The organism is Pseudomonas sp. JV449, from assembly GCF_032424295.1.
Lineage (GTDB): Bacteria > Pseudomonadota > Gammaproteobacteria > Pseudomonadales > Pseudomonadaceae > Aquipseudomonas > Aquipseudomonas marginalis.
Genome location: NZ_VYKD01000031.1, coordinates 172,813 through 230,483, shown reverse-complemented (window position 1 = coordinate 230,483; position 57,671 = coordinate 172,813). Strand labels below are relative to the sequence as shown.

General features: G+C 60.4%; 46 protein-coding genes and 4 pseudogenes (2 of these 50 only partly in view). 30 read left to right on the top strand and 20 right to left on the bottom strand.

From position 1 onward, the window contains the following. A protein-coding gene (locus F6S08_RS27620; RefSeq protein WP_065948701.1) for a chemotaxis response regulator protein-glutamate methylesterase crosses the window boundary here: on the top strand, positions 1-206 show its 3' portion. 865 nt of this gene lie to the left of the window's left edge; only the last 206 of its 1,071 coding nucleotides appear in the window; the start codon falls outside the window, past its left edge; it ends in the stop codon at positions 204-206. An 86-nt stretch (positions 207-292) separates the two neighbouring features. Here F6S08_RS27620 and F6S08_RS27615 read toward each other — a convergent pair whose 3' ends face one another. The 9 genes and pseudogenes from F6S08_RS27615 to F6S08_RS27580 form a co-directional block, all read right to left on the bottom strand. Next, positions 293-856, bottom strand: coding sequence for a TetR/AcrR family transcriptional regulator (locus tag F6S08_RS27615; protein WP_065927797.1), 564 nt, complete (start codon positions 854-856; stop codon positions 293-295). Between the two features lie 58 nt (positions 857-914). Further along, positions 915-2,555 (bottom strand): AMP-binding protein, encoded by a 1,641-nt coding sequence (locus F6S08_RS27610; RefSeq protein ID WP_065927707.1) that lies wholly within the window; start codon positions 2,553-2,555, stop codon positions 915-917. A gap of 95 nt (positions 2,556-2,650) precedes the next feature. After that, positions 2,651-2,890 (bottom strand): annotated as a pseudogene (locus F6S08_RS31640) (methyl-accepting chemotaxis protein); the annotation flags it as partial. A 30-nt stretch (positions 2,891-2,920) separates the two neighbouring features. Continuing rightward, positions 2,921-3,583 (bottom strand): annotated as a pseudogene (locus F6S08_RS31635) (PAS domain-containing protein); the annotation flags it as partial. A 355-nt stretch (positions 3,584-3,938) separates the two neighbouring features. Further along, positions 3,939-5,198 (bottom strand): GTP-binding protein, encoded by a 1,260-nt coding sequence (locus F6S08_RS27600; RefSeq protein ID WP_315872632.1) that lies wholly within the window; start codon positions 5,196-5,198, stop codon positions 3,939-3,941. Continuing rightward, positions 5,195-5,857: a nitrile hydratase subunit beta gene (gene nthB / locus F6S08_RS27595; RefSeq protein ID WP_074846644.1), complete on the bottom strand. Its 663-nt coding sequence runs from the start codon at positions 5,855-5,857 to the stop codon at positions 5,195-5,197. The genes F6S08_RS27600 and nthB overlap by 4 nt, the downstream gene beginning before the upstream one ends. Positions 5,858-5,897: 40 nt before the next feature. Continuing rightward, complete coding sequence (gene nthA, locus F6S08_RS27590; RefSeq protein ID WP_315872631.1) at positions 5,898-6,482, bottom strand: nitrile hydratase subunit alpha; 585 nt, start codon at positions 6,480-6,482, stop codon at positions 5,898-5,900. A gap of 84 nt (positions 6,483-6,566) precedes the next feature. Beyond that, entirely contained in the window at positions 6,567-8,081 is a 1,515-nt protein-coding gene (locus tag F6S08_RS27585) for an amidase (protein ID WP_065927702.1), read from the bottom strand. 277 nt (positions 8,082-8,358) lie between these two features. Next, the gene (locus F6S08_RS27580; RefSeq protein WP_074846650.1) at positions 8,359-9,417 is read right to left on the bottom strand and encodes a phenylacetaldoxime dehydratase family protein; all 1,059 of its coding nucleotides are present in this window, start codon (positions 9,415-9,417) and stop codon (positions 8,359-8,361) included. Positions 9,418-9,657: 240 nt separating this feature from the next. On the opposite strand from F6S08_RS27580, the gene F6S08_RS27575 reads away from it, so the two are divergent. Continuing rightward, the gene (locus F6S08_RS27575; RefSeq protein WP_065927700.1) at positions 9,658-10,593 is read left to right on the top strand and encodes a helix-turn-helix domain-containing protein; all 936 of its coding nucleotides are present in this window, start codon (positions 9,658-9,660) and stop codon (positions 10,591-10,593) included. A gap of 863 nt (positions 10,594-11,456) precedes the next feature. On the opposite strand, the gene F6S08_RS27570 is transcribed toward F6S08_RS27575, so the two are convergent. After that, complete coding sequence (locus F6S08_RS27570) at positions 11,457-12,038, bottom strand: XRE family transcriptional regulator (protein WP_315872630.1); 582 nt, start codon at positions 12,036-12,038, stop codon at positions 11,457-11,459. A 156-nt stretch (positions 12,039-12,194) separates the two neighbouring features. Between F6S08_RS27570 and F6S08_RS27565 the strand changes: the two genes are divergently transcribed. After that, complete coding sequence (locus F6S08_RS27565; RefSeq protein WP_315872629.1) at positions 12,195-13,088, top strand: DMT family transporter; 894 nt, start codon at positions 12,195-12,197, stop codon at positions 13,086-13,088. 223 nt (positions 13,089-13,311) lie between these two features. Further along, a complete protein-coding gene (locus F6S08_RS27560; protein ID WP_065948708.1) occupies positions 13,312-15,120 on the top strand; it encodes an ABC transporter ATP-binding protein in 1,809 nt (602 codons plus the stop codon). Between the two features lie 52 nt (positions 15,121-15,172). On the opposite strand, the gene F6S08_RS27555 is transcribed toward F6S08_RS27560, so the two are convergent. Then, positions 15,173-15,916, bottom strand: coding sequence for a GntR family transcriptional regulator (locus F6S08_RS27555; RefSeq protein ID WP_065927695.1), 744 nt, complete (start codon positions 15,914-15,916; stop codon positions 15,173-15,175). A 136-nt stretch (positions 15,917-16,052) separates the two neighbouring features. Between F6S08_RS27555 and F6S08_RS27550 the strand changes: the two genes are divergently transcribed. The 4 genes from F6S08_RS27550 to F6S08_RS27535 all read left to right on the top strand — a co-directional run bounded on the left by F6S08_RS27550 (position 16,053) and on the right by F6S08_RS27535 (position 21,087). Then, positions 16,053-16,892, top strand: coding sequence for an ABC transporter ATP-binding protein (locus F6S08_RS27550; RefSeq protein ID WP_065927694.1), 840 nt, complete (start codon positions 16,053-16,055; stop codon positions 16,890-16,892). Next, positions 16,889-17,890 carry an ABC transporter substrate-binding protein gene (locus tag F6S08_RS27545; RefSeq protein ID WP_065927693.1) on the top strand — a complete coding sequence of 334 codons (1,002 nt, stop codon included), beginning with the start codon at positions 16,889-16,891 and terminating at the stop codon, positions 17,888-17,890. The genes F6S08_RS27550 and F6S08_RS27545 overlap by 4 nt, the downstream gene beginning before the upstream one ends. A gap of 13 nt (positions 17,891-17,903) precedes the next feature. Further along, positions 17,904-18,653: an ABC transporter permease gene (locus F6S08_RS27540; RefSeq protein WP_065948709.1), complete on the top strand. Its 750-nt coding sequence runs from the start codon at positions 17,904-17,906 to the stop codon at positions 18,651-18,653. A 61-nt stretch (positions 18,654-18,714) separates the two neighbouring features. Next, a complete protein-coding gene (locus F6S08_RS27535) occupies positions 18,715-21,087 on the top strand; it encodes a hypothetical protein (RefSeq protein WP_074846655.1) in 2,373 nt (790 codons plus the stop codon). 229 nt (positions 21,088-21,316) lie between these two features. On the opposite strand, the gene glcF is transcribed toward F6S08_RS27535, so the two are convergent. The 4 genes from glcF to F6S08_RS27515 all read right to left on the bottom strand — a co-directional run bounded on the left by glcF (position 21,317) and on the right by F6S08_RS27515 (position 25,586). Further along, positions 21,317-22,588 carry a glycolate oxidase subunit GlcF gene (glcF, locus tag F6S08_RS27530; RefSeq protein ID WP_315872628.1) on the bottom strand — a complete coding sequence of 424 codons (1,272 nt, stop codon included), beginning with the start codon at positions 22,586-22,588 and terminating at the stop codon, positions 21,317-21,319. Positions 22,589-22,591: 3 nt separating this feature from the next. After that, positions 22,592-23,656 (bottom strand): glycolate oxidase subunit GlcE, encoded by a 1,065-nt coding sequence (gene glcE / locus F6S08_RS27525; RefSeq protein WP_315872627.1) that lies wholly within the window; start codon positions 23,654-23,656, stop codon positions 22,592-22,594. Beyond that, on the bottom strand, positions 23,656-25,155 hold the full coding sequence (gene glcD / locus F6S08_RS27520; RefSeq protein ID WP_315872626.1) for a glycolate oxidase subunit GlcD: 1,500 nt from the start codon (positions 25,153-25,155) through the stop codon (positions 23,656-23,658). The genes glcE and glcD overlap by 1 nt, the downstream gene beginning before the upstream one ends. Positions 25,156-25,391: 236 nt before the next feature. Beyond that, a complete protein-coding gene (locus tag F6S08_RS27515; RefSeq protein ID WP_315872625.1) occupies positions 25,392-25,586 on the bottom strand; it encodes a hypothetical protein in 195 nt (64 codons plus the stop codon). 109 nt (positions 25,587-25,695) lie between these two features. On the opposite strand from F6S08_RS27515, the pseudogene F6S08_RS27510 reads away from it, so the two are divergent. The 9 genes and pseudogenes from F6S08_RS27510 (at position 25,696) to F6S08_RS27470 (ending at position 34,837) form a co-directional block, all read left to right on the top strand. After that, a pseudogene (locus F6S08_RS27510) lies at positions 25,696-26,640 on the top strand (fatty acid desaturase). A gap of 30 nt (positions 26,641-26,670) precedes the next feature. Next, on the top strand, positions 26,671-27,702 hold the full coding sequence (locus F6S08_RS27505) for an ABC transporter ATP-binding protein (protein ID WP_315872624.1): 1,032 nt from the start codon (positions 26,671-26,673) through the stop codon (positions 27,700-27,702). Beyond that, positions 27,699-28,328 carry an ABC transporter permease gene (locus tag F6S08_RS27500; protein WP_315872623.1) on the top strand — a complete coding sequence of 210 codons (630 nt, stop codon included), beginning with the start codon at positions 27,699-27,701 and terminating at the stop codon, positions 28,326-28,328. The genes F6S08_RS27505 and F6S08_RS27500 overlap by 4 nt, the downstream gene beginning before the upstream one ends. Beyond that, positions 28,328-29,011, top strand: coding sequence for an ABC transporter permease (locus tag F6S08_RS27495; RefSeq protein WP_315872622.1), 684 nt, complete (start codon positions 28,328-28,330; stop codon positions 29,009-29,011). Before F6S08_RS27500 ends, F6S08_RS27495 begins: the two co-directional genes overlap by 1 nt. A gap of 49 nt (positions 29,012-29,060) precedes the next feature. Further along, positions 29,061-29,966 (top strand): ABC transporter substrate-binding protein, encoded by a 906-nt coding sequence (locus F6S08_RS27490; RefSeq protein WP_315872621.1) that lies wholly within the window; start codon positions 29,061-29,063, stop codon positions 29,964-29,966. Positions 29,967-30,017: 51 nt separating this feature from the next. After that, on the top strand, positions 30,018-31,331 hold the full coding sequence (locus F6S08_RS27485; RefSeq protein ID WP_315872620.1) for an LLM class flavin-dependent oxidoreductase: 1,314 nt from the start codon (positions 30,018-30,020) through the stop codon (positions 31,329-31,331). A 34-nt stretch (positions 31,332-31,365) separates the two neighbouring features. Then, positions 31,366-32,139 (top strand): phosphate/phosphite/phosphonate ABC transporter substrate-binding protein, encoded by a 774-nt coding sequence (locus F6S08_RS27480; protein ID WP_315872619.1) that lies wholly within the window; start codon positions 31,366-31,368, stop codon positions 32,137-32,139. Positions 32,140-32,557: 418 nt separating this feature from the next. After that, positions 32,558-33,178, top strand: a complete 621-nt coding sequence (locus tag F6S08_RS27475) for a TetR/AcrR family transcriptional regulator (protein WP_315872618.1) — start codon at positions 32,558-32,560, stop codon at positions 33,176-33,178. A 387-nt stretch (positions 33,179-33,565) separates the two neighbouring features. Next, positions 33,566-34,837 carry an OmpP1/FadL family transporter gene (locus F6S08_RS27470; RefSeq protein ID WP_065927796.1) on the top strand — a complete coding sequence of 424 codons (1,272 nt, stop codon included), beginning with the start codon at positions 33,566-33,568 and terminating at the stop codon, positions 34,835-34,837. Between the two features lie 71 nt (positions 34,838-34,908). Here the strand turns inward: F6S08_RS27470 and F6S08_RS27465 are convergent, their stop codons facing one another. Then, entirely contained in the window at positions 34,909-35,694 is a 786-nt protein-coding gene (locus tag F6S08_RS27465; protein WP_315872617.1) for an SDR family oxidoreductase, read from the bottom strand. 39 nt (positions 35,695-35,733) lie between these two features. Beyond that, complete coding sequence (locus F6S08_RS27460) at positions 35,734-37,191, bottom strand: efflux transporter outer membrane subunit (RefSeq protein ID WP_315872616.1); 1,458 nt, start codon at positions 37,189-37,191, stop codon at positions 35,734-35,736. Between the two features lie 300 nt (positions 37,192-37,491). Here F6S08_RS27460 and F6S08_RS27455 point away from each other — a divergent pair, with 300 nt between their 5' ends. The 5 genes from F6S08_RS27455 to F6S08_RS27435 all read left to right on the top strand — a co-directional run bounded on the left by F6S08_RS27455 (position 37,492) and on the right by F6S08_RS27435 (position 44,467). Then, a complete protein-coding gene (locus F6S08_RS27455) occupies positions 37,492-38,601 on the top strand; it encodes an efflux RND transporter periplasmic adaptor subunit (RefSeq protein ID WP_065927678.1) in 1,110 nt (369 codons plus the stop codon). Beyond that, positions 38,598-41,687, top strand: coding sequence for an efflux RND transporter permease subunit (locus F6S08_RS27450; RefSeq protein ID WP_315872615.1), 3,090 nt, complete (start codon positions 38,598-38,600; stop codon positions 41,685-41,687). The genes F6S08_RS27455 and F6S08_RS27450 overlap by 4 nt, the downstream gene beginning before the upstream one ends. A gap of 181 nt (positions 41,688-41,868) precedes the next feature. After that, positions 41,869-42,774, top strand: a complete 906-nt coding sequence (gene gcvA, locus F6S08_RS27445; RefSeq protein WP_065927676.1) for a transcriptional regulator GcvA — start codon at positions 41,869-41,871, stop codon at positions 42,772-42,774. Positions 42,775-42,848: 74 nt separating this feature from the next. Then, positions 42,849-43,676 (top strand): DMT family transporter, encoded by an 828-nt coding sequence (locus F6S08_RS27440; RefSeq protein ID WP_065927675.1) that lies wholly within the window; start codon positions 42,849-42,851, stop codon positions 43,674-43,676. Between the two features lie 29 nt (positions 43,677-43,705). Beyond that, positions 43,706-44,467, top strand: a complete 762-nt coding sequence (locus tag F6S08_RS27435) for an SDR family oxidoreductase (protein ID WP_065948722.1) — start codon at positions 43,706-43,708, stop codon at positions 44,465-44,467. Between the two features lie 37 nt (positions 44,468-44,504). Here F6S08_RS27435 and F6S08_RS27430 read toward each other — a convergent pair whose 3' ends face one another. Next, positions 44,505-45,473, bottom strand: a complete 969-nt coding sequence (locus tag F6S08_RS27430) for an AraC family transcriptional regulator (protein WP_315872614.1) — start codon at positions 45,471-45,473, stop codon at positions 44,505-44,507. 102 nt (positions 45,474-45,575) lie between these two features. Here F6S08_RS27430 and F6S08_RS27425 point away from each other — a divergent pair, with 102 nt between their 5' ends. The 5 genes from F6S08_RS27425 to F6S08_RS27405 all read left to right on the top strand — a co-directional run bounded on the left by F6S08_RS27425 (position 45,576) and on the right by F6S08_RS27405 (position 51,161). Next, the gene (locus F6S08_RS27425; protein WP_315872613.1) at positions 45,576-46,826 is read left to right on the top strand and encodes an MFS transporter; all 1,251 of its coding nucleotides are present in this window, start codon (positions 45,576-45,578) and stop codon (positions 46,824-46,826) included. A gap of 49 nt (positions 46,827-46,875) precedes the next feature. Then, positions 46,876-48,225: an MFS transporter gene (locus tag F6S08_RS27420; RefSeq protein ID WP_065927671.1), complete on the top strand. Its 1,350-nt coding sequence runs from the start codon at positions 46,876-46,878 to the stop codon at positions 48,223-48,225. Then, positions 48,222-49,874, top strand: a complete 1,653-nt coding sequence (locus F6S08_RS27415; protein WP_315872612.1) for a N,N-dimethylformamidase beta subunit family domain-containing protein — start codon at positions 48,222-48,224, stop codon at positions 49,872-49,874. The genes F6S08_RS27420 and F6S08_RS27415 overlap by 4 nt, the downstream gene beginning before the upstream one ends. A 124-nt stretch (positions 49,875-49,998) precedes the next feature. Continuing rightward, entirely contained in the window at positions 49,999-50,298 is a 300-nt protein-coding gene (locus F6S08_RS27410; RefSeq protein WP_065927670.1) for a hypothetical protein, read from the top strand. Positions 50,299-50,378: 80 nt separating this feature from the next. Further along, complete coding sequence (locus tag F6S08_RS27405; RefSeq protein WP_315872611.1) at positions 50,379-51,161, top strand: hypothetical protein; 783 nt, start codon at positions 50,379-50,381, stop codon at positions 51,159-51,161. A gap of 270 nt (positions 51,162-51,431) precedes the next feature. Here F6S08_RS27405 and F6S08_RS27400 read toward each other — a convergent pair whose 3' ends face one another. Next, the gene (locus F6S08_RS27400; RefSeq protein WP_315872610.1) at positions 51,432-51,653 is read right to left on the bottom strand and encodes a hypothetical protein; all 222 of its coding nucleotides are present in this window, start codon (positions 51,651-51,653) and stop codon (positions 51,432-51,434) included. A 451-nt stretch (positions 51,654-52,104) separates the two neighbouring features. Continuing rightward, positions 52,105-52,289 (bottom strand): annotated as a pseudogene (locus F6S08_RS31630) (transposase); the annotation flags it as partial. A gap of 149 nt (positions 52,290-52,438) precedes the next feature. Between F6S08_RS31630 and F6S08_RS27390 the strand changes: the two are divergent. The 3 genes in view from F6S08_RS27390 to F6S08_RS27380 are tightly spaced (each overlapping or abutting the next) and all read left to right on the top strand, a layout consistent with a single transcriptional unit that may run on beyond the window. Beyond that, a complete protein-coding gene (locus F6S08_RS27390) occupies positions 52,439-53,809 on the top strand; it encodes a hypothetical protein (RefSeq protein ID WP_315872609.1) in 1,371 nt (456 codons plus the stop codon). Continuing rightward, on the top strand, positions 53,806-55,698 hold the full coding sequence (locus F6S08_RS27385) for a hypothetical protein (protein ID WP_315872608.1): 1,893 nt from the start codon (positions 53,806-53,808) through the stop codon (positions 55,696-55,698). Before F6S08_RS27390 ends, F6S08_RS27385 begins: the two co-directional genes overlap by 4 nt. Further along, positions 55,691-57,671, top strand: partial view of a DEAD/DEAH box helicase gene (locus tag F6S08_RS27380; RefSeq protein WP_315872607.1) — the 5' portion only. 743 nt of this gene lie beyond the right edge of the window; the window shows 1,981 of its 2,724 coding nt (coding positions 1-1,981); the start codon lies at positions 55,691-55,693; its stop codon lies off the right edge, out of view. Before F6S08_RS27385 ends, F6S08_RS27380 begins: the two co-directional genes overlap by 8 nt.

Sequence of the window (57,671 nt, the reverse complement as noted above, 5' to 3'; positions counted from 1 at the left end):
TCATCATGACGGGGATGGGCGACGACGGCGCCCGGGGCCTGAAGGAAATGCACGACAACGGCGCCCGCACCCTGGGCCAGGACGAAGAGTCCTGCGTGGTGTATGGCATGCCCAAGGAGGCGTTCAAACTGGGGGCCGTGGAGCGTGAGTTGCCCCTTGAGCAGATATCGGCGGCGATTCTGCACTCCATGCATCAGCGCCGCTGACGGTTCGGGGTTCTGTGCTGATTGATGAGGCGTTCCGGCAATCCGTTCCGGGCCCGGCTGGCGTTTCAGTATGGGGCATGGTGGGCTCAGGGCAGGGAATCAATAGCCTGTAACACCGCACAGGCAATGGTCTTCGTAATGGTTCGACGTTGAGCGTTATCGAGCATCGGGCTTAACCAGGTGGGTAGACTGTTCAGCATGGGCAAAATGGCCGTGAGCGCACCCTCGCGCAACGGCCCGCCCGGTGGATGGCCTGCCTGGCCGATCAGATCCATTATTTCCGACTCATAGGCACGCCGCAGTTGCTGGACGCTTGCCTGCATCGAGTCGCCCAGGCAATTGGCGTCCATGACCGCCAGCTTGAAGTGTCCGGTCATGTGTTCATGCAATTGAAGGTGACAGTCGATCAGTTGGGCCAGGCGTTGATCGGGTGCCAATCCGCGATTCTTGATGCCGTGCACCTGGGACAACAGGGTTTGATACAGCTCCATCAGCAGTTCGTAAAGCAGCGCCTCTTTGCTTTCCACATGGTGATAGATCGCCCCCGGGCTTATACCGACATGCGCGGCGAGTTCACGCATGCTGACCTGGTTGAAACTGCGCTCCTTGAATAACTCCGAGGCTTTGCGCTGGAAGTCTGATCGGTTCAGCACACGCCGTGCCTCGGATTGCGCACACGCCTGGCGCTCCGGCACACCGGCCACGCGTTCATGTCCCGGGCGCCTGCTGCCGGGCAATTTCCTGATTGCGCAGGATAAAGCGCTGCAACTTGCCGCTGGGGGTCTTGGGGAGTTGCTCGACGAACTCCACTTCCCGGGGATAGGCATGGGCAGCCAGGCGCTGCCGTACATGCAGGCGCAGTACTTCGGCCAGCTCGGCGCTGGGCTGGTACTGGCTGTCGAGCACGACAAAGGCTTTGATCAGCTCGGTGCGTTGCGGGTCAGGTTTGCCGATCACCGCCGCTTCGATCACCGCGGGGTGTTCGATCAGCGCGCTCTCGACGTCGAACGGCCCGACGCGGTAGCCGGACGTCGTGATCACATCATCATTGCGGCCGACGAAGCTGATACTGCCGTCGTCATTCAGCTCCACACTGTCGCCGCTCAGGTAATAGCGCCCCACAAAGGCCCGGGTGGGCATACCCAGGTAGCCATCGAACCAGCACAGGGGCGAGCGCTCGCGATCCACCGCCAGGACGCCCGGCTGACCCGCTGGCAATTCCCGATGCGCCTCGTCCAGCACGACGATGCGGTAGCCGGGCACCGCATAACCCGCCGAGCCCTCACGGACCGGGTGACGCAAACCATGGTGATTGCACAACACCATGCCGATTTCCGTCTGGCCGTAATGATCGTGAATGGTCACGCCGAGCTGCTCGGCAAACCAGCGGATCACGTGTGGGTTGAGCGGCTCGCCGGCACTGCTGACGGCACGCAGGCGGCCGCGCACGGCGTCGGCGAACGCTGCCCCCTCGGCGATCAGCAGGCGATAGGCCGTTGGGGAGCCGGCCAGATTGCTGATGGCGTACTTGGCAATGACTCGGCAGGTACTTTCCACCGTGAAAGGGCCGTTGTAGAACAGCGTGGCATGACCACAGGCCAGCGGGCCGGTCACCGCGTAATACAGGCCATAGGCCCAGCCGGGATCGGCCAGGTTCCAGAACCGGTCGTCCTGCTGCAGGCCAATGGAGTCGCGCATATAACCCTTGAAGGCGAGAATGGCGCGCAACGGCACTTCCAGAGGCTTGGCCGGCCCCGTGGTACCCGATGTGCACATCAGCAGGAATGGCGCGCTGGCGTCCAGCAGTACCGGTTCGCACTCGACGTCTTGGCCGTCCAGGATGCTCCAGAACGGGTAGTCGCCGGGGTTCTGCGGGCCCTCGCCGGTTACGATCACGCTTGGGCAGTTGCCGATCTCATCCAGCTTGGGACGGTTCTGCGCATCCGTCACGATCCAGCGCGCGTTGGAGCAGCCCAATCGTTGCTCGATCGCCTTGGGACCGAATGCGGTGAAGAGCGGTTGATAGACCGCGCCCACCCGCCAGGTCCCCAAGATGGCAATCAGCAGTTCAACCGTGCGCGGCATCAGGCCGGCAACGCGGTCGCCCGGTTTTACCCCTTGCTCGCGCAAAAAATGGCCGAAGCGGGCGGCGCTGGCCTGCAATTGGCTGAATGTGTATTGGGCGGCGCTGCCATCCTGCGCTTCGCAATACAACGCCACGGCGTCGTCGTGGGCGTGCCGGTCGCAGCATTCGACGCAGGCGTTCAGGGCAGTCAGGTCGCCTTGCAAAGCCAGTTCGGCGGTCTGCTGGTAATTGAAGGATGTGGCCACAGCTTGATAATCACGCATAACGACACCTGGTTCTTATTGTTGGGTTTGTACGGCCAATAGTTGCGCTGCTCACGACTCGACCCGTGGCGCTAGCTGTCCATCATGTCGGCCGCTTGCTGGGTCGCCTGGCTGGTGCGGGTCGCCAGCTTGCGAACTTCATCGGCGACCACCGCGAACCCGCGTCCGGCTTCGCCAGCGCGGGCGGCTTCAATGGCGGCGTTCAAGGCCAACAGGTTAGTCTGGCTGGCGATGCCCTGGATGGTGGCGACAATGTGCGTCAGCTTGCGCAGGGTCTCCTGCATTACTCGGTGCTGGTGTTCCTGAGCCTCACGCATGCTGTTTTCTTCATGGTGGGCATGGATATCGGTGATGGCGCCCACCACTCTTTGCGGGGAACCGTCCTCTGCGCGTCGCGTTTGCCCACGGCCGCGAAACCAGCGGTAATTGCCACTGCTGTGCTTGAGCCGATAATCGACATCAAAGGGTGTTTTTCCGCTGCGGTCTTCGACGTGGGCGACAAACGCCGCGATTGCCCGTGCGCTGTCGTCTGGATGCAAGCGTGAGGTCCAGCTTTCCAATGTGTTGGGAAATTCCTCAACCGTGGTGTACCCCAGCAGTCGCCGCATTTGCGAAGACCACCAGATGGTGTTGTTCGGGTTCGCCGGATCACCCGCCACCACCTCTATGTCCCAGAGCCCGTCATGGAGCATTTCACGGGAAATCTCGAAGCGTGTGGCCGCCAGTTCGAGTGACTCTTCGTGCAGGCGCTGTTCATGAATGTCACGCAGGCTTCCGCCGATGGCGACCGGTACGCCTTGCGCATCCCGGCGCGCCACACCGCTGATCCTGCGCCAACGATAGTCACCGTCTGATGCAAGGGCCATGCGTACGTCCAGCGCAAAGGGCGTTCGCCCGCTGCGATCACTCAGGTGCCGGGCCAGCGCGTCGAGAAGGCGTTGCCGGTCCGTCGCGTGCAGGTGCTCGTTCCAGCGGCCAAGTTGATCAATACCTTGGGTCGGGATCGACGCGGACCCTGTCCACCTCATGGCCCACTCCGGTGCGGGTGCAGCAACACCTGCCGGTTGCAGTTCCCAAAACAGGTCACCTGCGCCTTGAGCGATAAGTGCCCAGCGCGCCTCCTGCTCCTGTAAAAGCGCGTCGCGGCGGGCCAGGTGCTCGGCCAGTTGGGTGGCTTCCAATGCCAGCGCGTGTGTCTGTGCTTTCAGGGCTCGCCGCTCTTGCAGCAATGTCTCTACGCCCGCCAGGATGCGACGCAATAACGGGTTGCTCGACGACAGCGGTGTACTCGCCTGGTCAGGCTCATCCAGTCTGTCGGCAAGCGGAGCCAATACCCAGCGGCTGGTTCGGCTGAAAAAGAGCATGGGGCACCTCTATCTCGGATCAAATGGGGTCAATCGCCATGGGCTGTGTGGGTATGCGGGCAAGGGCCTGTTGGTCAAAGGCTGTCGCCCCTGGCAGCGCTTGCCAGGCCAGTGGGCCGGCGGCGATTTCCGGCGCGCTCAGCAGGCAGTGGTCGAGCTCGCGCTGTAACGCGTCGGTGTCGAGTCCATGGCCGATAAACACCAACTCCTGCCGGCAGTCGCCGACCACGCTGTCCCATTTGGCCCTGATGCCCCGCAGCCGGTATTCGTCCCGGGGCCATTGCGACGGCTCGATGAAGTTCCACCAGCGCCCGACATAGTCCCACTGGAACCGCTTGCCGCTTTGCACCAGCAGGCCGGTTTCCAGGTGGCGGCTGGCGAGCCAGAAGTAACCTTTGCTGCGCAGCAACCGCCCGTTGCACCAGGGCTGCTGGAGAAAGTCGAGCAACCGTTGCGGGTGGAAAGGCGCGCGCTCACGGTACACCCAGGACGTCACGCCATAGGTGTCCGATTCGGACAACGGCGCGTCGGTCGCTTCCATTTTCCGCATCCAGCCCGGCGACGCCGCGAGGCTGGGTAAATCAAACAGATGGGTGCCGAGGAGGCTGGCTGATGGGATGTTACCGTGGGCCATCGGCATGATCCGCGCCGTCGGGTTAAGCCCTGTGAGGATCGCCTGCACGGCCTGGTACTGCGCGGCATCGATGAGGTCCAGCTTGTTGACGAGAATGACGTTGGCGTACTCCACCTGTTCGATCAGCAGATCGGCCAGGTGGCGCTTGGGTGCGTCTGGCGTGGCGTCGTCGCGATCAACGGTGTCCGGCGATTCGAGCAGTTCCTGGAAGCGACTGCCATCGACCACCGTCACCAAGGTGTCCAGGCGCGCCAGTTCGCTGAGGCTGAAGCCATCAGCGTCAAGGAAGGCGAACGTCTCCGCGACCGGCATCGGCTCGGAGATCCCCGTGGATTCAATCAGCAGGTAATCGAAACGCTGTTGGCGTGCGAGCATACTGATCTGCTCGAGCAAATCGGCGCGCAGGGTGCAGCAGATACAACCGTTGCTCATCTCGATCAACTCATCGCGACCACGGTGCAGCGCGACATCGCGCTGCACCTCTTCGGCATCGATATTGACTTCGCTCATGTCATTGACGATGACGGCCACGCGCAGGCCTTCGCGATTGCGCAGGATGTGGTTGAGCAGGGTGGTTTTGCCGGCGCCGAGGAAGCCCGAAAGGACCGTCACCGGCAGTCGGCTTGCCTGGGCGCTGTCTGTCATGGGTTCACCGCGTGCGCGCCGGCGGCCTTGTCCAGGTAGCTTTCGAACAGGTCGACCACCACAAAACCCTCATCGGCCGCATCCCCCCACAGGTCTTTCACGGAAAACTCGACGTGGTAGGTGGGTTGATGGGCGGCGCTTACATCGCCATGCCCAATCGCGTCGGGGAACGGCCATTTCTCTGACGTGCGGTGCAGGACCACGCCTTCCTTGCCGCGCACGTAGGCGGGCATGCGGATGTGCCCAGCCACATATTCGTCTCGCACCACCACCCGATCCCCCACCTCGAAGGGCGGCCGCCCCGTGATCGCCGGGCGGCCCTCGGCATGGGCGGGATTCGCCAGCTTGAAGTGGGAGCCCAAGGCCTGATCAAGCTCCGCCTGGGTGATCACGCCGGTTTCGACCAGCAGGGTGGCGGTCGCGATGACGTAGCGTTCGTAGTACTGGGTGCCGACATGCTGGCGCACATCCAGGCGTTCGACGGCGTGACGCACTTCGTCCACGCTGAACTTTTTCAAGTGGTCGGCACCGATGAACATCAAGCTGTAGGCCAGATGCTCCCAGTCCTGCTTGAACACCTGTTTGTAGCTCAGGCTGTTGATGGTGTGAGGGACTTTTCCAAAGCCTTGGAAACCGCCGAGATCGTGAAAGCCATCCATAATCAAAACTCCGGGAGTGAACGATGATGAGGTGTTGTTTTCAGCCCACGCGGGGCAGGGCGACGCCGATCAGTACGTCTTTGGTCACCAGCGTTCGAAGCTGCTCTTCGCTCATGTGTGCTGAGCCTTCAGGCCTGACCGGCACGACCAGGTAGCGGCTTTCGGCGCTGGTGTCCCAGACCTTGACCACCATGTCCCGGGGCAACTCCGTCCCCAGCTCGCGCAGTACCGTGCGCCCCTCCCGGACCAGGCGTGCGCGAAACTCGAAACCCTTGTACCACTCCGGTGGCAGGCCGAGGACCGGCCAGTTGGTGCAGGAGCACAGGCTGCAGACAATCACGTTCTTCAGCGTCGGCGTATCCTCCAGGGCGACGATGTATTCGCCCTGGGGGCCGGTGTAGCCGAACTGGGCGCAGGCCGCGGTGCCGTCCTTGAGCAACAGTGCCCGGAACTGCGGATCGACCCATGCCTTGGCCACCACACGGGCGCCGTTCTCGGGGCTCCAGCCGTGCTCCATCAATTGCGTGAGCTGCTCGATATAGCCCTCCGGGATGAGTTCCTTGCTCTTGAGGACTTGAAACAATGCCCAGGCTCTTTCGCCGGGCGTTGAAGTCGCTGTATTCATGGGGTCACTCCTATCAGTCAACACGGTGGTAAAGTCATTGGATTTCTTATTGTTCTACGGGCGCCGGCGGCGCCCGTAGACGGCTCAGAGCGTGCGCCAGTCCACGGATGCTTCAAACGCCGCCGCAGCCTGGTAAAGGGTGCCTTCGGCATAGTGTCTGGCGACCAGCATCAGCCCGACGGGCAGGCCGTCTACCCGCCCGCACGGAATCGACAGGGCGGGATGCCCGGTGATGTCCTGTGGCGCGGTGTTGCCGATCATTTCCAGCGCGCGCGCCACGTACTCAGTGATCGAGCAATCCGCCGGTGGGTGAGGTTGGGCAATGATCGGCGTGGTCGGCATCACCAGCAGGTCGTAGGTCTGCAGCGCCTTGTCATAGCCCTGCCGGGCGAAGCGCGCGAGGTTTTGCGCCTTGGCGTAATAACGTCCGTTGTAGTGGTTCAGCCCGTATTGGCCGACGAACATGCACAGCTTGAGCGACGCGGACAATTGGTCGGCCTGCTCGCGCCAGCCGACCTGTTTGTCCAGCAGGCCGACATCGTAGAGGCCTTTCCAGTTAAAGCCCGCGCCGTTGCCATGCATCATCTGCATGGTCAAGCCTTCGCAGCCGATGGGGTGCCACAACGAGCCCGCCAGGTTGTGCTCGGGAACGGACACCGCCTCGACCTGTGCGCCCAACGCCTCGAGACGGGCGATGGCGTCACGCACTTTCTCGGCGACGCGAGGGTCCTGGTTGGCCAGTGCGAAGCCCTCTTGCAACACACCGATTTTGAGCCCGCGCACGCCCCTCGACAGGTAGCTGTGATAGTCGTCGACTTGCGGCGCAGCCTGGCGCGGGTCAAGCCCATCCGCGCCGGCCATGGCTTGCAGCATCAGCGCGTTGTCGCGCACGTTGGCGGTAATGGGGCCGACATGATCGATCGTGGCTTCAATCGCCATGACCCCGGAGTAGGGCACCAGGCCGTGGGTCGGCTTCATGCCGTAGGTGCCGCAGAAGGATGACGGGATTCGGATGGACCCGCCTTGATCACCGCCAACGGCCATGTCCACCTCTCCGGCCGCGACCAACGCTGCACTGCCTGAGGAAGATCCACCGGCGGCGTAACCGTGACGATGGGGGTTGTGCACGGGGGCAGGGTCTGAGGTGTGACTGCCGCCGGACAAACAGTAATGCTCACAGGTGGCCTTGCCCAGGATCGTTGCCCCGGCATCCAGCAGGCGCGTGACCACGGTGGCGTCGAATGACGGTACGAAACCGGCCAGCGGCGCAGCGCCATTCATCAGCGGCACGCCTGCCAGGGCGATGTTGTCTTTCAGCGCGACGGTTTTGCCGGCCAGGAGGCCCTCCCGGGCCCCGTTCACTTCAGCCCGGTAGTACCAGGCGTTCAACGGGTTTTCCTTGTCCGAGGGGCGATAGCCCGAACTGCGTTCGTAGCGTACGGGCGGAACGAAATCAGGCAGCTCATCGACCAGGTCGTACGCGTCGAAACTCGGTTGCATCAGGTCCAGGTACTGCGCAGCCTGCTCCGGCGTCAGCTGCATGTGCAACTGGGTGGCGAGGTCCTGCAGTTGATCAAGCGTGGGTCGAATAATGGCCATGATTTTCCTTGATTTCATCGATGATCGGCGGGAAGACTTGAGGCTGTTCAAACACTTCCAGCACTTTCGGGGTCGGATCGTTCCGGGTCGTAATGGAGAACAAATTAGGCCTCTTTTGCCACTGCGGCTTGGTTGAACAGGACACTCGCTTGGCTGAACAGGACAGCTCAGCCCGGTGCCACTTCATGGTCAGATGCCTGTCAAAAAGTGGCCCCGACCCCATGCGCTAGAGATGAGGGCCAAAAAATAATCGGGACGAATGGGGCGGTGCCGGGTGTCAGCTTTGCGCGACACCTGCATCACGCAACATGCCGGTCTGCGGGTGGCAGTTGATGTACTCGAACAGCTGGCTCCTGGCGTCCGAGACCGACACTTCGTGGTACAGCCGCAACTTCACCAGGCCGGCCGCCACGCGGAAGAAGGTGACAAAGATGCGCAGGTGGGTGGGATGGGATTCCGCCCAGCGTTCCAGTTTCTCGACCGAGCGCCAGTGGCCGATGTTGTAGCTCATGTCGAGGAAGTTGCCGTCGAGGTCGATATTGCGCACGAATCGATTGCTGTAGCAGCCCAGGGGGGCTCCGTTATCGCGCAGGAAATCCATGCCGTCCTGCAATGTCGGCAAGATTTCGTCGAGGTACAGTGAACGCTCGTCAGCCTCGGCGTCAGCCCAATCCTGGCCGGAGCGAATCAGCGCGATGTTGTCATGGCCCATGACGATGACACGGCCACCTTTGGCCGGGTCTCCCTGCACCACCTTCAGTTCGCCCGTGGGGCTCATCCAGTCGGTCTGGGACGCCGGGAAACGATCGCGCATCGAGCCCCAGTAACCGTGCTCTTCGATCTCGCCGCTGGTGGTGTCCATGATCGCGCCCACCCCCGGCAACTGCGTCTGGAACGCATAGAGGGTTTCGAACTGCTCGGCACGCGGCGCGGTGATTTCGCGAAAATAACCCAGGCCGTCGTTCAGGCGATCCGGCGATGCCCACCAGTCATTGACGGGCGGTGATCGCAGCCAGCGGCAATAGGCTGCGGCGTCCTTCCAGTAGCCGACGATCATCAGGTTGTCGTAGCCACTGTTGTCCGTGTGATGGGTCAAGTCGTGGGTCTGCGGGCCGTCGGGCAGGCTGAAGCTGCCAACGATGTCGCGCATGGCCTTAAGGGCACGCTCACGCTGCGCCTCACCGCGAAACTGCACGCCCAGGTAAGCCATCGCTACCTGCTTCAATTGTTCGCCAGCGCGGCCGACCCACATAGGGAAGGGCGGCTGGTAGTCCTCGGGCACCCGGCGGGACAACGTCCGTGGGCATCTAAGGTGTTTGTCGATCGCAGATTCCATGGGCGGCTCCTTGTTTTTTTCAGGTTCAGGCGTAGCGGGCTGGACAGGCTGTGAGGTCATAGTCAGGCAGGTACGAACCGCCTCGCTTTGTTCGCCAGGACAACCGTTTGGTTGGAAAAGACAGATGCCCGATGCCAGGGCTCAGGAGTGATAAAGGGGCAGGGCGTGGTCTGAATTTTGCTTTCCAAGATCGACCGGCAGCGTGTCGCTGCTTCAAGTCGTTGCATTAAGGTGAGTGCCATGGCTCAGAACAATCACTATTCCACCCTTGCCGTTTCGCAACCGCGTCGCTTCGATTACTGGAAAGAAGTGGTGTGTCGCCATTGTCTTATGGCTGACAGCAAACCCTCGACCCAGAGCGATTTCAACGGAACGCTCCAGGTCTCCGGCGTAGGGGCGTTGGATGTCTCCAGGCTGTCGTCCCCGCTGCACCATTGGGTCCGTTCCGAGCGGCATTTACGCAGTGGCCCCGCAGACGACCTGTGGCTGGGCTTCACCCTCAATGGGTATGGCGAACTTGAGCAAGAGGGGCGCAAGGCCACACTGGGTGCGGGTAATTTGTTCCTTTATGACGCAACCCGGCCGTTCCGATTCAGCCTGGGGGGGAGCGAAAACCACTTGATGCGCATCCCTCGACAGTTGCTGACTGAGCGGTTGCCGCGTGTGGCGGAATGCACCGCAATGGTGCTGGATGACCGCCGCCCTGGCGTGGTGCCGCTGCGCGAGATGCTGCGCCAGATGGCGAACACTCCCGTGCTTCTGGAGGATGGAGGCATTTGCAATCGTTACTCCAACACGATAATCGACCTGCTCGTGATCAGCCTGGAACTCCAGGACCTGAAGACGACCCATCAGGAGCTGGATCTTTATGCGCGGATAATGACCTACATCCAGCACCACCTGAGCGAGCGAGAACTGTCGATCGAACTGATCGCCCAAGCCCACCACGTGTCCACCCGCACGGTGACCCGTGCATTCGCCCGTCATCAGAAAAGCCCGGTCGCGGAGATCTGGAAAGAACGGCTGAATGCCAGTCGCGCGGCTATCGAGTGCGGCCAGGTGCGCAGCGTTTCCCAAGCCGCACTGGACTTCGGTTTTTCCGATTTCTCCCACTTCAGTCATGCTTTTCGCAAGGCGTTTGGGGTTGCGCCGCACACGCTCTTGACGCGCAACTGACGGGGCCCCAAAAAAGGCGGGGGTTATTAGCGTCCTGCTCGATAAAATTGACGAGATAAAAAGGGTTAAGTTGCTAGCGATCCCCCTGCCCACCTCACGGACTTGCCCCCCGTAGCAGCTGCCGAGCGCAAGCGAGGCTGCGTCAGACGCGCTGCCGATTTAAGCCCGAGTCGCGGCCAACGCAGCCTCGCCGGGGCTCGACAGCTGCTACGAATACCAACCCCATCAAGCCCCCCCGTAGCAGCTGCCGAGCGCAAGCGAGGCTGCGTCAGGCTCGCTGCCGATTCAAGCCCGAGTCGCGGCCAACGCAGCCTCGCCGGGGCTCGACAGCTGCTACGAATACCAACCCCATCAAGGCCCGTAGCAGCTGCCGAGCGGAAGCGAGGCTGCGTTGGGCGCACTGCCGATTCAAGCCCGAGTCGCGGCCAACGCAGCCTCGCCGGGGCTCGACAGCTGCTACGAATACCAACCCCATCAAGGCCCCCCCGTAGCAGCTGCCGAGCGCAAGCGAGGCTGCGTTGGGCGCACTGCCGATTCAAGCCCGAGTCGCGGCCAACGCAGCCTCGCCGGGGCTCGACAGCTGCTACGAATACCAACCCCATCAAGGCCCGTAGCAGCTGCCGAGCGCAAGCGAGGCTGCGTTGGGCGCACTGCCGATTCAAGCCCGAGTCGCGGCCAACGCAGCCTCGCCGGGGCTCGACAGCTGCTACGAATACCAACCCCATCAAGGCCCCCCGTAGCAGCTGCCGAGCGCAAGCGAGGCTGCGTCAGGCGCGCTGCCGATTCAAGCCCGAGTCGCGGCCGACGCCGCCTCGCCAGGGCTCGGCAGCTACGGATTTGACAGGCGTCAGGGTGCTCCCACCTCAGGAATGCTCGATCACCATCACCGCCGTGGTGTCCGCCTCAAGTGCCTCGAACACATGCGGCACATTCGCCAGGTAGCTGATGTAGTCGCCGGCGTTGAGCAACACCGGGCCACTCGCCGGGCCGATACGTGCACTGCCACTGCACAGCACCACATGCTCTACGGTGCCCTGCGGGTGAGGCTGAGACAAACGAACTTCGCCGGGCTGCACCTTGAGTCGGTAGATGTCGCGCTGTACGCCGGCCGGGCAATCGGCAAGCAGGGTCGCTGCGTAATGGGCCGTCTCGGCATAGGCGGTCATGCCCTCGTTGGCGCGAATCACCCGCAGGGCCTGCCGGGGTTGTTCGAAGAACCGGGTGACTTGCAAGCCCATGGCCATCGCCAGCGACCACAAGGTTTCGATGCTGGGGTTACCGATACCCGACTCCAATTGAGACAAGGTCGACTTCGCTACCCCGGCGCGCTTCGCCAGCTCGGTCAAGGAAAACCCGGCGGCCAGGCGCTCGCGCTTGATTGACAGCGCCAGCAGATCGATTCGACTCAGATTATTTCCCGGCAGATTGTTCGTTATATCGGTCATTTGTTTTATAAACCATCCTTAAATGGGTTGACGCTCTTGGGCACCATGTTCAGTATATCGGCCATACGTTCATTATAAAGTTGTATTTGCCAGCCTATTTCCCCGCGAACGGTGGCTTGGGCCATGGCGATGTCGATAGCAAGGAAGCCGTGAGTGATGAAGTCGCAAACCCGTGGGACGCTCGAAATGATCTCGGCCATGGTCATCTCCGGCACAGTCGGCTGGTTCGTCGTCATGTCGGGGCAGAGGCCGGAGGCGGTGGTGTTCTGGCGTTGCCTGTTCGGCGCCCTGGCGATGCTGGTCGCGTGCCTGGCGCTTGGGGTGCTGCGTCGCTCCCGGATCACTGCCCGGCAATTCCTTCTGGTGTGCCTGGGCGGGGTGGCGCTGGTCCTCAACTGGGTGCTGCTGTTCGGTGCCTACACCCATTCCTCTATTGCCATTGCCACGGTGGTCTACCACGTTCAGCCGTTCATGCTGGTCGGCCTGGGTGTGCTGTTTTTTGCCGAACGCCTCAGCATCGCCAAGGTCGGCTGGCTGCTGTTGGCCTTCGCCGGGCTGATGCTGATCGTGTCCGCCAAGGACCGTGGGCAGGCCACCGGTGCCGACTACGTGCTGGGCGTCTGCCTGGCCCTGGCTTCAGCCTTCTTCTATGCCGTGGCGGCGGCGATCACCAAGCGTCTCAAGGATTTGCCCGCGCACCTGATCGTGCTGATCCAGATGGTGGTCGGCGTGCTGGTGCTGGCACCGTTCGTGGACTTCACTGGGGGCGAAACGCTCAAGGGCGCCTGGACTTACCTGATCATTATCGGCGTGGTCCATACCGGGCTGATGTCGACCCTGCTGTACAGCGCCATCCAGAAAATCCCCACGGCGCTGGTCGGGGCGCTGTCGTTCATCTATCCGATTGTTGCCATCCTGGTCGACTGGGTAGCCTTCGCCCATCCCCTCAGCACCCTGCAGGTGATGGGCGCAGGCGCGATCCTGCTGGCGGCGGCGGGCATGAATTTTGGCTGGTCGCTGGGCCGCGCGGGGCGTCAGGACGTGACCTAAGGTCGGGCGCCCAACCGCCATCGAGTCAAAAGACGTCACGCCAACCACTGGCGACGACGCGCCTGGGAAGAACGTCGAGGAATACGCGTGGTTCTGGCGTCACGGCCTGTCATAATCCGGGGCGCGCCTGGATCCGGGAGCGAGTGGCGCAGTGAACTGCCCATCTCCATGGCTCTCGGCCGTCCGGCCTGATTTCACCCCCCTCAAGGAGTCCGTGCCATTCATGGTGCTGTTCAATCGATTGAGCGCGTTTTCGACCCAGGCGCGCAGGGCACTGGGACTGGTGTGGGAAACCTCGCGGCCACTGTTCACGGGGCTGTTGCTGGCGACGATTGTCGCCGGACTGCTGCCTGCACTGGCCGCCTGGATTGGACAGCGCATCGTTGATGGCGTGGTCCACGCCATGCAGGTTCATGCGGCCGGCAGCCAGGCCCCCGTGTGGCCGGTGATGCGCTACGTGCTGGCCGAGGCCGGCGTGCTGGCTTTGTTGGCGGCGGCACAACGGGCGCTGTCGATGCAGCAGTCGCTGTTGCGGGTGAAACTGGGCGTGAAGGTCAACCTGATGGTCCTGGAGAAAGCCCAGACCCTTTCGCTGCTGCAATTTGAAGACGCCGAGTTCTACGACAAGCTGGTGCGCGTGCGCCAGGGGGCTTCGACGCGCCCGCTGAGCCTGGTGACCAAAGGACTGGGGTTGGTGCAGAACCTCATTTCGCTGGTCAGCTTTGCAGTCCTGCTGGTGCACTTTTCGCCGTGGGCCCTGTTGATTCTGGTGGTCGGTGCGTTGCCGGTGTTCTTCGCCGAGACGCATTTTTCCGGCAATGCGTTCCGCCTGTTCCACCGGCGTGCACCGGAGACGCGCCGGCAGAACTACCTGGAATCGTTGCTCTCCCACGAGTCCCATGCCAAGGAGGTCAAGCTGTTTGGCCTGGCACCGCTGTTCCTCCAGCGCTATCGCGACAACGCCCAGCGTTTGTATACCGAGGACCGCCAATTGACGTTGCGCCGCGATGCCTGGGGCTTCGCATTGGGCCTGCTGGGCACCGCAGCGTTTTACCTGGCCTACGCCTGGGTGGTACTCGACACCGTGCGTGGCCAGACGAGCCTGGGCCAGATGACCATGTACATCGTGCTGTTCAAGCAGGGGCAGGCCGCAATCACCGCCAGCCTCAGCGCCATTGCCGGGCTGTACGACGACAGCCTGTTCCTCTCGGACCTGTATGAATACCTTGAAACCCCCGTGATCACGCCACATGGCCGGCTCACCCAGGGTGCGCGCCCTGGCGATGGCCTGCGCTGCGAGCAGGTGGGGTTCACCTACCCAGGCGCCGGATCCGCCGCGCTGCGCAATATCAGCCTGCACCTGGCACCGGGGAAAAGCCTGGCCCTGGTGGGTGAAAATGGTTCCGGCAAGACCAGCCTGATCAAACTGCTGACCCGTCTGTATACCCCGGATGAAGGCCGCATCCTGCTGGATGGCAGCGACCTGCAGGAGTGGGACGAACACACCCTGCGCCAGCGCATCGGCGTTATTTTCCAGGACTACATTCGCTACCAGATGAGTGTCGGCGAAAACCTCGGCGTGGGGGACGTCGAGGCCCTGGACGACCAGGCACGCTGGCGCAGCGCTGCCACTCAAGGCGTGGCGGCGGAATTTATCGAGCGCTTGAGCCATACCTATTCAACCCAGCTGGGACGCTGGTTTGGAGGCCAGGAACTGTCCGGGGGGCAGTGGCAGAAAGTGGCCTTGTCGCGGGCGTACATGCGTCAGGATGCCGATCTGCTGATCCTCGATGAACCCACTGCCGCGCTGGATGCCGGGGCTGAAGCGGCGGTGTTCGAGCACTTCCGTGAGCATGCCAGGGGCCGCATGACCCTGCTGATTTCCCACCGTTTTTCCAGTGTGCGCAGTGCGGATCACATTATTGTGTTGGAACGCGGGCAGATTCTGGAGGAGGGCAGCCATAACCAGCTGATGGCTGCGGGTGGACGTTATGCCGAGCTGTTCGACGTTCAGGCGCGGGGCTATCGCTAGAAGACCCACCGCCGCGTATCTGCCGATCCCTCCAAATGACCTGTACAGATCGCTATTTGGCAGGGCTGGATTTGAATACGCCGCTGAGGACAAACGCATAGCGTTCCGGACGGATAAAGAAGGTGGTGCGGTCGCAGCAACGGCCGTCGGCAAAGTAAGAGCTGCGTTCCATCACCAGCAATGCGGCACCGCGTTTGACGTGCAGGGCACTGGCCAGGCTTGCATCGGCTGCTTGCGCACGGATGGCCAGGTCGGCACGGGTGACGGCCTGGCCGGTGATCGACTCCAGGATCGAGTAGATCGGTTGATGCTCGACGTCCGTCCAGACCACGCCGGCCAACTCGGCCGGTAGATGGCTGCGGCCCAGGGCGATAGGTTCGTCATCCACGAAATGCAGGCGCTCCAGCAGCAGGCAATCGTGGGCGCCTTCAAACAACTCCTTCAAGGCTTCCGGAACGGGCTGCAGCGTGTGGCTGATCACCTGCATGCTCGGTTTGAGCCCTTGCAATAACAAGGCTTCATGGAAACTGCGCAACGCATCCAGGCCATGCCGAACCTGCTTCGCGGCGACGAACGTGCCCTTGCCTTGCTTGCGCTCCACCACGCCGTCGTCGCTGAGCTTGCCCACTGCCAGGCGCACCGTGACGCGACTCACGCCAAAGCGTTCGCCCAGTTCGGCTTCTGACGGCAGTTTGCCGGTGGGTTCGAAATCGCCGCGCTGAATCTCTTCCAGCAAACGATGGGCGATCTGTTCGTAGAGCGAGGTGGTGCTGTCGCGCAGAATGGACGTGGACACGGTCGGCTTCCAGGGGCCTCGGAGTGGGGCGGTGCGCCTTCACTTCTAAGGTTATAAAAATAGGTTATTGGGACAACTTGTATTAATACGTATTATGTCAGGCATTCCCATTGTAAACGACCTGACGATACTTGCCATGCCCGACTCCTTGCCTTACGCACCAACGCAAGCCGACGCCCTGACGGTCGATCACATCAGTTTCAGCTATCCCAACGGCCATCGGGTGTTCAACGCGTTCAGCCTGAACGCCAAGCCGGGCGAATTCGTCGCGATCCTCGGGCCGTCCGGCTGCGGGAAAACCACGCTGCTGAATCTGTTGTCGGGCTTTCAGCAACCCCAGAGCGGCCGGATCAGCATCAACCAGACCGCCGTGCGCCCTGAGCGCTCGGAGTTGGGGTATGTGTTTCAGGCGCCGCAGCTGTTTCCCTGGTTGAGCGCGCTGGAAAACGTGCGTTTCGGCCTGCGAATGACGGCGCAGCTCAGCGAGGCGCAACAGCGTGCCCAGGCGTTGCAGTATTTGCGCCTGGTCGGCCTGGAGAACGCGGCACAGCGCTTGCCCCATCAGTTGTCGGGCGGCATGCAGCAGCGCGTCTCCCTGGCCAGGACCTTGGCATTGGAGCCCAGCGTATTGCTGATGGACGAACCCTTCGCCGCGCTGGACGCCATCAGCCGCAACAGCATGAATGAAGAGACGCTGCGGATCTGGGCCGAGCTGGGTCAGACGGTGCTGTTCATTACCCACGACATCGACGAAGCGGTGTTCCTGGCCGACCGGGTCATCGTGCTCAACATCGCCCCCGGCGGTATCCATAGCGAACTGGATATTCATTTGCCGCGCCCGCGTTCCAACCTGAAAACCCGTCGCCTGCCGGCCTTTCTCGATTACCGCAATGAGCTGATGGAGCGCATTTCCCAGGTCATGGGCGCGGCCGAAGCCATCGCTAACCCCACCCGCCAACCCGAGTTAACCCCATGATCAAACGTTCGCTGCTTGCTCTTTCCTTGTCTGTTGCCGCCTTGGCAAGCAGCACAGGTGCCGTGGCCGCTGAAGAGAAACCCCTGCGTGTGGGGTATGTGTTCGCCATGGCCAACGCCCCGGCGCTGATCGCCGACAAGCAGGGTTACTACCGCGAGGAAGGCTTGAATGTTGACCTCAAGGCCTTGGGCGATGGCCCGGTGATCCAGCAGGCGCTGGCCGCCAATGAGCTGGACGTGGCCTATGTGGGCACGCCGCCGGTGTACCAATGGTTTTCCCGAGGTTTGCAAAGCCGGATTCTGGCCAAGGTCAATTACGGCCAGGCGGCGGTGATTGTCGATGCAAAAAGCCCGATCAACAGCCTGGAGCAGCTCAAGGGCAAAAAGCTCGCCGGGGTCAAGAAGGGCAGTGGCATGGACGTGCTGTTGCGCGGCTATGTGCTGAAAGAAAAAGCCGGGCTCAACCCGGACAAGGACCTGGACATCATCGACATGCCACCCGGCAACATGAACGCGGCGCTGGAGCGCGGCATCGTCGACGCGGCGTTTTCCTGGGAACCCTTTGTCAGCCAATCGTTGCTGCGCGGGTCGAGCCGGATTCTGCTCGACGTCAACCAGGCACTGCCGAACTACCCGTGGTATGTGGTGATCGCGCTGCCCAAAACCTTGCAGGAACGACCGGACGACGTGGTCAAGCTGCTGCGTGCGCACCGCAAGGCCATCGCGTTCCTCAACGAGCATCCCGACGAGTCGAATCGCATCATCGCCGAGGCGTTCAAGCTTGAAGCGGTTCAGGGTCCTGACGGCAAGACCATTGCCCCGGAGGCCATCGTCGCCCAGGCGCGCACGCGATTGGGCTGGTCGGCGGACTTGCAGCCTGCGGATATCCAATTCATCCAGCGCCTGATGAATTACTCCCACGACCTGGGCTTTATCGACACCACGCTCAAGACCGAGCAGATCGTGGATACCGCCTACCTGGAAAAAGCCTCGCGCTGAGTCTGAGCCTGTCATGTCCTTGCCAAAACCGAATTGGGGATGGGCTTCGCTGCCATTCCTGCTGTTGATCTGGATGGCCCTGGCCAGCCGCTTTCCCACCTACATCCTGCCGCAGCCCTGGGATGTGGCGCGCGAAGCGCTGCGTTGGCTCAGCGACAGTTCGCTGTGGCAGCACCTCAGGGCGAGCGTCCTGGAGGAAGTCGGCGGCTTCTGTGCGGCGGTGCTTGTCGCGATCGTGCTGGGCACGGTCGGCGGCTTGTCTTCGCGCTTTCGCGATTTCATCTCGCCGCTCAACAGCCTGTTCATGGCGATCCCGCCGATAGCCTGGGCGCCGCTGATCATGATCATTTTCGGCCTGGGTTATGTCTCCATTGTGCTGGTGATTTTCATTGCCGCGATGTTCCCCATGGCGGTGACCATCCAGGAAGGCGTACAGAGCATTCGCGGTGGCGAAGTCCGCGCGGCGCGCACCTTGGGCGCCAACCCCTGGCAATTGCTGGCCCACGTTTACCTGCCGGCCTCATTGCCCTTCGTGACGGCGGCCTTGCGCATCGGTTTCAGCCAGGGCTGGCGGGCACTGGTCGCCGCAGAAATGATCGGCGCCTCCCAGGGCATCGGTTGGATGGTCTCCACCGGCGGGCAGATCGGCAACAGCAGCCAGGTGCTGCTGGGCATCGTGCTGATCGGCCTGATTGCCTGGCTGATGGAGAGTTTTGTGTTCCGGCGCATCGAGCGCCACTACCAGAAATGGCGCGTGCAGTAAGCATCGTCCTTTGCTTTCGAACCCTTTCAAACCTTCAGTGGACCACTGCACGAGGTGTCATGTGAGTAACGTATTCGATCCCCGCGAAGCCGGGCATTACATCGCCCCCCAAGGCCTCTACGAGCGCAACAAGAAACGCCCGTTCCTCGGTAGCATCGACTGTGACCGAGACACGCTGATTGCCGGGCAATGGGATGAAATCACCCTGGTCTACGAGGTCGGCGGCAGCGGCCTGGCGGATGGCGCCTGGTTGAAACTGGCGTTCAAGTTCTACTCCGATTGGGCACTGTTCCAGACCTCGAACCCGGCCGGTCCCAACTACGTCAGCGCCGAGTACCAGGCGGGCGAGTTGGTCCCCGGGCAGAGCCAGGCCACCGTGCAGCACCTGAAAGTGCGCTTCGACCAGAAGGGCCACGAACGGCCGTTCCAGAAAGCGATCATCATCGACATCATCGACGGCTACCTGAATCCCGGCGACAAGATCACTATTCGCCTGGGCGACCGTCGCCAGGGCGGGGCGGGCACGCGGGTGCAGAGTTTCGTCGAGAAAGACTTCCGTTTCCGGCTGTTTATCGACCCCTTGGGCAGCTCGAAATTTGCCGAGGTGCCAGGCGATCCGTTGCTGAACATCGTGCCGGGACCGGCGCAGCGTGTGCAGCTGATTGTGCCGCGCCTGATCAGCGCCGGTGAGGCGTTCGATGTGCTGCTGCGGGTCGACGATGCCTGGGGCAACACGTGCCGCAACCTGCCGCTCAACGGGGTGCTGACCCTGGTTGATCCGGAAGGCGGCGAGCGCCAGCAAGCGTTTACCCTGGCCAATGAAGGGTGGTCGACGGTGCGGCTCGAGGGGTTTGACCTCGGGGCGGTGGGCGAGTGGCGTTTGTCCGCCGAGGTGCAGGCGCCCGGCGTGCGTGGCGCCCAGGCGTTTGTCACGGTTGACCCGGCCGGCAGCGCATTGCGCCCGCTGTACGCCGACCTGCATGTGCACTCCGATGACACCGTGGGCACCAACGACACGCTCTACAACCTCAGCTATGGCCGCGATGTCGCCGGCCTCGATGTGCTCGGCTACACCGCCAACGACTTCAATATCACCGAGCAACGCTGGGATCAGGCGGTGAAGCTGATTCACGAACTCAACGAGCCCGGCCGCTTCGTCTGCTACCCCGGCACCGAGTGGTGCGGCAACTCCTGCGCGGGCGGCGACCGCAACGTGGTGTTCCTGCATGATCGCAAGCCCGAGTTTCCGTTCGATAACCAGGGGCGCCTGGTGCGCTCGTTCGAGTGGAACGAGTTCACTGCGGGCACCATCAAACCGGGGGCCTGGCCGGTGGACGAATTGTACGCGGCCTATGCAAAAGACCCGGAAGGTCACCTGATGATGCCCCATGTCGGCGGGCGCCGTTGCAACCTCGACTGGCACCATCCGGAGCTGGAACGCTTGATCGAAGTCGGCTCTGCCTGGGGCCAGTTCCATTGGGTCTACGCCGAAGCCCTTCAGCGTGGCTATCGGGTCGGCGCCGCGGCGAACAGTGATGAGCATCAAGGCCGTTGCGGCGGCGGGGTTCCGGCCACGGCGGTGTTTGGCTCTCGCGGCGGGCTGACCGGTGTGATTGCCGAGTCTTTCGATCGTTCGAGTGTCGGCAAGGCCCTTCGCGCCCGTCGCACCTTTGCCACGACGGGCGAGCGTGCGTTTGCCAGCCTGCGCCAGGGCCAGCATTTCATGGGCGAGGTCTTCACGGCCGATTCGAATGCCACCCTGGACTATCGATTGCTGGGTGAGGCGGGCTGGGAGCAGGTGGACCTGTTCGACGGCGATAAACTGATCTGGTCGCGCAACCTGCATCAGGAGCTGGGGTTTTCCGCCCAACGCATCCGGCTGCGCCTGGGCGGCGCACGCATCAAGGACCGTTATCGCGGCGCGTACTGGACCGGCGAAATCCGGGTGACGGGCGCGGTCATCAATGGTTTTCGCGCCCTGGGCCTCGATCATCCGGAGCAAACCGTATGGCGCAAGGACGCCACGACCCTGGCCTTTCGCACCGACACCAACGGCGACACCGACAGCATCGAAATCGACCTGTCGCAATTGGCCGGCGCGAGGTTGCAGGTCCGCAGCCGCATCGACAACTACATCAAGGTCGGCGATCCATCCGAACCGCAGCCCTACGTGCATGCACCGACGGTGCTGATGGAACTGTCCGGCGAAGAACTGCTGGCGCAATCCCAGGTGATCGAAGAGCTGCCCGGGGCTGAACTGAAAGTCTCCCTGGAAAGGACCACCGCCGAAGCGCTGCCCCGTGAACTGCAGGGGCAGATCGAGCTGGCACCACTCAATCTGCAAGCGGGTCGCGAGCATCCGTTGTTCATCTGCGCGCGTCAACGCGACCAGTCCCGGGTCTGGACCTCGGCGCTGTTCCTCACGCTTGCTTAAGGCCGCCGTGTTCGAACCCGTTCGAGAGCGCGCAAAGAACCCTGTGGCGAGCGGGCTTGTTGTGGCGAGCGGGCTTGCCCCGCGTTGGGCTGCGCAGCAGCCCCAAAACCAGGCGCAGAGGCGTGCCTGATACACCGCATTCGTCTTCATCAGGGGCTGCTTCGCACCCCAACGCGGGGCAAGCCCGCTCGCCACAGGAGGCCGATTCAATCCAGGCATTGCGCCCCGGCTAGATTGCTGTGGGCTTCGGTGCGTGCAGCCGCAAGGATTCTGCAGTACCTGGTGAGGGCAACGCGGCCTCGATCAGTTCGATCCAGTGCCTGACCGGGGTGCGTCCTGCGCCGTCGAGGTGGGACTGGCAGCCAATATTGGCGGTGACGATGACGTCGGGGTGGCCGCTTTCCAACGCATTCAGCTTGTTATCGCGCAGTTGCCGCGACAATTCGGGCTGGGTCAGCGAATAGGTGCCCGCCGAGCCGCAGCACAGGTGGCCGTCGGGAACCGCGGTCAGGTTGAAGCCCAGGCTTGTCAGCAGGGTTTCAACGGCGCCGCCGAGTTTTTGCGCGTGCTGCAAGGTGCAGGGGCAGTGGAACGCCAGGCGCTGGTCGCTGTGTACGCCGAGCTTATCCAGCGGCTCGCCACGCAGCACTTCAACCAGGTCCCTGGCCAGGGCACTGACCCTTTGCGCCTTGTCGGCATACGCCAGGTCGGTGCTGAGCAGGTGGCCGTAATCCTTGATAAAGGCCCCGCAGCCGCTGGCGGTTTGCACAATCGCCTCGACCCCGTTTTCAATGCTCGGCCACCATGCATCGATGTTGCGCCGGGCGCGCTCAAGGCCCATCGCCTGAGCGTCAAGGTGATAGTCCACGGCACCGCAGCAGCCTGCCTCGGGGGTGGATATGACGCTGATCCCCAGGCGATCCAGCACCCGCGCCGTGGCGGCGTTGGTATTGGGTGACAGGTGCGGTTGCACGCAGCCCTCAAGCATCAATACCCGGCGGGAGTGGCGCGTGGTCGGGCGCGGTTTGGGCGGGTAGACGCGGCGAGGCAACTTGGCCTGCAAGGTGTTGGGCAATAAAGCTCGAAATAGCTGGCCACTGCCGATCAGCAGGTTGAACAGCGCGGGATTCGGAACGACGCTGCGCAACCCTTCGCGCAGCAAACGCTGACTGAGCGGGCGTTGCACTGCCGCGTCGACCACCGCCCGGCCGATGTCGAGCAAGTTGTGATAGTCGACGCCGGAGGGGCAGGTGGTTTCGCAGTTACGGCAAGACAGGCAACGGTCCAGATGCTCCTGGGTCTTGCGCGTGACTTCATTGCCTTCGAGCACCTGCTTGATCAGGTAGATACGCCCCCTCGGGCCATCCAGTTCATCGCCCAGCAGTTGATAGGTCGGGCAGGTGGCATTGCAAAAACCGCAGTGCACGCAACTACGCAGGATGCTTTCGGCTTCTTCGGCGCGAGGCAGTCGGCGGGCGTCTTCGCTCAAGGTGGTCTGCATGGTTCAAAGCTCCGCGTACAGGCGACCGGGATTGAAGATGCCCCGGGGATCGAGTTGCTGCTTCAGGTTCCGGTGGTAGCGCATCAACGTGTCGGGCAGCGGTTGGAAGGGACTGTCGATCAGGCCCGGGTGGTAGCAGGTCCCATGCCCGCCGGCTTTTTCGACCACCGCGCGAATGACCCTCGCGTCGGCGTCGGATTTGAGCCAGCGCTGGGCGCCACCCCAGTCGATCAATTGGGTACCTGGCAGCGACAATCGGGGTGTGTTGTGCGGCAAGGACAGGCGCCAAAGGGGCTGATCCTCATCGAAAAAAACCAACCGGTGTTCGTTCAGGTCTTGCCAGTAGGTCGCGTCCAGCAACTCGCCGCCCAAGCGCTCATGGGCCGCCGCCACCGAGCCTTCACCCCCTTCGAGCCGTAGGTGCAGGCGCTGGCCATCGTGACACGCGGCGCTGATCGGCAGCGGTTGCTGCCCCCATTCCGCCAGGCGCAGCAAGGCACGGTCGGTGTCCATTTCCAGGCTGATACTCAAGGTTTGCCGTGGTTTGGGCAGGACCTTGAGGGACACTTCGGTCACCACCCCAAGCGCGCCGTAACTGCCGGCCATCAAGCGCGACAGATCGTAGCCGGCGACGTTCTTCATCACCTCGCCGCCGAAGCGCAAATGCTTACCCTGTCCGGTGATGACCCGCGTCCCGAGGACAAAGTCGCGGACCGATCCTGACCAGGGACGCCGCGGCCCCGAGAGTCCGCAGGCAATCATGCCGCCGACGGTGGCGTGCTCACCGAAGGAGGGTGGTTCGCAAGGCAGCATCTGTTGCGCGGCGTCCAGCACTTCTGCCAACTCCGCCAATGGCGTGCCGCAACGGGCGGTGATCACCAGTTCCGTCGGGTCGTAGCTGACGATGCCCCGGTGGGCGCGGGTGTCGAGGACTTCCCCGGTGACTGCGCGGCCGAGGAACGCCTTGCTGTTGGAGCCCTGGATACGCAGCGGCGTGGCGTCGTTCAGCGCCTGGTTGACCTGCTCCAGCAGCGCTGCGCTGGCGTCGATAGGGTGTTCGCTGCGCATCAGAAACGCTCCAGGTCGGGGAAGGGCATCTGACCCAGATGAACGTGCATGGCGCCAAACTCGGCGCATCGATGCAACGTCGGGATGTTCTTGCCGGGGTTGAGCAATCCGCCCGGGTCGAAGGCGGCTTTGACGGCGTGGAACACGGTCAGCTCATCGCTATTGAACTGGGCACACATCTGATTGATCTTCTCGCGGCCCACACCGTGTTCACCGGTAATGCTGCCGCCGACCTTCACACACAATTCGAGGATCTTGCCGCCCAGGGCTTCGGCGCGGTCGAGTTCGCCCGGTTGATTGGCATCGAACAGGATCAGCGGGTGCATGTTGCCGTCGCCGGCGTGGAAAACATTCGCCACCCGCAGGCCGTACTCGCTGGATAACGCCGCGATAGCGTGCAGCACCCCAGGCAGTTCGCGACGCGGGATCGTCCCGTCCATGCAGTAATAATCCGGTGAGAGGCGGCCCACCGCCGGAAACGCATTCTTGCGCCCGGCCCAGAAACCCACGCGTTCGGCCTCATCCCGAGCCTGGCGCACTTCGGTGGCGCCGGCCTGTTCCAGCACCTGGCGCACGCGGTGGCAGTCGTCGTGGACGTCGGCTTCCACGCCATCGAGTTCACACAACAGAATCGCTTCGGCGTCCACCGGGTAGCCGGCGTGAATGAAGTCTTCGGCGGCGCGAATGGCCAGGTTGTCCATCATCTCCAGGCCGCCCGGGATGATGCCGGCGGCAATGATGTCGCCCACCGCACGGCCAGCCTTTTCGACGCAATCGAAGGCGGCCAGCAGCACTTTGGCGGTTTGTGGTTTGGGCAGCAGCTTGACCGTGACCTCGGTGATCACCCCGAGCATGCCTTCGGAGCCGGTGAACAATGCCAGCAGATCGAAACCCGGAGAGTCGAGGGCCTGGGAACCCAGGCTCACGTGTTCGCCGTCGACGGTCAGGATGTCGACCTTGAGCAGGTTGTGCACGGTCAGCCCGTACTTCAGGCAATGCACGCCACCGGCGTTTTCCGCCACGTTACCGCCGATGGAACAGGCGATCTGCGAGGAAGGGTCAGGCGCGTAATACAAGCCAAACGGCGCAGCCGCCTGGGAAATCGCCAGGTTGCGTACCCCCGGCTGAACCCGGGCGGTGCGGGCGGCGGGGTCGATGTGCAGAATGTTGTTGAAGCGCGCCATCACCAGCAGCACGCCTTTTTCCAGCGGCAGCGCACCGCCGGACAACCCGGTGCCCGCGCCGCGAGCCACCACCGGTACACGCCGCTCATGGCAGACTCGAAGCACGCCCTGGACCTGATCGATGTGGCGCGGCAGCACTACCAGCATGGGCGTGGTGCGATAAGCCGAGAGTCCGTCGCATTCGTACGGCTTGAGCGCTTCGCGCTGGTGCAGGATTTCCAGGTCAGGCAAGCGAGTCTGCAGGGCGTGCAGGAGTGCCTGTTTGTCGACGTCAGGCAGGACGCCGTCGACGCGTTCATCGTAGAGAATGTTCATAGTCGGTAGGCAACCCTCCGTTGTTTTTATTCGAGGTCTGTTCCGATGCAGCTGGCTTGCATCATTCGCCTGGATCACTTATTCATTTTAGGAATAAGCATAATAAAATATAGTCCTTGATCGTATTAGTCATCATGCTACCTTGCTGTCACCGGACCGCCGGATATGTTCAATCCTATTGTTATGGTACGACTATGTCCGGCGCCCGAATCTTCCAAATCAGCCTTGAGGCTCTGTCACATGACGGCGCCCATGTCGCGATTTCTCACGCCGACAATATCAGCACCCGTCCTTTTTCCTCCATTGCCGTTCCATCCGTTACCGGCAAACCTCTCCCTTGTCAGGCCAACAGCGAAGCCTGCAGTGCAATCAGCGAAGGCTTGGCGTTTCTTCTCTACGCCATGTGAATCGTCGTTGTTGCGCACTTCCATACCGTTAGTCCAACCAATCATCTTCAGGTAATCCCGGTTTATGGGTTGCAGCTTGAAGTGTGAGTGATTGGGCGCCCGTTCCGAGCACGTTCTATCGCGACTGACAACAATGCCAAACTATTTGGATGACGCTCATCGAGCGGAAATCGTCAAGCTGAGCACTACCCTGACCAGTAAAACCGAATGGCCCACCTGGCTTTTGTTAGTCGGGTTTTATCTGGCCTGGGCGTTTATTGTTTTTTATGGGCAAGTACTTGGCGAAGTATTCAGCCTTGTCCTGCTGGTGCCACTGGTTGTGCTGTGGATGTCGATTCAGCATGAGCTTATCCATGGTCATCCAACCCGTTGGCCCGCCATAAACAAGGCCTTGGGATTTCTGCCATTTGCCGTGTGGTACCCCTACGACATTTATAGGGACACCCATTTGGCACATCACAACGACGAAGTGCTGACGGTACCCGGGCAAGATCCGGAAAGTCGTTATGTCAGCGGTGCTTTTTGGTTGCGCTCGCCTCGGTATATCAGAACGTTGTTATGGGTAAACAAGACCGTGGGCGGTCGTTTGCTTATGGGCGCGCCATTGGCGGTGACGGCCCTTGTGGGTAGCGAAATCAGAGGGCTGTTTCATACCGGTCGAATCGCTTGGCGGATGTGGGCCGCGCATCTACTCAGTGTTGGCGTAGTGCTGGCTTTGGTTGAGGAATACAGCGCCATCAGTGCCATACAGTACTTATTCCTGGTTTCGTTGCCGGCTTTGTCGATTGCCATGATCAGGTCGTTTTACGAACATCGTCCGTCAACGTATCCGGAACACCGCACGGTTATCAATGAATCGTCGGGGCTGTTGAGTTAACTGTTTCTCAACCTCAATCTTCACCTGGTTCATCACGATCTTCCCGGTTTGCCCTGGTTTTACTTACCCAGGGTGTATAGAGCCAGGCGTGAACAATGGATCGCGCGAAACAATGGCTATGTCATTCATGGCTACTTCCAGTTATTGCAGAAACATCTGGTCAGTCCCGTGGATTGTCCTCGCCATCCTGCTGAGCACTAACACTAGGCAAGCTAATATGGGCGTCGGAAAATGATACGTTTTGAAGCCATCAGGAAAACTCATAAAGGCAGCCCGCGAATGGCCGTGAGCGATTTAACGCTTCACGTCCGGGAGGGTGAGATCTGTGTATTTGTCGGGCCGAGTGGCTGCGGCAAAACCACTATTTTGCGCATGATCAACCGGCTGGATACCCAGGACAGTGGCCGCATCCGTGTCAACGGCGTGGCGACCGATGAACTTGACGTCGTTACGCTACGTCGCGGCATTGGTTTCATGATGCAGAGCGCCGCCTTGTTTCCTCACCAGACGGTTGCCGAAAATATTGGCGCAGTCCCACGGCTGCTGGGCTGGAGCCAACATAAAATCCGCCAGCGCGTGAGCGAGCTCATTTCCCTGGTTGGGCTTCAGCCGGAATTTCTGGACCGCTACCCTAATCAGCTCTCGGGCGGGCAGCAAAGTCGTGTCGCCCTGGCAAGGGCATTGGCCTCGGACCCACCGGTTGTATTGATGGACGAACCCTTTGCCGCGCTTGATCCGGTGATACGCGAGCGACTGCAGGATGAACTGGTTGCGCTTCAGAGACGTTTGCATAAAACCATTATCCTGGTGACCCATGATATGGAGGAGGCCATCAAGATTGGTGATCGGATTGCGATCTTCGAGGGCGAAGGGAAACTTGTTCAGTTCGATACCCCTCACAACATCCTTGCCCATCCTGCCAGCGAGTTTGTGAGGAACTTTATCGGCAAAGATCCGCTGTTAAAAAGACTTTCGCTGATGAAGGTTTCTGATCTTCCGGTGGATGAGGTCAGTTGTGAATTCAAACTTCTACTGGATGACAAGTCCAACCCGTTGAAGTGGGTCAGTGACTCGGACATGCCTGTTCCGGAGCTGACAACAGTGTCGAGTCACGACTCGTTGCATCACGCACTGGTTAAGATGCTAACGGCGCCTATGGGTGTGGTTGTTCGCGTGGACGAGGCCGGCGGTTACGAAGGTTGCCTGTCGATTGCCAGCCTTCACAGCGCACTCAATGAACGCCGCTTCGGAAGTGCGCAATGATTGACTGGTCCTGGATCGTTGAAAACTGGCAGCAGATCGGCCAGCTGTTAGTCGATCATATTCAACTGGTGACCCTGGGCCTGTGTATAGGGATGCTGTTAGCGGGTGCAATGGTGCTCTTGGCGTTATGGCAGCCAGAATTGGCGCGGCCGATGATTTATGTCTGCGGCCTACTTTTTACCATTCCGTCCCTGGCACTGTTTATTTTGATAATGCCTTTTACCGGGTTATCCAAGACCACGGCGTTCATTGGTTTGAGCCTGTATGCCTTGCTTATTGTGTTGCAGAACACCTTGGCGGGACTTGCGAGTAACCCTGCGGACGTATTGGAGGAAGCCCGTGCGCTCGGGTATACGCGCATGCAGAGATTCCTCGGGGTTGAACTTCCACTGGCGCTGCCTGCGTTATTGGCGGGCTTACGAACAACCTCGGTTACTTTGGTGGGACTGGTGACGGTTACTGCCTTGATTGGTCAAGGTGGACTGGGCCAGCTGTTCATTACCGGGCTGGCTCAAAGTTTCACCACACCTGTGGCGGTCAGCCTGGTCCTGACCGTGATGTTGGCGTTATGTTTTGATTTTCTGTTTTATTCAATCAATAAATGGCTGGTGCCTTGGGTGCGCTGATGAACATGATCGCGGGTGTCTACCTTTGGTTTTCTCTTCCGGATAATTGGTTGGGTGAAAACGGCATACTGACTCGGCTGGCAGAGCATATTTATTATGTGTCCTTGAGCCTGGTTATCGCTTGTGCAATAGCGTTGCCGCTCGGCGTACTGTTGGCTAACTACCGAAAAGGCGCGCAGGTGGCGATAGGGCTGTTCAATATTGGGCGAGCATTACCGTCCCTGGGTATTGTGATACTTGCAATCATGCTTATTGGCTATGAAACCAGCACGGTGATTATCGCGTTGGTGACCATGAGCATCCCGCCGATATTAACCAATACCTATGTTGGCATCGATCAGGTGGATTCATCCCTGAAGCAGGCTGCCAGATCGATGGGCATGCGCAGAGGGCAGATGTTTTTTCAGCTCGAGTTGCCGCTGGCTTTTCCGTTGATCTTTGCAGGGTTCCGATCAGCCCTGGTGCAACTTATCGCCACGGCCACCATCGCCGCGTATGCAGGCTTCGGCGGGCTGGGCAGGTTTCTGATTGATGGACTGGGCCGAAATGATACGCCGCAAATCATTGGCGGCGCACTGATGGTGTCGGCACTGGCGATTGTCAGTGAGTGGGTTTGTTCAATGATAGAAACATTCATGGTTAGAAAATGGCGCGTGGGGAAAATCGAACTAAGCGCTACATGACCTGAGGCATTTGAAAGTGTGTATTAACTCTGCAGAGGTGCAAACCCACATGAAAAACAAACAACGTTCGAAGGCTCGCTCAGCGCACGCGGTTTCATTGTTGCTGGGGTTAGGCTTGCTGGTGGGCAGCGCGTTTGCCAGCGCTCAGTCCATCACCATTGGAGGGGCCAATTTTTCCGAGCAGACGATTCTCGCCAACATCTATGCGTCAGCCTTGAAAAATCAAGGGATAGACGTCAAGACCCGACTCAATCTGGGCAACCGCCAGATCATCGCCCAGGCCCTGGAAAACGGCGATATAGACGTCGTCCCCGAATACCTGGGGTCACTGTTGAGTTTCTATGACGACAAGACCGCCCTGACCAGCCAAAAGGAGATCCTCAGCGCTTTGCAACAGAAGTTGCCGGCGGACCTCCAGTTGCTTGAACCTTCGTCCGCGGGCTCCATTACCGCTTGGGCCGTCACCCAAAAGACCGCAGAAAAGTACAACCTGCGTACCTTGTCCGACCTGGCGCCCGTCTCGCGAGATTTCACCCTGGGCGGGCCTCCCGAAGTCGCCACGGCTGCGTTAGGCCTGCCCGGGTTGAAGGCGGTCTACGGCATCAACTTCAAGAGCATCAAGTCGCTGGACATGGGCGGGCCGTTGTCGCGGCTGGCGTTGAACTCCGGCGCTATCGACGTGGCCACGGTGGTCTCCACGCAAGGCATCCTGGCGAAAGAGCCTTGGGTTGTCCTCGAGGACGACAAGCACCAACAGCCCCTGCAAAACATCACGCCACTGGGTCGCAAGGCGTTGCTGACCCCGGAAGTCACCCAGGTGCTCAACGAGGTCTCTGCAAAACTGACCGATGACGACCTCAAGCAACTCAATCGCCTGGTTGATATCGATCACAAGGACCCCGCGAAAGTCGCGGCGCAGTGGGTCGCCGAACATACCGTCAAGACGGCCCAGTGAAAATCAATGCGACGTGGGTAAGGTCGCGGAGGCGTTATGTCGAATAAAAGTATGATTTTGAATTTGTTCTTTTTTAACCCCCAGGGCGATCATCGTTTTTCCTGGCGCCATCCGCTGGCACCGACCCAAGAGATATTGACCCTGGGTTACTACGTAAAACTGGTGCAGGCGGCGGAGGCGGCGAAGTTTGATGCGGTTTTTGTTGCGGATCACGTCGCAGTCTGGGACTCCGTGGCCAGCGGGTTGAGGCACTATGCCAACGCCCGCCTGGAACCGATTACGCTGTTGTCCGCACTGGCTGCGGTTACCGAGCACATCGGGCTGATGGGCACGGCTTCGACTTCCTATAACGAGCCCTTCAACCTCGCGCGCTATTTTGCTTCGCTGGACTACCTCAGCGCAGGGCGAGCCAGCTGGAATATCGTGACGTCCTGGCTGGAAGAAGAAGCTTCGAATTTCGGATTGTCAGGCGTGACGAAACACGGTGATCGTTATCAGCGGGCCGAGGAATTCATCCAGGTCGTCAAGCAGCTTTGGGACTCCTGGGAGGAGGGGGCGCTTGAATTTGACAAGGGCACCGGCGCCTTTGCCGACCCCTCGAAAATTCACCCGATCAATCACAAAGGCGCGCATTTCAGCGTACGTGGGCCGCTTAACGTGCCGCGTCCACCCCAGGGCCACCCGGTCCTTGCCCAGGCGGGTTCTTCTGAAGCCGGCAAAAACCTGGCCGCCGCCCATGGGGACGTACACTTCTGCTTTATCAATTCGGTCGAGGAGGGACTGGCGTACAGGGCCGATTTGAATCGCCGACTCGAGTTGAAGGGCAGGCATTCCAGTGATCTGAAAATCATCACCGGCGTGCTGCCGGTGGTGCTCGGGGATGAGACTGAGGAGGAACGACGTCGGCACCTGGAGGACAGCCTGATTATCGATGCGGTGGCGATTGACCTGGTCTCCAGCTACACCCGCCTGGACCTGACAGGACTATCGCCGGACGGTCCGTTGCCAGCGTTGCCGGATGAGTCCGAGTTTGATGGCATTCGAACCGAGCTGGCCCTGCTCAAGCAGTACGACACTTCCCTGTCCATCCGCGAGATAGGGCGCCGGTTGGTCAAGAGCTCCAGCACCTGGCTGTTGATCGGAACGGCGGAGCATATTGCCGACAAGCTTTCAGCGTTATACGAGTCGAATGCCGTCGATGGCTACAACCTCATGTTTCCGTTTTTGCCCACTGACTTCGAAACCTTCACCCGTGGCGTGGTGCCTCTGCTCCAAGCCAGAGGGGTGTTCCGCCAGGAATATGAGCCCGGGACACTGAGGGATCGCTTGGGCTTGAAGACGCCTGCCAACCGTTTCCTGCTGTGAGCAGTATCAATCGCACCCTCTGAATGGATGTCATATGACCAGCGATCTATCCATGTACCTCGCTCCCGCCAGGGTTCTACACGCACAGGATGCCTGGCTTGAGCGCATCCTGGCGATTCTCGGCGAGCGCCGTGGGCATAAACAGATCGTTGATCTCGCGGCGCACTGGCTTTCCCCGGATCTGTTGTTATCCCAGACCTGCGGCTATCCATTCGTTACGTCGCTGCGGGGAAAGGTAAAGCTGGTAGGGCGCCCGAGCTATGAGCTTACCCATGGCTCTGGAGGGGACCATTGCAGTGTGCTGCTCTGCAGGGCTGATTCGGCCGTGACTGACCTGGCGGGTTTCCAGGGCCGCCATGGCCTGATCAACGCCCCGGATTCCAACTCTGGAATGAATTTATTTCGCCACACGCTGGCCGGGATCAGCGACCGAGGTTTCTTCTCGAAACTCACCTTCACCGGATCCCACAGGGAGAGCCTGCGAAGGCTTAGAGAAGGCGAGGGTGATTTGGCTTCCATCGATAGCATCACCTACGACTATCTTGCGAGAGATAACAGTGCCGAGATCGAAGGCCTCAGGATCTTGACACGAAGTGTGCGCAGTCCCTGCCTGCCTTACATCACCTCGATTGGTCAGGACGCCGTTTCAATCAGGAACGCAATGAACGAAGCCTTGGAGCAGCTTCCTGAGGTGTCCCGTGACCTGGCGATCAAGGAAGTCCTGCCCGCCAGTGAGGCTGACTATGAGTGTCTCCTGGAATATGAGCGCAGTGCGGCCAGTCGCGGCTTTTCGTTTGTAGCGTCCTGAGCGGCCCCATCTCAAACACCTGCTATGCAAAGGCCAACCCTTGATCTGCGTGCACACCGCCTGGGTGGAAATACCGTAGCGATCGTGCAACGACGGAAGCGCACCCGCATCGAAAAACGCGTCCGGCAACAGCTGACAGGGATTGACAGGGGAGACGCCCACGCTCGGTGGCGCGGGGTGTTTTTGGCCGGTCAGATTGAAGCCCCTTGGCTTGGAGGCCGCCGTTAGTGAGCTAGAGAGTTCGATGGCGGGGTACGGCGTTTGCACAACACGTCGAAAAAACTGATTGGGGGAGGTGTTTGACCCTCCGCGTAGAGACAATTGACCTGAAACCAACCCTGATCATTGCGAGCTTGTGACAAAAGTATAATTTGGTCACTCGTTGTCAAGCGCTTTTCGGATGCGTAAGCTAGCTCGTATGAACAAGACATCCATAGCTTCCCCCAGCATCCGTGGCCCTGCCGATCATGAGATCCGGAATCAGATCGTCGCGGCGGCCAATCAGCACTTCAGTCAATACGGCTATAGCAAAACTACGGTTTCCGACCTGGCGAAAGCGATCGGGTTTTCCAAGGCGTACATCTACAAGTTTTTTGATTCCAAGCAGGCGATTGGTGAGGCTATCTGTGGCAATTGCCTGGCGGAAATCATCGCGGCCGTAGAACAGGCCATTAATGCAGAGGACATCTCGCCGACCGAACGTTTTCGACGTTTGGTGAAAACGCTGATCGCTACCGGGGTGAATTTGTTCTTCAGTGATCGAAAGCTCTATGACATCGCCGCATTTGCAGCGTCTGAGAACTGGCCCTGCACTCAGCAATATGATGCCTTGGTCAGGGGCTTCGTGGTGCAGATTGTGCGTGAAGGCCGAGAGATCGGCGAATTTGAACGCAAAACACCCTTGGACGAAACAGTCGATTCGATCCACCTTGCGCTGCGCCCTTTCGTCAATCCGTTGCTTTTGCAATACAACCTTGACTTCGTCGAGCTGGCTCCGGTCCTCACCTCCAATCTCATTCTGCGTAGCTTGATGCCGTGAGCCTGCGTTAATCATCTCTATCACTTTGCTCTGATATCAACGCTTGGATGATGGTGAACACCGATCCAGGTGGACACCATTTTCCGGGGCGCGGTATTAATTCCAATCCGGGGCCTGATCCCCACATTCACAGCCATGTATCAACCCTCACTACGTAACTGAGTGGATTATCCGCGCAGCATTTGCCGCGTAGCCATGCATGTTCATTTGCTGAATTTGTGACGATTGACATAAATGGTCACATGAATAAATATGCTGTACCTATCCCGGAGGAATCGCCGTGGCGCGCACGATCTTCGTAAATCTGCGCTGCGGCCCCTCCCGGTAGCCCGCGCTCAGCGTGACGCTCTCTACCGCTTTATCCCGATGATCTATCGAGTCCTAATAATGAAAAAAATACTGCGCAGGACCCCGCTTGGCCTTGCTGTTGCCCTCTCGTCGACTCAATTGTTCGCGAGCGGTTTCGCTCTCAATGAACAAAGCATCAGTGGGATGGGCTCCGGATTTGCCGGCCGTTCTTCATCTGCAGAAGACGCGAGTACCGTCTTCGGTAATCCGGCCGGTATGTCTCGCTTGAAAAAAGAGCAGGCCAGCGTCGGGGCGGCAACGCTTTTCGCAAAGGCCCATATAAGCCAGACGCGCAGCACATTCGGGGGGCAGGAGGACGGGGACATGGTGCCGACCACCACAGTGCCCATGGGTTACTACGTCAAACCCATCGATGAGCACTGGGCGTTCGGTGTGGGTTTCTATGTGCCGTTTGGGCTAATGACCGATTATGGCAGTGGGTTCGCCGGCCGCTACTACGCCAACAAAAGTGAGGTCACGACCCTTACGTTTCAGCCCACCATCAGCTATGCGTTCAACGACAAGGTCTCGATCGGTTTCGGACCGACCATCAACCGTATCAGTGGTGAGCTTTCCGGGATGGTGCTCAATCCACTCAGCCCGGGCCGCAATGACGGAAAACTCAAAAGCACCGGCGATGACACGGCGCTTGGGTTTAACGCGGGTATTCTAGTGCAAGCGACAGATCGAACTCGGTTGGGTCTGACCTATCACTCCAAGGTCAGCTACCAGTTGGATGCCAAGACCAAGCTCACCGACGGCATCTTCAGTGTGCTGGGTGTAAGCGGTACGAGCTATGACGCTTCCTTGGATGTGGACACCCCGGAATCAGTCGATTTTTCCGTGACTCATCAACTCAACAGTGACTGGACGCTCTACCTGGGCAGTACGTGGACGCGCTGGAGTCGCTTCAAGGAGTTGGTGTTCGAAAACAGTGGTTTGCCTGCGGCGTTGAGCGGAACACTGAGTCGCATCACCGAGGAGCAGAACTGGCACGACACGTGGGCGCACGCTATCGGCACGGCGTATAAGCTGAACAATCAGTGGGTTCTTCGCGCCGGCTTATCGGTTGACCAGTCCCCCGCCAACAACGTCAACCGTGGGCCGCGAATCCCTACCGGTGACCGGAAAGTCATCAGTGTCGGGGCAGGGTGGACGCCGGCAGAGAATGTCACGATCGATGTGGCGTATTCCTACCTATGGGAGGAAAGCGTACAGGTCAATGACGTATCCGCCTCAAGAGGCGCCTATAGCTCGAAGTATAAAAATAGCGCGAGCGGTTTGGGGACTTCTGTCAGCTATCGATTCTGACTCACTGCGGGGCCTGAGAGCGGATACCTACTGGATCAGGTGTCCGTCGTCGGGGGTATTGCCTGGCCCGCTCAAACACCCATTACGCGTGACATCAGGCCCTGATGAAGTCGACGGGGTGTGGCCCAGGTCAAGACCGCAATAGCCTTGTTGCCAAAGCCCGGCACGACGCTCATGCGGCCTGCGTGCAACGCTTGTATCCCCGCTCGCACTACAGGCTCGGGTTGCATCATGACCCTCTTCAAGACCGGTGTTATCTTTTGTTTGGCACTTGCTGCAAACCCGGTATCCGACATGCCTGGACAAAGCGCTGTGACCACCACACCGTCTTGTTTGAGTTCACGATGCAGGGCGTCGGAGAATCTGAGTACGTAAGCCTTGGCGGCAGAGTAAACCGCAAAATTCTTCACGCCCTGGTAGGACAGCAGGCTGGCCGTCATCAAGATATGCCCCTTGCGCCTGGCCCGCATATCCTCTGCAAACAGACGAGTGATGGCGGTCAGGCTGGCGACGTCCAGGTCGATCATCGCCAGGGAGCTTTCCAGGGGCTCATCCAGGAATGCTCCCTGCAAGCCGTAACCCGCATTGTTGATCAGGACATCGACCACCGTATTGCTGTCACGCAGGCGCCGATGCAGATCGATAATCACATTTATTGATGAAAGATCTGCTTGCTGCACCATCACGTCGACGTCGAAACGACTACGCAATTCGTCCGCGAGTGCTTCAAGCTCGTTCAGCCTGCGGGCTACCAGAATCAGCGATTTCCCTTTTGCGGCGTACTGTCGGGCAAATTCCTTGCCGAATCCGCTGGAGGCTCCAGTAATGAGCACCCATGAATTTTCTTTCACTGCCATCTTGCATACCCCTTGTTTGAATCTCGAAAACCACCCGTGTCATCGGCTCGTCAGTCGGCTATCCGAGGGCTGCCAGCCGCCGCCCAGCGCCTTGAACGCGGCGACTGCCGCGCGTGCCGATTCGGTTTGTGCCTGCGCCCGAGCGTCGGAAGCCTGAAGCAGGGTCTCGTCAGCGTGCAGAACGTCAATCAAGCTGGCCGTGCCTTTCTCATAAGCAGTGAACGACGATTGGCGCGCTTGCGTCAGAGACGTCTCGCCTCCAACGAGGGTGGTCGCTTGGGCGTCCCGATTCACCAGTGAGGAGAGCGCGTTCTCGACATCCTCGGTGGCGCGCAGCACAGACTGACGGTAAGCGGCCAGGGATTCGGCTTCCTGTCCCTTGGCTTGGTCGATTTGGGCGTTGATGCGGCCAAAGTCGAAGAGTCGCCAGCGCAGTCCGAGTACGCCCGACGATTGACTGGCGCCGCCGGAAAAAAGATTGCCTGCCGATACAGCCGTTGCACTCCCCAGTAATGCGCTCAGAGAGAACTTCGGGTAGTACTCGGCAATCGCCTCTCCGATGCGTGCGTTTGAGGCGGCAAGGCGGCGCTCGGCCACTATGAGGTCAGGCCTGCGGCGCAGTAAGTCGGCTGGCGTTCCCATGGCCTTTAACTGCGGCGCTGCCGGAATGCTTGCGACCATGGCAAGTTGCGTGCGATGAGTACCGGGTGGCGTGCCGAGCATGACATCGAGTGAATTCATGGCCGCATCCAGACCGGTCTGCAGGACCGGTACGGTGGCTTGGACCTGTGCTAAAGCCCCCTCGGTCTGACGAACCTCATGGCTGGCGGCAAGTCCCTTGCTGTAGAGCAATTGGACTTTCTCCAGCAGCCCCTGCTGGGTTTTGACTTGTCGATTCGCGATGTCCAGCCGAGCCTGCAGTCCGCGGACAGTGATGTAGATATCCGCAGTCTGTGCAGCGATGGCCAATCGCGTGGCTGCGGCGCCAGCCTCGGACGCTTGGTACTCGGCCAGTGCCGCCTCGCGTCCGCGTCGCAGGCCGCCAAAGACATCCACTTCCCAGCTGGCATTGAGGTCGGCCTCGTAGGAACTGCCATAGCGATCATAGCCGGGGGTTGAGTTCAGCACCTGGCCGAGTGGCGTCTCGACTGATTGGTAGGCGCGGGCGGCCTGACCGCTGATGTTTCCCGAGGGCCATAAAGCGGCATTGGCCGCGCCTAGTCCTGCCCGCGCCTGCGCGACTCGTGCCTGGGCCTGTGCCAGATCAAGGTTCTGTTCAAGCGCCTTGGCGACGAAGTCGGCGAGCAGTGGATCACCGAAGCCCTCCCACCAGATGACGAGGCTGGCAGGCGTCGCCCCTGGTCTCTGCTCGACAGAAGGCTGGCCCAGGTAACGGTCCGGGAGCGGGGTGTCCGGACGGCGATAGTCCGGACCGACCGCACAACCTGTCATCAAGCTGGCGCTGATCAAAAAAGCAGCGGGGCGGAGGGCGTGCATTGAGATTCCTTGAATCGAACATTGTTGGTGACCATAGTACTGTATGGTCACTCTCTGTCAATTGAGGCCTCTGGGCTAAATTCAGGCATGACTGAAAAATATCGTTCATCTCCGTCATGTGCTCCTTTGGAATATGCAGTCCTGCATTCGTCGGGTCTTGTTTCAAGGGGGGTATGAGCGATTGCGTTGCGGGGGAGCGCATCCCTCTGCGTTATTTGAGATCTCGATTGTGACCATTGACAATAATAGTCACCGGTCTGAATATACGATCCCTGTTCTTTCTATTCAATAAGGGAACCTATGCTCCGGCTCCGACCCATCCCCCTTGCAGCCTGCTTGCTGCCTCTCGTCCTGACGGCGTGTGGTGACTCATCCAACATTGACGATCCGCGCACGCAGGCTCCTCTGGTAAGGCCCGGAACGGTTGAGGGTTCCTCAGAGACGTCACGTTCATTCACGGGGGTAGTGGCGGCCCGCGTGCAGGGTGATCTTGGCTTTCGGGTCTCCGGCAAGATCCTCGAGCGGCTGGTCGATACCGGCCAGAGCGTTAAACGCGGTCAGCCGCTTATGCGCCTTGACCCTATCGACCTGGGGTTGCAGGCGCGAGCACAGCAAGAGTCGGTCACCGCCGCCAGGGCCCGCGCCAGGCAGACCGCCGATGACGAGGCGCGATATCGCGACCTCGTCGCCGCAGGGGCTGTTTCTGCATCGGCCTACGACCAGGTCAAGGCCGCAGCGGATAGCGCAAAGGCGCAGCTCAGCGCCGCACAAGCCCAGGCCGATGTCGCCCGTAACGCTTCCGGCTACGCGGTGTTATTTGCGGATTCCGACGGTGTCGTGGTGGAAACACTCGCAGAGCCCGGGCAAGTCGTCAGCCCGGGGCAGCCCGTGGTTCGACTGGCCCGCGCAGGCCAGCGCGAAGCCATCGTGCATCTGCCCGAGACGTTGCGTCCTGCAGCCGGATCCACCGCGCAAGCGACGCTTTACGGCAGTACCGCAGGGGCTGTTACAGCGAAGCTCAGGCTGCTTTCTGATTCTGCCGACCCAGTGACGCGCACGTTCGAGGCGCGGTATGTGCTTGAGGGCGCGCTGGCCAATGCCCCGATAGGCTCGACGGTCACGCTGCGGATCGCAGAGGGCGCCGCGCACGGGCAGGTGCTGCAAGTCCCCATCGCAGCCCTTTATGACCCAGGCAATGGCACCGGTGTGTGGGTGATCGCAGGCTCGCCGGCAAAGGTGAGCTGGCGTCCTGTTCAGGTGCTGGGATTGAGCGACGATGCCGCACGCGTGGCAGGCGATCTCAAGGTCGGTGAGCAGATCGTCGCGTTAGGCGCCCATCTGCTGCGCGATGGAGAAGACGTGAGAGTGCCCCGGCAGGATGAAGCCCATGTTGCCGGGAGTCATCCATGAGCGAAGGCCGCTTTAATATTTCTGCGATCGCCGTTCGTGAGCGATCCATTACGGTATTCCTGATCTTTCTGATCACGGTTGCGGGCACCCTGGCGTTCTTCCAGCTGGGGCGTGCGGAGGATCCACCGTTTACGGTCAAGCAGTTGACGGTCATTACTGCCTGGCCGGGGGCTACCGCGCAGGAAATGCAGGACCAGGTCGCAGAGCCACTTGAAAAACGCCTGCAGGAATTGAAATGGTACGACCGCTCGGAAACCTATACGCGGCCCGGTCTCGCTTTCACCATGGTGTCGTTGTTGGACCGCACGCCACCCTCACAGGTGCAGGAAGAGTTTTATCAGGCACGCAAAAAGCTCGACGACGAAGCCACCAAGCTACCGGCGGGTGTAATCGGGCCCTTGGTCAACGACGAATATTCGGACGTGACGTTTGCGCTGTTCGCCCTCAAAGCCAAAGGCGAGCCGCAGCGGCTGCTGGTGCGTGATGCTGAGTCGTTGCGCCAGCAACTGTTGCATGTGCCGGGCGTGAAGAAGGTCAACATCATCGGTGAGCAGGCCGAGCGAATATTTGTTTCGTTCTCCCATGATCGGTTGGCCACCCTGGGCATTGCGCCTCAGGACATCTTTGCCGCGCTGAATAATCAGAACGTGCTCACGCCCGCCGGTTCGATTGAAACAAATGGGCCGCAAGTCTTCCTCCGCCTGGACGGCGCCTTGGACAAGCTGGAGAAGATTCGTGACACGCCGATTGTGGTTCAGGGGCGCACGCTCAAGCTCTCCGACGTGGCCACTGTCGAACGTGGCTATGAAGACCCGGCAACCTTTCTGGTGCGCAGTAACGGAGAAGAGGCCCTGCTGCTGGGGGTCATCATGCGCGAAGGCTGGAACGGCCTGGACCTGGGCAAGGCGCTGGACGCCGAGACGACCAAGATCAATGAAGGCATGCCACTGGGCATGACGCTGACCAAGGTGACCGATCAAGCCGTCAACATCGACTCGGCCGTTGGCGAGTTCATGGTCAAGTTTTTTGTCGCGCTGCTCGTGGTGATGCTTGTGTGCTTTCTCAGCATGGGCTGGCGTGTAGGCGTCGTGGTCGCAGCTGCCGTGCCATTGACACTGGCGATCGTGTTTGTGGTGATGGCGGCCACCGGAAAGAACTTTGATCGTATTACCCTCGGTTCATTGATCCTGGCGCTCGGGTTGCTGGTAGATGACGCGATCATCGCGATCGAAATGATGGTCGTGAAAATGGAGGAGGGCTACGACCGCATCAAAGCCTCCGCGTATGCCTGGAGTCATACGGCCGCGCCGATGCTCTCTGGCACACTGGTAACAGCGGTTGGCTTCATGCCAAACGGTTTCGCCCAGTCCACTGCCGGCGAGTACACCAGCAACATGTTCTGGATCGTGGGCATTGCTCTGATCGCTTCCTGGGTTGTCGCAGTGGCTTTCACCCCTTACCTGGGCGTGAAGTTGCTGCCAGACATCAAGCAGATAGAGGGTGGGCATGCGGCTATCTACAATACCCCGCGCTACAACCGCTTCCGCCGGGTCCTGACCCGGGTCATCGAACTCAAGTGGCTGGTGGCTGGCACGGTTATCACGCTGTTTGTCGTGGCCGTCCTGGGCATGGGCCTGGTGAAGAAGCAGTTCTTCCCGACGTCAGACCGTCCCGAGGTGATGGTCGAGGTGCAAATGCCCTACGGAACCTCCATCGAGCAGACCAGTGCCACTGCGAAAAAGGTCGAGGCCTGGCTGCAAAAGCAGGAAGAGGCAAAAATCGTCACGGCCTATATCGGGCAGGGCGCGCCGCGTTTCTTCCTGGCGATGGCGCCAGAACTGCCGGATCCGTCATTCGCCAAGATCGTGGTGCTGACGTCCAGCCAGGAGGCACGTGAAACCCTCAAGCTGCGTTTTCGCGAGGCGGTCGCTGCCGGGCTTGCCCCCGAGGCCCGTGTCAGGGCGACTCAAATTGTGTTTGGGCCGTATTCACCCTATCCCGTCGCCTACAGGGTAATGGGGCCTGACCCGACGAAGCTGCGCGAGATTGCGGGTCGTGTACAAGCGGTCATGCAAGCGAGTCCGTTGATGAGGACCGTCAACAGCGACTGGGGCCCTCTGGCGCCGACTCTGCATTTCAGCCTGGATCAGGATCGCTTGCAGGCGGTTGGACTGACCTCCAGCGCCGTCGCCCAGCAGTTGCAATTCCTGCTGACGGGCGTGCCGATCACGTCGGTTCGTGAAGACATTCGTTCAGTGCAGGTGGTTGGGCGCGCCGCAGGCGATATACGTCTGGACCCTGCGCGGATTGAAGGGTTTACATTGGTGGGCGCCGCGGGCCAGCGGATCCCGCTGTCCCAGGTCGGAGAGGTGGATGTGCGTATGGAGGATCCGATCCTCAGGCGCCGTGACCGTACACCGACGATCACCGTGCGTGGCGATATTGACGAAGGCCTTCAACCACCTGATGTATCGGGTGTGATCATCAAGCAACTGCAGCCGATTATCGACACGCTCCCCGCCGGCTATCGGATCGAGCAAGCGGGTGCAATCGAGGAGTCGGGCAAGGCAGGCCAGGCGATAGTGCCGCTGGTTCCGATCATGATTGCACTGACGCTGCTGATCATCATCGTCCAGGTGCGTTCGATCTCGGCAATGATCATGGTGTTTTTCACCGCACCGCTGGGACTTATTGGCGTGGTGCCGACGCTGCTGATGTTTCATCAGCCGTTTGGTATCAACGCCCTGGTTGGGTTGATCGCGCTGTCGGGCATCCTGATGCGCAACACGCTGATTCTGATCGGGCAGATCCATCACAACGCCCAGGAAGGCCTGGATCCCTTTCACGCCGTCATCGAAGCCACGGTACAGAGGGCCCGCCCGGTACTGCTGACGGCGATGGCGGCCATCCTGGCATTCATCCCGCTGACCCATTCTGTTTTTTGGGGCACGCTGGCCTACACACTGATCGGCGGTACTTTGGTCGGCACCATCATGACGTTGGTGTTCCTGCCGGCGATGTACGCCATCTGGTTCAAAATCCGCCCAGGCAACGCGAGCAAGGCTCAAGCAGTGCGACCTGCCTGAGCAAGGGGTGTTCGAGGGGAGGGCGCCGGTGTCCTCTCGTCGGTCAATTCGCCAAAGCTGCTGCTTCTGTAGGCGCGGACTGAACAAGGACGAGGATTCAAATGGTTACAGTGAAGTAAGCTGCTGCATGAGCTAACGTTCATGCATGCGCTTTTCCTATAACTCCCTGGATCCTGCCCCGATGAGAGACCTGCCGCCTACCGCGACCTTGCGCGCCTTTGAAGTTGCCACCCGCCACCCGACGTTTACTGCAGCCGCACAGGAACTGCATGTGACTCAAAGCGCGGTCAGCCACCAGCTCAAGCACCTTGAGGCGCTTTGGGGGCTGCCGCTGTTTGAACGTGGCAAGGCGTTACGCCTCACGGCAGCGGGGGCTGCGCTGGCGCCCATCGTGCGGGAGTTTTTCATCAGCCTGGAGGCGACTTTGGGTGACCTGCGCGAGCAAAAGGGCCGGGTTCGGCTCAGCGTCAGCACCACCTATTCCTTTGCGCTCAAATGGCTGCTGCCACGCTTGCCGCGTCTGTCTCGCCAGCACCCCGAGCTGCTGGTCTCGCTGGACACCACGGATAAAATCATCCACTTCTCGCACGGCCAGGCTGATGTTGCGATCAGGCTCGGCAAGGGCAATTACCCAGGCCTGTATTCGGAGTTCCTGTTTGGGGAGCAGGTATTTCCCGTGGCCAGTCCCGAACTGCTGCGGCGCGTTGGCACACCGCAAAGCCCGGCAGACTTGTTGCATTTCCCGCTCCTGACTCGGGATGGCGCCGAGTTGGTGCCAAAGTGGGAGGTGTGGTTTCAAGCCGTCGGGTTGGCCTATTTGCCGCTCCAGGAAAGCGTCAGGTTTGGCGATACCAACATGACGGTCGAGGCGGCTTTGCTCGGCCAGGGCGTTGCATTGGTGCGCAGCGGGCATGTGGAGAACGAAATCAGCGATGGCCGTTTGGTGCGGCTGTTCGACGTACCGCTTCCATCGCCGCTTGCTTACTACTTCGTCTGCCCCAAGGGCATCGAATCCCAGCCGCACATCGCCAGCTTTCGCCAATGGCTGGTCAGCGAGGCACTGAAAGTCCAGCGACCGGATGAATGAGTCATGAGTTTCCGCTCATGCTGCGCTGAGGAGACTTCGCTTTAGCCCCGGCGCCGGATTGCCTACAGTGGGGCATGCCTACTCATCTCATCCTCCTCGTGCTTTTCGCCGCGCTGCTGCATGCCAGCTGGAATGCGCTGCTGCGTAGCGGCGCCGACCGGCTGTGGTCCATGACGGTGATGTGCATTGCCATCGCCATCGCCAGTGTCGTCGCCGCAGCGTTCATGGTGCCCCCCGCGATTGAAAGCTGGGGCTACGCGGTGCTGTCGGGGTTGCTGCATGTGGGCTACAACCTGTTTCTGGTGCGCAGCTACCGCGTCGGCGACCTGGGGCAGATCTATCCGATTTCACGTGGATCGTCGCCGGTGCTGATCACCTTGGGTGCCGCCGTGTTTGCCGGGGAAAGCATCACGCCTGGCGAGTTGCTCGGTATTGCGCTGGTGTCCGGCGGGATTATTTCGCTGGCCTTCAGAGGGCGCAGTCTGTCGGTTCCCAGCCTGCCCTATGCGCTGGGAACGGGCGGCTTTATCGCGGCCTACAGCGTGGTCGACGGCATCGGCGCCAGGCTCTCCGGTGCGCCGCTTGCCTACACGGTGTGGATGTGCGCGCTGTGGGGCGTGCTGATGCCGGTGGTCTACATCGGCCTGCGCGACACCCGCAGCTTGTTCCGCGTCCGGCCTGGAACAGTGACCGCGTTGGTCGGCGGGCTGGTCTCTTTGCTCGCCTATGGAATGGTCATTTACGCCATGAACGAAGCGCCACTGGGCGCGGTATCCGCATTGCGCGAAACCAGCGTGCTGTTTGCGGCGTTGATCGGCTATGTGTTCCTCGGCGAGACGCTTACCGCACGCCGGATACTGGCATGCGTAGTGATCGCCAGCGGTACCCTCATCATCGGCTGATACAGCTAACGGCTCAGGAGCAATGTTTAATGGTCAATGTCTCGCAGGCACCGCTGATTCTAATCACGGGTGGAAGTCGTGGAGTGGGGGCGGCAACCGCCCGGCTGGCCGCCGAAAGAGGTTATGACGTCGCGATCAGCTACGTTGCCAACCAGTCCGCAGCACTGGCGGTGGTTGCGGATGTAGAAGCATTGGGGCGCCGGGCGTTGGCGATGCGGGCCGACAGTGCGGACCCGCAACAGGTGGCCGATATGTTCGCGGCCATCGACCGCACGTTCGGTCGCATCGACGTACTGGTCAATAACGCCGGGATGCTCGCACCTCAGTCACGCCTGGAGGCCCTCGGCTTCGAGCGGATGCAGCGCATCTTTGCGGTCAATGCCATCGGGCCGATACTCTGTGCCCAGCAGGCGGTTAAGCGCATGTCTTACCGCTACAACGGCCCAGGCGGGGTGGTGATCAATGTCTCTTCGGCGTCGGCACGCCTCGGCAGCCCCAATGAGTACGTCGACTATGCGGCGTCAAAGGGCGCGCTGGAGACTTTCACCATCGGGTTTGCCAAGGAGGTGGCCCGGGAAGGCATACGCGTTAACTGTATTCGCCCCGGACATATCTATACCGACATGCACGCCAGCGGCGGTGAGCCGGGGCGGGTGGATCGTGTCAAGGACTCGATCCCCATGGGGCGGGGCGGTCAGCCGGAGGAAGTGGCGCGCGCGATTCTATGGCTGGCGAGCGCGGAGGCATCCTTCGTTACCGGTACATTCCTCGACGTAACGGGGGGTAAATGAGTCAAAGGCTCGGATCATCGGCTACCTGCGCTCGGCCTCACGTAACAGCGTGCGGCCTCACCTTGCGACTCAAACCCGGTGTCTTGCCCGTAATGCGCTTGAATGCGCGGCTGAAAGCGGCCTGGGAGGTATAGCCCAAGCGCTGCGCCACCTCTTCAATCGGCAGCCTTTCGAGCGTCAGCCACTGGCTTGCCAGCCGCATTCGCAGTTCGGTGACGTAGCGCAGCGGGGTCATGCCAATCGTCACTTGAAAGCGGTCCGCGAAGGCCGAACGCGAGGTATTGCAGTGCTCGGCCAGCTGCGCAACGGTCCAGTCGCGGCCCGGTTGTTGATGGAGCGCCAGCAGGGCACCGGCCAAGCGTGGATCGCGCAAGGCGGCGACCAGGCCAGAGGCATTCCCGCAGGCGCACTCCACCCACCCGCGAACGACCATGGCGGCCACCACGTCGGCCAACCGCGCGAGGATACCGGCGAAGCCGATACGCGCGGCGCTGACCTCGCGCTCCATGGTGGTCAGGATCGGCACCAGTCCGGGGTAACGCTGGCCGCCGGCATCAATCAGCATCAGTCCCGGCATCAGCCGGCCAAGGCCATGGATACTGCCTAGTTCGAACTCCATGCAACCACTGAACAAAATAGTGCTCGGCGTGGGGCTGGCATCGGTTCCGGTATCCACCGCGCTGACGGTGTCACCTAAGGGCGCGCCGTCCAGGCGGTCGATGTCTTGAACATGTGCGTCCGGATCGGAAAACAGTTGGTGGGCCGCGCCGTGGGAAATGAACACGGCGTTGCCGGCAGATAAAGCGTAGGTGCTGCCGTCCTCCATTCGCAGCACTGCGTTGCCCACGGCAATGAAGTGGAACCAGGCGTGCCCAGGTTTTTCCGCGAAGCTCAAACCAAAGGTTGGACCTGCCTGGATACGCCGGTATTCGACGCCACGCAGGCGCATGCCGCGCAACAGCTCGTTGATGAGGTCCGAGGAAAGAGCAAATTGATCTGCTGGCATTATTCAGGTGTTTTAGTCAAAAAGGAGAGATTTTTGATCATAGATCATCCAGCTTCCCGCGCCTAGACTTCGGCTCGCCATGAAGATTGGGAGATCCGTGCAATGACTGACTGTGTATGTAACACCGTATCCGACCGCCATTCCGGCGTCGGTGCGGACGTAGAGCCTGCGACGCCCGCGTGGATGGCAGTATTTTCGTTGGCAATGGGCGTATTCGGATTACTGACCGCTGAGTACCTTCCGGCCAGTTTGTTGACGCTGATGGCTAACGATCTGGGGGTGTCCGAAGCGTTGGCTGGCCAGGCGGTGACGGTGACAGCGGTGGTTGCGCTGTTCGCTGGCTTGCTGGTGCCAGGCCTGACCCGCGGCATCGACCGACGCTGGGTGCTGCTGGGTTTTTCCACGTTGATGGTCGCCTCCAATCTATTGGTCGCCGTTTCCTCCAGCTTCGCGGTGCTGTTGGTGATGCGCATCTTGCTGGGCATTGCCCTTGGCGGGTTCTGGAGCATGGCGGCGGCGGTGGCGATGCGCTTGGTGCCGAGTGCGTTGTTGCCCCGGGCGCTGTCGATCATTTTCAGTGGCATTGCCGTCGGGACGGTCGTTGCAGTACCGCTGGGCAGCTATCTTGGCGGGCTGTACGGCTGGCGCAGCGCGTTCTTTGCCGCAGCGGCGGTAGGCATGGTGACCCTGGCTTTCCAGTCGTTCACGCTGCCGCGCCTGGCGCCGCGCCGGCCGGCACGTCTGCGCACTGTGCTCGAGGTGTTGCAGCGCCCGGGCATCGCCATGGGGATGTTCGGTTGTGTGCTGGTGCACAGCGGCCACTTTGCGATGTTCACTTATGTTCGGCCATTCCTTGAAGGGACGACTGGCATCGGCCCGCAGGGGCTGTCGTTGATGTTGCTGGGTTTTGGCGTGGCGAACTTCGCCGGCACGCTGTTGGCCGGCAGGCTGCTGGAGCGCCACCCGCTGGCCACGCTGGTGTTGATGCCGGCGCTGGTCGGCGTTGCAGCCCTGGCGTTGGTGCTGTTGCCGGCCTCGGTGCCGGGGCAGGCGCTACTGCTGGCGGTCTGGGGCTTGGCCTTTGGTGGTGTGCCGGTGGCGTGGTCGAACTGGGTCGCCAGCGCGGTACCTGACCAGGCGGAAAGTGCCGGAGGGATGGTAGTGGCCTCTGTGCAGTCGGCCATCGCCACGGGCGCTGCCGCTGGCGGTGCAGTGTTCAGCGTCGGTGGCAGCGCAGGTGTATTCGTAGCGGCGGCCGTACTGATGCTGCTGGCCGCGTTGCTGATTGTGCTGCGTGTCCGCGTCCCTTCTGCCCAGGGCGTACGTCAGCCCAAGCCCGCGTTGCACCTTTGATCCGGTTTGCCAAACCGCTTCGATCCCGTTCGTCACCAGGAGATACCCCATGAACAATACGACGTCTCACCAAGGACGCCTCAAATCGTTGCGCGCAGCCGGTATCGGCAATGCGCTCGAATGGTTCGACTGGACCCTGTACGCCACCTTTTCGGTGTACCTGGCAAGCAACTTGTTCGACAAGACCGATGCGCGCTCGGCGATGCTCGCGACCCTTGCGGTGTTTGCGGTTGGCTTTGTCGCACGCCCTGTCGGCGGCTGGTTGTTTGGCCGGCTGAGCGACCGACTGGGGCGCCGGACCATCATGGTGCTCACCATGCTGCTGCTTGCGATCAGCAGCCTGGGCATCGCGCTTATCCCTGACTACCAGAGCATTGGCCTGTATGCGTCGGGCGCGCTGCTGTTTTTCCGGCTGATGCAGGGGCTCGCCCATGGTGGCGAGACAGGGGTGTCCTACACCTATGTCGCCGAGATCGCCCCAAGCAAGCACCGTGGCCTATGGTCAAGTTCCGTCTACGTGGGGGTGACGCTCGGGGTGATGGCGGCAACGGCCGTGGCGGCGACGCTGACCTGGCTGCTGGGTGCCCAGGCCATGGGTGACTACGGCTGGCGGGTCGGCTTCGCCATTGGTGGAGTGCTCGGTATTTACGCGCTGTTTTTGCGCCGCGGTGCGCAGGAATCTCATGTGTTCGTAGAGCAGCAAGGGCAAGCGCGGCCGCCGCGCAAGCTGTCCAGGGGGGAGATGCTACGGGTGGCGCGCAACATCGTCATGCTTGCTGCGGCCGCCAATGTCACTTACTACGCGTGGGTCACGTTTGGCGCTTCGACGGCGATTGCCCAGGGCATGGACGCCACGGGTGCCTATGTGGCCAGTCTGCTCGCGCAGCTCCTCTGTGTGTGCTGGTTGCCGGTCTGCGGGATGGTGTCCGATCGGGTAGGGCGCCGGCCCATGGTTATTGCCTGGGGCCTGGGCGTGATCGTGCTGACCTATCCCCTTTCGATAATGGTGACCACTGAACCCTGGACGCTGTTCCTGGCCCAGGTGCTGGGGCTGGGCGCCTGGTCGCTGATCGCGGCGATTTTCCCTGCTGTGCTGTCCGAGCAGGTGCCGACCCAGGCACGGGCCCAGGGCGTCGGTTTGGTCTCGTCGGTTTCAGTGGCGATCTTTGGCGGCACCGCCCCTTATCTACACAACTATCTCAGCGGCGCCGACCTTGGCTATCTGTACGTCAGCTATGTGATCGGGTTGGGCGTTGTCACCGTCCTGGCAGGGTTTCTTATCGACGAAACAGCGGGCATCGACCTTGCGCACATCAAGGCGCCTGGCGCTCGAGTCAGCGTAAATACATTGGCTGGTCGAGCTGCAGAATCAGCCGATCAAAGGAGTACGACTCAATGAATTCCACAGACCTCAAAAACGCCGCTGCGCGAGGCGAACGCCCGGGCGCCAACGTGACCGTCAGCCAGACTTCGGGCCCACGTCAGGCCGCACGCGAGACCTGGGTCGAAGTCCCTTGCGAGTCGGGCCCGGCGGCCGCCTGGTGCTATTCGGACCGCCGCGCCTATAGCCCGGGTGATTCGGTTTGCCTGTATCTGTCGTCGAACCGCCCGCACGTGCGGCTGCGGATCTATCGTGATGGCGCCATCGCCCGCACGCTGCATACCACCGACAGCCTTGACGCTCGATTCCACCCCATACCCGAACGTGCCTATGAGCATGGCTGCCAATGGCCTGTCTTCATGCAATGGTCAATTCCGGCGGATGCCGAGCAGGGTGGCTACATAGTGGAAGTGCGGGACGGCGACGACAGCGTCCTCGCGCATCATCTGTTTATCGTCAAGGCGCTGCGCAAGCGTGCCGATGCCTTGGTGCTCGTCGCGGCCACCTCGACGTGGGCTGCTTATAACGACTGGGGCGGAGCCAATCATTACTTTGGCGTTCATCCCGGCACGCCACGTGGCCGCTCACCGTTGCTGTCGGCACAGCGCCCCTGGGCGCGAGGGCAGGTGTGGCTGCCGGCCGATGCGCCACGTTGCGTCAACGCGAGCCGGCCCCGCACGCCAGGGCCGGCGCGCTATGAGTTCATCGAATGGGCCTCCCTTAACGGCTACGCCAAGTACTACGCGCTGGCGGGGTGGGCTTCCTTCGAGAGACCTTTTGTAGTCTGGGCCGAGCAGCAAGGTTATACGGTGCATATCGTGACCCAGGACGATTTGCATCACGACCCCCACGCGCTCGAGGGCTACGCCTGCGCCGTCTTCATCGGGCACGACGAGTACTGGACGCGGGAAATGCGCGACCATGTCGACGCCTTTGTCGAGGAGGGCGGCAAGGTCGCGCGCTTCGCCGGCAATTTCATGTGGCAGATTCGCCTGGAGGATGAAGGCCGGCGGCAGGTGGCCTACAAGTACGACGCCGGTGCGCTCGATCCTGTGGCCGCTACCGAGCCTCATCGGCTAACGGGGGCATGGGAAGATCCGAGGGTGAATCACCCCGGGGCAACGACGTTCGGGGTGAATGCTCTGCGAGGGATTTACGCCAGCTTTGGAGGCATGGCGCCGCGCAGCCCGCGCGGCTACACAGTCTTCAGGCCCAAGCACTGGGCGTTCCTGGGGACGGGCCTGGGTTACGCGGATATGTTCGCGGACGAAGCCAACATCTTCGGCTATGAGGTGGATGGCCTGGAATACACCTTCGTCGACGGCCTCCCGGAACCGCTCTACACAGACGGGGCGCCCTGCGGATTGCAAATTCTCGCCATGGGCTGGGCGACCAATGCCGAGCATGGTCGGTCCGAGGATGCCTATTCATTCATGCTCGGCGATGGCGATGCACGGTTTCGTGCTTCCATCCTGGCGCCCGACCTCAGCGACGCCAGCATCGATTTGCATAGCCGCGGGGCCGGCATGGTGGTGCACTTCCACAAAGGTCGAGGCGAGGTGTTTACCGCCGCCACGTGCGAATGGGTGCATGGGCTCAGGCAGGCGGACATTTACACGGTGATGATCACAAAAAATGTGCTTGAGCGTTTCTTGCGCAATACGTAACTATTGAGAGCTAGGTCCGCCGCGTGCTTAACCACCGTTGGCGCCGTTGACCTGCCGATGTTTGGAACGACCGTCAATGCCTGTCAGTCTATCTATACCTACTCATTTGGTAAGGTATAGCGCCATGGATAAGACCATCACCGTGGATCAATTGGATACTACCGACCTTGGATCAATCAACGAGATATGGCTTGGCGCAACTCATGCCCAACTGTGCCTATGGCGTGGCGAGCAGGTCTTCACTCACGAGATGATGAGCGAGGGCACCCACGATCAGAATGTCCGACGCCTGTGCGTGCAGTTGGTCAATCCTGATGATCAAGCCGCAGTGGCCCGGGTTGAGATAATGGTGCGCGAACGGCTGAAAAAGAGTGGGAAGGCTGGCGAGTTTTATCCCGCTGAGGAGGCGGACTCTCATCAATAGTAAAAGGAGTATTGGGCAGGCAGAGAGGTCCTTGGGATTACCCACTTATTTCAGTAACAAGACGGAGCAGACCACTGTTTATGGATATCGAATTTCGCGGTAATGGCATGCGTGAGAACCCGTCTGTAGGTACATGCGATGAGTACGGCGTAAGCGAGATTACCCGCTTTGACGATCTGGCTGAAGCCCATCGTAGGATTGCTGAGTTGCACCCAGGCTTTAAACCTCTGTTCTCGCTCGATGACTTGCACCAAGCCCGCTACACCTCGGGGCATGCGCGCAACAATTCAGGAATGGACGATGCATCGGAGCAGGACATCGCGGCGTTACCGCCGGAATGCTTTGAGAATGGTGAATACATTGGCTATCCGACAACGAAAGCGGAATTTGCAATGTGCTTTCGCAATTTCATGAACCTGGTTGCATTCACCTCTTTCGAAGATGCTTGCGCCCATGGCTTGACGCTTGATGAGCAGGCCCTACAGGAGTGGATCGCTTACCAGAACGACCCTGTCTCTCTTCTAGATCAGCCCCTTTCAGCGCTCTTGGTACCCGTTCAGCAGTCGTGCGAGGCACTGGCGGCTTTTCCGAACGGCTATTTCACTTCAGATCTTGATCCTGCAAAGAACTTTGCGGTGGCGCATCATTTTTTACTGGCGCATGGTTATGAACTGATGGGAGTAGGTGCCTCTTACATCGGCTTCATTCGTGCTGAGCCGCCTGACCTGGCCCTGGCTAATCTGGTTGCCAAAGACATTTGTGCGCTCTACAACACTAGCGATGAATACCTGCAAGCACGCCACCTCGCAGTCGCCCAGGCGATCTCCGGTCGGACCCATCTTTGGCTGCGTTATGTGGAATGACCGCGATCGTGGCACGTACTTGGCCTTAGTTTGCATTGCTGCAAAATGGCCACGCCTGGCGAGTTGACTGGTATTTCCAACTTGCTCCCTTGCGTGGGATTCAATTTATCAGTCAGGGCGCACGTCGACAGATCCGGAGCAGCTGCGTGGGCACTGGCTAGTCAGATGTTTCCCGGCCTAGCCGCGTGATGCAGGGGGCCTATCGACGAGTTTTGGCCCAAAGCGTATGTGGTCGCAGGCCGGAGGGGTTTTGGGCTGCTGCGCCAGGTATTAAATGTCGAGTTCAAGGTGTCGATGCAGTTTACTGCCGATAGCAGGCAAGATAAGGTTACTCAGCGCACCACTAGACCCTGTAATGGATTTGGTCACCCGTTCGGCAGACTTAAATGCTAGCCATTGCTTGGCGACATACTCGAAGGTGCGCTCTTCATTGAGCAACTGTGCCTCGAAGTTGGCGGTCTTGGCCTTGAGCGGGGCGATGTGGTTGACCACGTCGCAGCGTGCTTGTCGGGTTCATAATGTTTTATATCCGTTTATAGAGCCTGGTAGAGTTTTTTTACAAACTCTCGGGGTCCCCAAAGAACATTTTGACTGAGCCCTAGAACGGCATTTTCAGGCAGGGAAAATTGAAATTTGCCCCCATTATTGCCCCCAACCGCACTGGATATGCGAGCGACTGCGAATGGCGATTCCTGACAAATTCCAGTATGGCTCCGGGTGGCTTTCGGTGTACGCCCAAACTGGGGTAGGGCAGGAACTGGAACGCCCAGACATTCTCCCTCGGTGACCTGGAACCAAAGCAGGTTATGCGTAGCACAGTTCTTGTTCGGCCCCGCTAACGCAAAGTGGTCGGTGCGGTTTGGACATGTGTCGGGTAGCTAGGCGCAGTACGCGGGCGGTTGAATACGAGTGCCCGCGTGCTGCTGTAGAGTCGATTCATTCAAGTCTGCAAATTAATCAAACCTTGCTCATCCAGCTAAGGCGTAAGCGTTTGAGTATCCGATCGAACGTTCTGTGGGTTCGCCAGCCCTAGAACCGTTGATACACTGTTGACCATGGGCCGAAGCGGTCTGGCATATCTCGCCAAGCAGCGCCGGTGCATAGCACCCAGAGCAAGCCATCGAGCACAGGGCATCTTGGCTTGAAAAATACCCTACTCGACGACGGCACCGGCCTTGACAGTGATAGTGGCAAAATGCAATTTTTCGGGCCGGGTTGGATCTAGCCAGCTTCAAGGGCTGATACAAAGGGATTGTACGTTTTAGAGGTATCCGGGTGTGTTGCTAGATGCTTTTCTGACCGAGTACGACGAAAGCCTCGGTAATGAACTGAATATCGACCCCTTGGGGTTGCAGGTGATCTGGTCTGGGTTTGGCCAGCAGATTTTCCAGAACCGGATCAGTTCCATTTCCAACGATATCCGCAATTTCACCCTGAACCTGTTCAATCACTTCTTGATCAAGAGCCTGGTCGAGGACGACTCGATTGCGCTAGGCATCGGGTTGAGGAAGATCTACAACGGCAAACACGACCTCAAGTTCAAGCATGCCTGTTTGGTGTACTTGGAAAACCTCAACGTCTATAGCGTCATCGCCCATGAAAATACCGCGGGCCTCGAAACCACTGGCGTGCTGGGGATCAGCAAGGCGCGAAGAGGCTGGTTCGACAGTACAGGGAACCCTTCGCTCACGTTCAGCCATGTCCCCGAAGCGCAGGTGCTGGTTCGGCAAACCCTGCTGGGCGTGAGCGGCCGCTACAAGACGCCGTTGGTGGAAATGGGCTTCTTCGACCGTCACTATCGCTACAACCTGCCCACGGCCACGCTGCTGTGGAAAGACGTAGATGCGTTGATCAGCAACACTCCAACGCTTTTTCGTCTCTACAACCTCCTGCGTCCTCACTTGAAAGACCTGCTGGCAAGCAGTCGCGGCCAGCCTAAGACTGACTTCCAGGACATACCAGCAACGCTTCCCAAGGCTATGGTCGAGGCCTTTGCGTCATCGGCGGCGGTAGGTGCCAGAACATGCGATTTCTGGTTGTCCATCACAGGCCTGGATCGGGGTGCCCCGGGAGCCTTGTATAACGTGTTGAGTTCGCCCAAGCACGGCGACGGGTCTGCTGCGAATGTCTTCGAGGAGGCGATGAAGCAGCCGCTGGCGAAAGACGCACAGCGAAAGCTCGCGCATGTACGCTTGCTGGAACCGCTGCTCAGCGAAGTGGACCTGTTGTTCCACCTGATGCTGGCCGAGAAGACCCAGCCCGTCAGAAGGGTCTGGCAGCGCTGGAAAGCCTTGGGGCGTAATACCTCAACCCTGGCCACCTGTGCGGCTGCCATCAATGCAGACACGTCCATGACGACGGTGCTTTCCACTACCGGGCAAGCACGTCTGCAAAGTTTGTTGAACGTGGCAGGGCAGGGCGGCGCCGACGCACAGATGGACGCATTGTTGAGCTATCACGCGCTCATTATGGAAAGTCGTGGCCAGTCGCCATGGGTGACCCGGGCAGATGGTAACCAGCTAAAGATTTATGTGCGGCCCCGCAGTGAGCCGACCCCTGCCGAGCGACCGTTGGGTGGCTGGGTGCACCAGTACTACATTCCCCAGTTCCGGCACTTGCTTGCGGGCTTGCACGGGGTGGCCGCATGAAACTGATCGAGGCCTTCAAACAGCAACTGAAGGAAATGGGCGAGCTCAAACGGGTCTGGCTGACCACCTTCAACCTCAATCTGGGGTTTGTCGAATCCCATCTGCTGCCGGCAGTGCTGAATATGGACCAGCCGCGCAACCGCCTGGACTTCGAAGGCTTCCAGGCACACCTGGTTGAGAAAGACATCGACTTCCGGGTGTTCTGCGACAAGCGAATGATGGGGGCCGACCAGTACAAGCGCACGGCCATCAACGTTCACTGTGTATCTGTTCGCGCCCTGAACACTCACCCTGGTTTTACCGAGCACACGTTGTTTCATCCCAAGCTCATCTTTCTGGAGAGTAAGAAAGGGGACATGGTGTTGGGTGCGGGCAGCGCGAACCTGAGCGTCGGCGGCTGGGGGCGCAATCAGGAGGTGTTCACCTTCCAGCGCGTCTGCAATAACGAGCAATACAAGCAGATTCAGACGTTCTTCGATGCCTTGGTCGGGCCTCTGGAACTTGAGCTCCGCTGGCGCACCCAGCCTCGTCTGGCCGAGGGGCCTGATTGGCAATTCGTGCACAGCTTCGACAAACGCACCTTCCTTGAGCATCTCATGGTGCAGGACCGCATCACCTCGTTGCAGGTCTGGTCCCCCTACCTGGCGGCCGACATGCCCGACTTGCTGGAGCGACTCCGGGCGCAATCAGGTAATCCTGATTTGAAGGTGGCTCTGGTCGCAGACCGCTTGGAGGGCCGGTACTTCCGGACGCCCTGGAGCGAAGCGTTGGCGGCCTGCATCGGGACGGACGCGCTCGCGTTCCACAAAAACCCGTCTGCGCCTGATCCGCTCACCGAAATCACCCATGCCAAGGCCTGGCTCTTTCACGCCCCTCAGGGGGGGCGCCTGGCGATCGGCTCGTGGAACTTCACCCATGCCGGGACCAGCAGTTTTGATCAGCGCAATATCGAAGCCGGTATCGTGCTGAACGTCAAACGCAACGCAGACATGCTGGGAGCGCGCATTGACGTCACCGAGGCCGATTTTGCCAGCGACCAGTTGTTGGCGGAGGATCGCCTGGATGTGCCGCAAGAGCTGCCCTTTGACCTGCAGGTGCACTACGACTGGAAGCGTGCCTGTTTTTCGGTATCAGGCAACTGGTGGGTAGACAGCCCCGGCAATGTTTATTGGCTGAAGTTGCCGGGTGTAAGCGAACCGATACCCCTGCAGTGGCGCACACGGCGCCAGCAGGGCAAGTGGTTGCTGATACCGATCGAGCAGGTGACGCCGGATAACGAGGCTATGCTCGCCGACCATAGCTACGCCATTCTTCTGCGCAAGAAGGGCCCAGCGGTGTTTAGGGGCATCATTGTCGAGAGCGACCAGTCGTTCCGGCGTGTACAAGGTTTCGAATCGCTGAAGGACCTGCTCGACAGCCTGGTGGCCGGGGTCGATCCGAACAGCGATACCAACACCGTGTTGCGTGCCTGCCTGCGCAATGGTGCCGGGCCGGATGAGGACCCAACGGCGCCTTCACCTGTCATCGAACAGGATGCGTTGTCTTACTTCCGGTTGTTCCAGGCAATCGAGCAGTATCGCGAGCGTTTGCGCACAGCTTCCGATATCGAACAATGGGCATTCGTTCATCCGGGCTGCCTTCAGGAACTGGCGGCCAAGGCACGCCAGCAGATTAGCGGCAGCCAGCCCAGCGTGTTCAACTGGTTCCTGGCCCAGGAGGTCAATTCGCTTCACCAACTGGCCGCCGGGCTGTACCGCAAGGCCGGGCACCGTAAGCCTGGGGACGAACTGTGGTCGACACTGAGGGTGCAGACGCCGCGCTTGCCAAAGGAGCTGCAAAGAAAGCTGGCCTATGTTCGCCGCGTGCAGAAGGAGTGTGACTATGCGTGAAATCGACTGGGGTGGTTTGAAACCGGAGCAGGTCGCGAACTGGATCAACTTCGACGCAGGCAATGACGCGTGGCAGTACTCGGAGCAGGACATCTCCATGCCCGCCCGGCAAATCGAAGGTGTTGCCGGTTTGTGGAACAAGTTGTCCATGCACAATCTGGCATTGCTGGCCGATGAGGTCGGCATGGGCAAGACGTTCCAGGCATTGGGCGTCATCGCGTTGCTGTGGAAGCTGAAGCCCAATGCCAAGGTGCTGGTTATGGCTCCCAGGGAAGACATCTGCCACCAGTGGGCGCGTGAGTATGCCGCGTTCCTGCGCGATCACTATAAAGGCGGTTCGCACCTGACCTGCAATGGGCCTGAGAAAAAGCCGTTGCACGGGGCGCAGATTTACAAGCGGCTTCGTGAACTGAGTGATGCGGTGAAGGAGGGCAGCGGGCAGTTTTACTTCACCACTATCCATTCCCTCAGCAACCTGGTTGAGTGGCAGGACAAGCAATCGGGTGATGTGGCCGGCAAAGCCCAGGTTGAGGCAGCCAGGATTCACCGTGAGCTCAAGTCATCGCTGGGAAACAAGGGTTTCGACCTGGTCGTGGTGGATGAGGCTCATTATTTCCGTAATGCCGATGGCGGTTCTCAACGTGCCAAGGCCGCACGAAAGTTCTTCGGGGAAGTGAGGGGGCGGCTCGGGCAGAAAGTTTTGTTGCTTACCGCGACGCCAAGCCATTCCTCGCTTCGGGACATAGCCTCTATTCTCGGCTACTTCATCGACCCACCGGCTGACGGGGCGCATCCCGCTCCGGATAAGCTGCTGACCCAGTACGCATTGCGTCGTTTGCGCCTGATGCAGGGGGCTGAGGGTTACCGTAACAAATATAACTACCGTCATGAAAAAACGCTGCCAGCCAGTTTCCATAACAACTCCGAGGCCGAGATGTTTTTCGCGCTGTACCAGAAGAAACTGGTGCAGCAACAAGGTCATAAGAGTGGCGGCCGCAGGTTCCTGTACGGCTACCTCGAAGGCTTCGAGTCCGTTGGTACCCTGCCAGGTAGCGCGGCCAGCGCGACCGTACCGCTGGAACAGGAGCACTCCGCTCAGGCATTTTCCGGTGCCCCGGATACCGGAATCCTGACTCAGCTTACCCAGCTGCACCGTGAGTACTTCCAGAGCCACCCCGATCATCCCAAGTACGACACGCTGATGCATGAATGCCAGCCCAAGGATGTCTTCGACACGTGCATACCATTGCACGAGCACAAGCACCTGGTATTTGTGCGGCGGATCGCTTCGGTGCGGGAGATTACCCAGCGCATGAACGCGGACAGTGACCTTAAGCTGGCGCGGCGTATCGTCCAGGCCTGGCGTCCGGAAGACTCGGAAAGGCTCCTGAAGGGGTGGCAGAAGAAGAACTGGTCGCGGGCCTTTTTCAGCCGGTATGTCTGCCAGCAGACGGCCGAAGAATCGGACGACCAGGATCTTCTTCACGATGACGACCAGGCGCAAGCCATTGATGGCCTGGAGGGCGATGAAAAATTGGCCTCGCACATTGCTGACTTGTTCGTGGTCAAGAAACAGGGAAAGGATCGCAGGACGGATTGCTCGAACTTCAGCTTGCGCTTGCGCAAGCCGGACAGTCTGTTTTCGTTGTTGCTGGAGCCGGCAAGTGACTACCGCAAGGACGGATACATCGGGTATGACCGCAAGCGTGTGGGCGAGCGTAATCGGGACGACTATGGCGGTGCGGCGCTGCGAGCGCGTCTTGTGCTGCACGGGGAACACGCGTCGCCAGCGGGTGAACAATACGAAGAAATGATGCCGACCTTGTGGGGCCTGATGTATGAAGGGTTGCCTGATGCCACACGCCGGCGGCTGGAGGCGTGGCTGGCGCTTGGGCCACACGGCCGAGCGATTGCAGAAAATTTCGCCAATTATGTAAAAGCGGGTTTTCTGTTTGCCAGCCCGGTCATCATTG

Coding starts and splice junctions, on each gene's coding strand:
- F6S08_RS27490 (WP_315872621.1), top strand. CDS start 29,061: ATGAAAAACAAACAACGTTCGAAGGCTCGCTCAGCGCACGCGGTTTCA.
- F6S08_RS27505 (WP_315872624.1), top strand. CDS start 26,671: ATGATACGTTTTGAAGCCATCAGGAAAACTCATAAAGGCAGCCCGCGA.
- nthB (WP_074846644.1), bottom strand. CDS start 5,857: ATGGATGGCTTTCACGATCTCGGCGGTTTCCAAGGCTTTGGAAAAGTC.
- glcE (WP_315872627.1), bottom strand. CDS start 23,656: ATGCGCAGCGAACACCCTATCGACGCCAGCGCAGCGCTGCTGGAGCAG.
- F6S08_RS27495 (WP_315872622.1), top strand. CDS start 28,328: ATGAACATGATCGCGGGTGTCTACCTTTGGTTTTCTCTTCCGGATAAT.
- F6S08_RS27585 (WP_065927702.1), bottom strand. CDS start 8,081: ATGGCCATTATTCGACCCACGCTTGATCAACTGCAGGACCTCGCCACC.
- F6S08_RS27420 (WP_065927671.1), top strand. CDS start 46,876: ATGAACAATACGACGTCTCACCAAGGACGCCTCAAATCGTTGCGCGCA.
- F6S08_RS27545 (WP_065927693.1), top strand. CDS start 16,889: ATGATCAAACGTTCGCTGCTTGCTCTTTCCTTGTCTGTTGCCGCCTTG.
- F6S08_RS27410 (WP_065927670.1), top strand. CDS start 49,999: ATGGATAAGACCATCACCGTGGATCAATTGGATACTACCGACCTTGGA.
- F6S08_RS27440 (WP_065927675.1), top strand. CDS start 42,849: ATGCCTACTCATCTCATCCTCCTCGTGCTTTTCGCCGCGCTGCTGCAT.
- F6S08_RS27465 (WP_315872617.1), bottom strand. CDS start 35,694: ATGGCAGTGAAAGAAAATTCATGGGTGCTCATTACTGGAGCCTCCAGC.
- F6S08_RS27385 (WP_315872608.1), top strand. CDS start 53,806: ATGAAACTGATCGAGGCCTTCAAACAGCAACTGAAGGAAATGGGCGAG.
- F6S08_RS27575 (WP_065927700.1), top strand. CDS start 9,658: ATGGCTCAGAACAATCACTATTCCACCCTTGCCGTTTCGCAACCGCGT.
- F6S08_RS27600 (WP_315872632.1), bottom strand. CDS start 5,198: ATGACAGACAGCGCCCAGGCAAGCCGACTGCCGGTGACGGTCCTTTCG.
- nthA (WP_315872631.1), bottom strand. CDS start 6,482: ATGAATACAGCGACTTCAACGCCCGGCGAAAGAGCCTGGGCATTGTTT.
- F6S08_RS27515 (WP_315872625.1), bottom strand. CDS start 25,586: ATGGAAGTGCGCAACAACGACGATTCACATGGCGTAGAGAAGAAACGC.
- F6S08_RS27435 (WP_065948722.1), top strand. CDS start 43,706: ATGGTCAATGTCTCGCAGGCACCGCTGATTCTAATCACGGGTGGAAGT.
- F6S08_RS27415 (WP_315872612.1), top strand. CDS start 48,222: ATGAATTCCACAGACCTCAAAAACGCCGCTGCGCGAGGCGAACGCCCG.
- F6S08_RS27540 (WP_065948709.1), top strand. CDS start 17,904: ATGTCCTTGCCAAAACCGAATTGGGGATGGGCTTCGCTGCCATTCCTG.
- F6S08_RS27565 (WP_315872629.1), top strand. CDS start 12,195: ATGAAGTCGCAAACCCGTGGGACGCTCGAAATGATCTCGGCCATGGTC.
- F6S08_RS27475 (WP_315872618.1), top strand. CDS start 32,558: ATGAACAAGACATCCATAGCTTCCCCCAGCATCCGTGGCCCTGCCGAT.
- F6S08_RS27480 (WP_315872619.1), top strand. CDS start 31,366: ATGACCAGCGATCTATCCATGTACCTCGCTCCCGCCAGGGTTCTACAC.
- F6S08_RS27405 (WP_315872611.1), top strand. CDS start 50,379: ATGGATATCGAATTTCGCGGTAATGGCATGCGTGAGAACCCGTCTGTA.
- F6S08_RS27610 (WP_065927707.1), bottom strand. CDS start 2,555: ATGCGTGATTATCAAGCTGTGGCCACATCCTTCAATTACCAGCAGACC.
- F6S08_RS27580 (WP_074846650.1), bottom strand. CDS start 9,417: ATGGAATCTGCGATCGACAAACACCTTAGATGCCCACGGACGTTGTCC.
- F6S08_RS27500 (WP_315872623.1), top strand. CDS start 27,699: ATGATTGACTGGTCCTGGATCGTTGAAAACTGGCAGCAGATCGGCCAG.
- glcD (WP_315872626.1), bottom strand. CDS start 25,155: ATGAACATTCTCTACGATGAACGCGTCGACGGCGTCCTGCCTGACGTC.
- glcF (WP_315872628.1), bottom strand. CDS start 22,588: ATGCAGACCACCTTGAGCGAAGACGCCCGCCGACTGCCTCGCGCCGAA.
- F6S08_RS27470 (WP_065927796.1), top strand. CDS start 33,566: ATGAAAAAAATACTGCGCAGGACCCCGCTTGGCCTTGCTGTTGCCCTC.
- F6S08_RS27450 (WP_315872615.1), top strand. CDS start 38,598: ATGAGCGAAGGCCGCTTTAATATTTCTGCGATCGCCGTTCGTGAGCGA.
- F6S08_RS27430 (WP_315872614.1), bottom strand. CDS start 45,473: ATGCCAGCAGATCAATTTGCTCTTTCCTCGGACCTCATCAACGAGCTG.
- F6S08_RS27455 (WP_065927678.1), top strand. CDS start 37,492: ATGCTCCGGCTCCGACCCATCCCCCTTGCAGCCTGCTTGCTGCCTCTC.
- gcvA (WP_065927676.1), top strand. CDS start 41,869: ATGAGAGACCTGCCGCCTACCGCGACCTTGCGCGCCTTTGAAGTTGCC.
- F6S08_RS27485 (WP_315872620.1), top strand. CDS start 30,018: ATGATTTTGAATTTGTTCTTTTTTAACCCCCAGGGCGATCATCGTTTT.
- F6S08_RS27460 (WP_315872616.1), bottom strand. CDS start 37,191: ATGCACGCCCTCCGCCCCGCTGCTTTTTTGATCAGCGCCAGCTTGATG.
- F6S08_RS27425 (WP_315872613.1), top strand. CDS start 45,576: ATGACTGACTGTGTATGTAACACCGTATCCGACCGCCATTCCGGCGTC.
- F6S08_RS27570 (WP_315872630.1), bottom strand. CDS start 12,038: ATGACCGATATAACGAACAATCTGCCGGGAAATAATCTGAGTCGAATC.
- F6S08_RS27560 (WP_065948708.1), top strand. CDS start 13,312: ATGGTGCTGTTCAATCGATTGAGCGCGTTTTCGACCCAGGCGCGCAGG.
- F6S08_RS27550 (WP_065927694.1), top strand. CDS start 16,053: ATGCCCGACTCCTTGCCTTACGCACCAACGCAAGCCGACGCCCTGACG.